The following is a 42,348-nucleotide window of genomic DNA, read 5'->3' on the forward strand; positions in this document are numbered from 1 at the left end:
CCCGCCCAGCAATACGCCCAAAAAGTTAAACAGGCCAGCCATAACAACGGCGAACTGCGCACGCATGGCTCGGGTGTAGATAACGGTAGCAACAGCATTTGCTGTATCGTGGAAGCCATTGATAGCTTCATAAAATAATACAAACAACAAAGCCAGGATCAACATCAGGCCGGTGTAGTAATCCAGTCCGGCAAATAAATGTAGCATAAGCGTTAGGCCAGTTAGTGGTCATGAACGCGGCGCATTATCTGCGACAAGCGGGGGTTGGGAAAAGGGAAATATGAACTTTTTTTGACATAGTATAGAGTGCGATATAACGTCAAAATAATTTACTCAATAAAAATCAATTCGTTACATATTTTTACCGAAGCGCGCAAATTGTTACGCTGGCATCCGGCAACAACGAACACTACAATTTGCCGTCCTGATAGTTCGCCGCCCGTCAGGAATACTCGAGCCTTAACCGGAGAAAGCATTGTGGAACAGTTTGACGTTGTCATTATTGGCGCCGGCGCTGCGGGGTTGTTCTGCGCGGCGCAGGCGGGGCAGCGTGGACTGCGCGTCCTGTTACTCGATAATGGTAAAAAGGCCGGCCGCAAGATATTGATGTCCGGTGGGGGACGCTGCAACTTTACCAACATGTACGTCGAGCCTGCGGCCTATCTGTCGCAAAATCCCCATTTCTGCAAATCAGCGCTGGCGCGATATACCCAGTGGGATTTCATCAGCCTGGTGAACCGCTATCAAATCGCCTATCACGAAAAAACGCTCGGCCAGCTCTTTTGTGATGATTCCGCCCAGCAGATCGTCGATATGCTGGTGACAGAATGCGAAAAAGCCAACGTGACGATACGGCTGCGCAGTGAAGTAACCTCGGTGGAAAAATCAGAGGAAACTTTTATCCTGCAATTGGTCAGCGGCGCCACACTGCACTGTACCTCGCTGGTGATTGCCAGCGGTGGCCTGTCCATGCCGGGGCTGGGCGCAACCCCCTTTGGCTATCAGTTAGCTCAACAATTTGGGTTGAATGTTTTGCCAACGCGGGCCGCCTTAGTACCGTTTACGCTGCATAAACCCTTGCTGGAACGCTTGCAGACGTTATCGGGCGTCTCCGTCCCCGCGCTGATCACCGCAGAAAACGGGGTTACCTTCCGGGAAAATATTCTGTTTACGCATCGCGGCCTCTCCGGCCCGGCGGTGCTGCAATTATCCAGCTATTGGCAGCCCGGTGAGTTCGTCACCGTTAATTTGTTGCCCAGTCAGGATTTATCTGCGCTGATTAACGATGAACGATTGTCCCACCCCAACCAAAGCCTGAAAAACACGTTGGCGCAGTGGCTTCCCAAACGCCTGGTGGAGTGTCTGCAAACGCTGGGGCAACTGCCGGATGTCACTCTGAAGCAGTTAACTCACGCCCAACAACAGCAAACTGAAACAAACATCCAGCAGTGGCGGATACAGCCCAACGGAACGGAAGGCTACCGGACGGCAGAGGTTACGCTGGGCGGCGTAGATACCCGCGAGCTCTCTTCCAAAACCATGGAAACCAACAAAGTAGCGGGCCTTTACTTCATTGGTGAAGTCGTTGACGTCACCGGCTGGCTCGGCGGCTACAACTTTCAATGGGCATGGAGTTCAGCCTGGGCTTGCGCGCAGGCCCTGCCGGTTGTGAGGCAAAAATAAAGTTTGCACATTGCCATAATCATAAGAAAGTTTATTACTTCGCGGGTAAGGAAATAACTGAATGGCAGCCCGATTATATTGAACCTGTCGATACGCGGGGAACAGGAAATGCTTTTTTAACCGGCGTTATTATTGTCTGACCATACCGAACCGGATGAAAAGGTCATTATTCGCGCCGTGGCGGCAGGCGGAAAATCGGCAAGCAACGTTTTATATCATTACGGAGATTTGGTTTCGGTAAACCTTATTCAGGCTGATATCGCTGTCCCTTTAAATAAAAACATGTCTGGCATTCACTCCGTAATAATCTGGGGCTAAATATGTTTTGGACCAAATTGTGTTTTCTCATTGTGGCCCTGATGCTTAGCGCCAGAATTGGCGGCGTATTTTTAGGTATGATCGGGGCGTCGGCGTTCTTTAGATACGATGAGTATCGTAGAAACCTCTTTTATAAATAAAAATCAGTAAGGTTATCTAATTTATTAAGAAAACTTGTTCTTTTTATAAATAATTAAAAAAATGCCTTACGACAATGCATTCGCGCTTAAACCCAGCATTCATCTCTCTACAAAAACCGTACTCAATTTATCAAACAGTTCACATTTTTTAGCTCGCTTCTTCACTGCATTTATCAGCCAACTTGATAAACACATCATATTTCGAAAAAGATTTGTCGTACATTCAAGCAGTATAAATTGCGCACTAAGAAATCGGCCTGGAACGATTTCAATCAACGACCTGAATCAGATGCGCCGATCATTTTCAATGATGGGAAGCATTACGCCGATATCGAAGTGTGCCAGATGTCAGCGCGATTTCCTTCACCAGCGAGGGGGAAGAAGATGAAAAAGAAACTGTGTGTCATCGGGCTGGCGGAGGTCGTCTGCGACGCCATGGGCGCGCGCCTGAGGTCGCTGATCGGTGAATACGCCGAGATCATGTGCTGGTGCCTCGAGACCAGCGACAATGCGCCGCCGCGCGGCTACGACCTGTACCTCGCGACCTATCCCGGCACCTATGAATACGCCAAGCGCATTCTCCCTGATGGCACCCCGATACTGCTGGCGGGTCGGTTCGTAAACCCATCGAACTTCGACCGGCTTCTCGAACTGCCCAAGGGAACCCATGTGCTGGCGGTCGACAATTCACTGGAGAGGGCGAAATACCTCATGTGGGAAATTGCCCGCTTCGGGATCAATCATCTCGACATATCCCCATATTATCCCGGCGGTCCAGAGCCTGCGGACATGGACCAGGCTGTCGCTATCGGCGCCGGCAGAAAGAAAAACGTTCCCGACGGCATGGAATTCATCGATCTCGGCGTGAAGGATATCACCATCACGACCTATGCCGCGATCCTGCGGGCGCTCTCCATTTCCGACGACGTGCTCAACACCATCGCCCACACCTACATGGATTCCGTTTTCGAGACGGCGCGCCGCAGCAACAAACTCAGAACGCGCCGGGATACGATCATCAACAACATCGACGAGATCATCCTCGGCATCGACGAGGAAGGCGCCATCATCTTCAAGAACCACGCCGCCGAAGGCCTGATCGCGAACGTCGGCAAGACCGACGCGTTGCGCTTCGAGGACGTCTTCACCGAATTGGAGCATCCCTTCTCGTATTATTACGAGAACAGCAACGAGGAAATCGTCACCAGGATCAACAATCTGTACCACGTGCTCCAGATCAAGCCCGTCGCCGAGCCGATCGGGGGGAATATCGGCGCGATCATCATCGTGAAACCCGTCAATCGGGTCCAGGAATTGGAGAACAAAGTCAGACGCAAGCTGAAGGGGTCGGGACTGACGGCGAAATATTCCTTCGCCGACATATTGGGGAAATCTCCGGCCATCCGGCAGGCGGTGGAGATAGCACGCAAGTTCGCCGACACCTCTCTGACCGTGCTACTGGAGAGCGAGAGCGGAACGGGCAAGGAACTCTTCGCCCAGTCCATCCACCAGGCTTCCGCCTGCGCCAACGGCCCGTTCGTCGCCTTCAACTTCTCTGCGCTGCCGGAGACCTTGGCCGAGAGCGAGCTGTTCGGATACGAGGAGGGCGCTTTCACCGGCGCGCGCCGTGGCGGCAAACCCGGCCTGTTCGAGCAGGCCCACAACGGTACGATCTTTCTGGACGAACTGGGGAGCGCCTCGCTCGGCGTGCAGGCCCGGCTGCTCCGGGTGCTGGAGGAGCGGGAGGTGCGCCGCATCGGCGGCGAGCGGGTGCTGCCGATCTCCGTGCGCGTCATCGCCGCCACCAACGAAAGCCTCGTTGCCATGATCCGCGACAAACAGTTCCGCCAGGATCTGTTCTATCGAATCTGCACCTGCCCCTTGTACATTCCGCCGCTGCGCAAGCGCAAAGGCGACGTGCTACTCCTGGCCAAGCATTTCGCCGAAACGCATCACGCCCACAACCTGAAGTTCGACAGGGAGCTGGAGGATTTCTGCAACACCTACGACTGGCCGGGCAATGTGCGCGAGTTACAGAACATGGTCACCTATCTGTGTACGGTCGTGCCTTCGGGCCGCACCTGCACCATCGCCGATCTACCGCGCTACTTTCAATCGGCCAGCTATTCACCGAACCTCGACGAGAAGGAACAGATTCTGCTCGCCACCGTCCGCGAAGAGCTGATGAAGAACGGCACTCTGGACGTCTGCAAAGCGATCCTGTCCATCTACAGCACGAAGACCAAGGGCCAGAACATGGGGCGGGAGCCGCTGTTCAGCCTGTTGAAGAGCAATGACGACGACATCACCTATCCGGCGCTGAGGCGCCATCTCGGCGTGCTGAAGCGCCACGACATGCTGCGCGCGGGCTCAACCAAGCAGGGCACCGAAATCACGCCTCTCGGCCGCGAATTTCTGAACTATATCAACCGCGTAAAACCATGAGCGGAAGGCAAAGGCCGCGCCGGTGTGAGATCCGCCGCCGGAAGCGGCTTCACCGCAATGCACAGACCCTGCAAGACACCGCACGGCGGAGAAAATAGTAAGGCATGGCGCAACTCAATTGGGATGGATTAGGTCGGTTCAATATCCCAATAGTTGCTATAAATATCTTTAATATTCTTATTTTATTATTAATTTCAACCAGTTATTAGTTTGGCACATCTCCTGCATAACGAGCGCATCAAACAACTGCATCATACCTCACGGAGACTCCAGACATCATGACGTCAATTCAAAACAACCCTTTCGCCATCGTCCCGGCCGACACGACCATGACACGGGATGCGGCGAGATTCGTCGAAACCGTCGCCTTTGGCGACATGCCGACGGAAGTGCTGCGCGTCGGCACCCGTTGCCTGCTCGACGGCCTTGGACTGTACGTAGCCGGCTCGGACCATGAATGCGTGAACATTCTGGCGAAGATCGCAAAAGACACCGGCGGCAAGGGAGAAGCCCCGCTCCTCGGCGATCCCGGCACCAGGGTGCCCGCGCCCATCGCGGCGCGTGTCATGGGGACCGCCGGTCACGTGCACGACTGGGATGACTCCCAGGTCAGCCTCGACCCCGATCACGTGTATGGTCTCCTCACCCACCCGACCATGCCCTCCCTTACCGGCGCCCTCGTCGCCGCGCAGATGCGCGGCGGCGTCTCCGGCAGGGATTTCATGCTGGCGTTCATGACCGGGTTCGAAGTCGAGACGAAGATCTCGGAATGGATGCTGCCGCAGCATTATCGACGCGGCTTCCATTCCAGCGGTACGGTCGGCACGTTCGGCGCCTATGCGGCGGCCGCCAAGGTGCTTGGCCTAAAAGGTGACACGCTGCGCTGGGGTTTCGGCATCGCCGCGAGCCTCGCCGCCGGCATCCGCGTCAATTTCGGCACCATGACTAAATCGCTGCATGTCGGCCGCGCCTGCGAGAACGGCATCACCGCCGCCATCCTCGCCAAGGCAGGCTATACCGCCGATCCCTCTGCGCTGGACGGCATCTGGGGCTTTTGCGCCGTACTCGGCGGCGGCGTTTCGCCGGACAAGATCGCGCAAGGCTTCGGCAAGACCTGGAGCATCGACCGCCCGGGAGTGAGCATCAAGCCTTATCCCTGCGGCGTGCTGACTCATCCGTCCGCCGACCTGATGCTGAAGCTGGTCAGGGACAATGGCGTCAAGAGCGGCGAGGTTGAACGGATCATCTTGCGCGCCGGCTCGAATATCCTGAACCCAATCCGCTACCCGATCGCGAAGAACCACCTGCAGGCCAAATTCTCGCTGCCGGCGATCCTGGCCATGATGGTACTCAGCGGCAAGGCCGGTAAACGGGAATTCTCCGATGCTTTTGTTGGCAGCGACGCCATGCAGGCCATGCAGCAACGTATTTCCTGCCAGTTCGATCCGGCCATCGAGGCCAAAGGTTTCGACAAGATGCGATCGAGCATCGAGATCGTCCTCAAGGACGGCCGCTCGCTCCGCGGCGACGCCGACGAGCGCTACCGCGGCGGACCCGATAATCCCATCACCGACGCCGAACTCGAAGGCAAGGTTTTCAGCTGCGCCGAAGACGTACTTAGCAACGCCGCCACCGAGCGATTGATCGATCACGCCTGGAGAGTTTTGGACCTGAAGGACGTCTCGATCCTGACGACACTTCTGCACGAATAATAATAATTCCGCAACCCGGAGAGACCATTATGGTAAACATTCAAGGTATTCCTCCAGCAGGGAAAACGCCCTCAAAACATTTTCTCGCGACGTACTGGCCGCACCTGGCATGGGTCGGCACGTTTCTGGTTATCTGGCTGATCCCAAGTCCAGCCGGCCTCGATCCCAAGGCATGGCAACTGTTCGCCATCTTCGTGGCGACGATCGTCGGCTTCATGACCAAACCCTACCCGATGGCGGTCATCGCCCTTACCGCCATCGCCGTGACGGGACTGACCCAGACGCTGACGCCTGCGCAGACCTTAAGTGGCTTCAGCGATACGACCATCTGGCTTATCTGCAGCGCGTTCTTTATTTCACGTGCCTTCCTCAAAACCGGACTGGGCAACCGCATCGCCTATCTGTTCATGAGCATGGTGGGCAAAACGCCCCTTGGTCTGGCCTACGCCACGACGTTGACCAATATCGTTCTGGCTCCCGTAATCCCTTCCAACACCGCGCGTCTCGGCGGCATCCTGTTCCCCCTACAGTTGGCGATCTCGCTCGCCTACGACAGCGATCCGGCCAAGGGCACCGGCCGGCGCATCGGCTCGTTCCTGATGTCCAACGCATTCCAGGGCAATCTGGTCATCTCGGCGATGTTTCTGACGGCCATGGCGTCCAACCCGCTGATGGTCGGCTTCGCCCGCGACGTCGGCGTGGAGATCACCTGGGGCACCTGGGCCCTGGCGGGTGCCGTCCCCGGTCTCCTGTGCCTGACTGTACTGCCGCTGATCCTGATGGTGGTGTGGCCCCCCGAGATCAAGAAAAGTCCTGAGGCTGCGGCCCTTGCCAAAGAGAAGCTAACGGCGATGGGGAAGATTACGCGTAGCGAGTACATCATGCTTGGTGTGTTCGTCGGCTTGATCGGGCTGTGGACCATCGGCGACATGATGTTCAAAGTCAACGCCACCATTGCCGCCCTGATCGGTCTCGCCGTTCTGCTGCTGACACGGGTTTTGTCCTGGTCCGACCTGGCTGCGGAAAAGGGCGCCTGGAATACGCTCATCTGGTTCTCCGCGCTGGTCATGATGGCCAATTTCCTTAATAAACTCGGCCTCATTCCGTGGATGAGCGAGCAGCTGGCAGGCTACGTCAGCGGATTTGATTGGTATGCGGCATTTATCCTGTTGTGCGTGATTTATGTGCTCGCGCATTACTTCTTCGCCAGCGCGACGGCGCACGTGGCCTCCATGTATCCGGCCTTCCTGGGCGTCATCCTGGCGGTTGGGACACCGCCGGTGCTCGGCGTGCTGGGTCTGTGCTTCGCCAGTAATTTGATGGGCGGCATCACGCATTACGGACTGGGTTCCGGACCGATCTTCTACGACTCCGGTTATATCCCCCTGCGGCCCTTCTGGCTGCTCGGCCTGCTGTTCTGCGTCGTGTTCCTGACCATTTACCTGGGTATCGGCCCGATCTGGTGGAGGATGGTGGGCCTGATCTAGAGATGCACGGCGCGTTAATGCGACGATTTTCTATTTTTTTGATTCATAACATATTTTAAGGAGTTCCAACATGAGCCAGTCTGCTACCCCGGACCTCAGCGTCAGCGAACGCTTCGCCCAAAGCCTCGCCAGGATCCGCTACGAGGATATTCCGGAAAAAACCCGCGGCGTCATTCTCGATGATCTTATCGACTGCTTCGGCCTGATTATCTCCGGGCGACACGCCCCCTATGTGCGCCAGCTTATCGACAGTTGCGACCGCGACGGCGAATGCACCGTGCCGGGCCAGTCCAGAGCCCTTGATGCGGCGGGAGCGGCCATGGTGAACGGGGCCGCCATCCACGGCGAGGACTTCGACGACACGCTGGAGGGCTCCCCCCTCCATGTCGGATGCTTCGCCGTCCCGGCCGTGCTGGCGGCCACCGAACGCTTCGGCCTGAGCGGCAAGAACCTGATGCTCGGCGTCGCCGTCGGAATGGAAGCCGCGAGCCGGCTCAACGCCGTCGCGCCGGGCAAGATCCACGCTCAAGGCTTCCATCCCACCGCCGCAATCGGACCGTTCGGCGCCGCCGCTGGCGTCTCCGCCGCACTCGGCCTGAGTCCGCAGACCATGGCCAGCGCCTTCGGCATCGCCGGCAGCCTTGCCTCGGGCATCATCGAATATCTGGCGGAAGGGGCGTGGACCAAACGCCTGCATCCCGGCTGGGCCGCACAGGCCGGCTATCGCGCCGCCCGCATCGCCCAGCAGGGCTTTCTCGCGCCGCGGCGGGTGTTCGACGGCAAGCACAGCTTCTATCATGCCTTCGCGCCGACGGCGCAGCCCGCTTTCGAGCATCTCACCGAAGGCGTGGGCGAGAGCTGGCGGATCGACGGCCTGACCTTCAAACCCTTTGCCAGCGGCACCATGACCCATCCCTACATGGATTGCATGATCCGCCTGGCGGCCGAAAACCACGATCCGGACGACATCGTCGACATTCTCTGCGAGACGAGCGACGGTTACGTCCATCGGCTGTGGGAGCCACTGGCGGAAAAGCACCAGCCCGGCAACGGCTACGCCGCCAAATTCAGCGTCCCCTGGTGCATGGCCATGGCCTATTTCGAGAAGGACGCGGGGCTGGCGCAATTCGCCGAGGAACTCGTCCACGATGCCAAGATTGTGCAGCTAGCCAAGAAGATCCGCTACGTCGTCGATCCGAACAACGAGTACCCGGCCAACTACACCGGCCACATCAAGGTCACCTTCCGTGACGGCAAGGTGCGTGAAATCCGCCAGCCCTACATGCGCGGCAGTTCACGCGCCCCCCTGTCCCACGACGATCTGGTGCGCAAATTCCGTGGGAATATCATCTATGGAGGCTGGTCTCCCGCGATGGGAGAAAGGCTGCTGGACTTCCTGCTCGACATGCCGGCTCATCGCGATCTCACCGGACTGCGCATGTTCCGCCTATGAGGTTCCAGTTTGGGCGCGGCCCCGTCAACGGCCTGGCAGACTGTCATCGAACCGGGTGAATGAACTTCGGCGCTGAATAAACGCCAATATGGTTCAGGCTGGACGCTTACGGACGTAAAAAAACCCGCCAATCCTTACTGGATTGGCGGGTTTTTTTATTTTTCGGTGAAATCGTCTGTTCCAGATATTCGCCGAAAATCAATTTGGTCGGTGAGAGAGGATTCGAACCTCCGACCCCTTCGTCCCGAACGAAGTGCGCTACCAGGCTGCGCCACTCACCGAGTGCGGCGCATATTACTGCGACCCTATTGAAGCGTCAATCCCTTTTTAGAAAAAGGATTATGCCTGTTGGTAAAGTGTCCGGCCGGCCCTCTATCATCCTTCCACCGACATCCCTGTCGGATATTTTTATCAACTGGACGGCTTATTACACCAGTTGTTTTTCGGGTTGATACCACCATCGGGCGAGGAATATCCCAGACATCCCAAAATGGTATCAAACAGCTCTTCGTGACGATGGGTCTTGCCGATCCGCTGCTGCGCCTTGAGCTGATCAAATGCATTCATGTTATTGGGTTCAGCCAGAAATTTATCCGATGCCCATACCATCATAGGAGAGCGAAACTGCTCCGGCGGCGCCATATCACGCGGAGTACCATGCAGGTGATAATTATCATTGATGGATTCGCCGTGATCGGAGGCATAGAACACCAACGCCTTTTTATCCCTGACCTGATCAATGACCCGATCGATAAAACTATCGGTATACAGCACACTGTTATCAAACGCGTTAATAAGCTGTTCGCGAGAGCAAGAAGCATCCACGCCCAGGCATTCCGGCTGATAACGGGCATAGCTGCGGGGATAGCGCATGGAATAAAGATAATGCGACCCCTTGGTATGCAGCACAATCAAATGTTTTCCTTTCGGATAATGAGCCAGGGAATCCTTCACTTCATCCACCAGCAACATATCATCCACCGACTTACCATCATTTTGTTTTTCAGACGCAATCATTTCACGGAAAGAGTAATTATCCGCCTCAATACTGTTGTAGAACCATACCTCGCTTTGCATTGCGAAAAGCTCAGAGGTGAACCCCAGTTCTTTCATCACAGCGAAAATGTTTTGCTCTTTCAATGTCCGCTGCGGGTTATCTTCCGTCCCGCCTTCGCGCACGAACATACAACGCAGGGAGAGCTTGGTTGAGGTATCACAGGATTGCCCCCGGAAAGCGACCAGATTCCGCTCCTTGGACAACTTCGGTGTCGTATCCCGTTCGTATCCCAGTAACCCCATATGGTCCCAGCGAGTTGTTTCACCAATGATGAAAACCACATAGGTATCCTCAATCCCTTTAGGTGGAATGTATGTGAAATGCTTACCCGGATCGAAGAGGTTTGATGAATCCTGACTTTCGTCATATTTGGTATAGGCGAACAAACCTAATGCCGATATCCAGTTGGAGGGAAGATAAGAGTGAGCCACTACACCGCCGTAGCTGGGGAGATCAACATTGGAGAGCTTTTCTGATACCGACTGGGCTTTATCCATATAGCGAATTGGCAACCAGACCAGCGCCACCACCACCGCCAAAATCGTCAATGGCATCAGGCGCTTTCCGGGCGAGGTCAATTGCTCAATCAGCGTATGGCGTAACGTATTTTTCCAAATCAGAAACAGCGGCAATATACTGACCGCGACCATCCATAGCACAAAGTGTAAGCCGACCACTTCTTTGGAAAGATCAACGTCGGTTGTCATTACCGCCGCAATAATACCGTAGCCAATAACGACATTAAAAAACGTCATGTAATAGCTGGCAGCAACAGAAATCAGAACCAGCAGTGATGCCACCACACGGTAAAAATGGCGTCCCCCGAGTGAAATGATGCGCATCAGAAAAAAGGTGAATAATATACAGGCCGTCAATTCTATCAAGGCAGGAATAAACGCCGGGATCGTTTTACCTGCCGGAACGGAAAAGGCATCAAGCCGTCGATAAAATACGGAGAGGTTGAGGAAAAGACCGATATAAATTGCCAGGACAAATGATAACTTCTGGTGTGATAAAGAATGAACAAACTTCATTGCAACAAGTGCTCCAGCAAAACTTATTTTATTATCTGAAGCTATACGACAACGGCGCTATGCCGTAGTTCAAACCACCAAACAAGAAGAATCTTTCCTTTAAACAGGGCAAGAGTCTTTAAAAACAACAAGCAATAGATCACAAATAATAAAAACATATATTTATCAGAATTAAATTCTGACAAACAATGCGGAAAAAGCGGGTGATTCTCACCAGTTTTTCAAAAAACTGAACGTTAAGCATCTGGCATTAAAAGCATTGATGTCACATTTAACCGCGGACCGTTGAGCGCCAACGCATTATATTTTAATCCCTTCGCTATCCAACCGCGCAATAAACTCAACAATGATCGGATGCTGTAAAAAAGCCATGATCTCTTCAGCCCGTCTGGCGCCGATGCCTGAAAATTGCTGCCATTGCAACGCAGTGCGCTGCTGTAGCTGCTGCCAATGCGTATTTTCCAGCGCTTTTCTTGCCGACTTAGGAACAGGTGCGCCCAGCGCCAGTAGCCAGCGTGACAAGGGTTGGCGCCTGGCCGTTTGCAGACGCTCATAGATACTATCTGCCCGCTTGTCACCCATGCCTTCCACCGACTTTACCTGTTCTGACGTCAGCGATAGCCAGGATAAAACATCATTCAGCATGCCTTTTTCTACCAAACGCCGCCATATCCCTTCGCTGATACCGCTAAGATTGAGCCCATGCTCGCCACTCAGCCAGGATAGCCGGGCAAGCATCTGCTGTTGGCACGCCGTGCTGTACTGAAAGCAGCTGAAGGTATGAAAATCACTTTCTGCCGGGGGAATAATCACCGGGCGTTCCGCCCCCCTCCAGACCACGCTATCCAGCCGGGGGATCCCATGTCCGGCCAAACCAATCGTGACCTGATCCCCCGGCAACACATCCCACTGCTTCCAGCGAGATAGCGAACCAACATGAACCCGACGGACAGACTTGTCATCCAACTGCAATGGATTAAGGTTCAGCACCACGGTAATTTTCCCTGTCCGGCCAACCGAGAACACCACGCCATTAACTTCAGCAACCCGTTGCACCAGAGGATATTTCCAGGCTATGGCCCAATCGGCGGGCGTATCACGCCAATAGCGCCCCTCCGGCGCTTTATCTTGCCGAATTACCACGCCGTCGGTCACAAAAGGCAGCGGACTGCGATACCAGACATCCCGCCATTTCTCAGCCTCCTCGAACGAAGCAATGCGATGGGTATAGTCGGCAGTCATGCCAAATCCCATAGCCCGTAACGCTTCAAGACGTTCAGACAGCGTTGCTGGGCCATCCGGCCATTCCCAGATAAAAACTCCGATGCGCGATAATATCGCTGAAGATTGGTGCCGACGCATTTCTCCGGCGACCAGCGACCGGGCGTTAATTCCACCCTGCCGCTGTTGCCGATGATCGGTTACGTTGAGAAAAAGCTCACCCTGCAACACCAGCGTGGCGTGCGAATGTTCTAACGTTTGCGGAACCCCCGGAATATCCCGCACCTTGGCGGTCCAGTCCTCTCCTTGCCGACCATTTCCGCGACTGATGGCGGATGTCAGCTTTCCCTGCTGATAAACCAAGGTTACCGCCACACCGTCTACCTTGGGCTGAATCCAGACGTCCTTACGTTGCCCTATCCACTGCGTCAGTTGTCTGCGGTCAGCGAGCTTTTTCAAACCGGTATGCGCCACAGGATGAGTTTGTTTACCGTTATCGGGCAGCTTGATACGAGCGGACTCGGCATCAGGATGGAAACAGATTTGCCAATGGTCCAACTGTTTTCTGAGTTGGTCATACACCTCATCGTCAACCTGGCTCTGTCCCAACCTATAGTAAGCGTCATCCCAGCTTTCCAACTGCTTTCGTAACGTATCGATTTCTTTATCCGCACGAACCACCGACCAGTCGGGGCAAATCGATGCCGCTATCGAGACACAACTGATAAAACCGGACAACACCAGAATGAATAATTGTCTGAGCCAGCAATCCATACCGCCTCCCTGCATCAGAAAGATGCCGCAGTAAAACGCAGTGACAAAAGTAAAACGAGCCCGAAAAAGGAAAAATGCAAAGCGCTCCGCAAGATGCTTTATGGCTTACAACAAAGGGAAAAGCCGCAGGAATCGGCTACGCAAATTGAATTAAACGTATTGGCAAGCCGAAAATGGGATGGCATAAGAGAAAAACATTCGGTGCTGATATTTATCGCAGCGCGACTGATGGCATATCGGTGTGTATAATGGGGGAAATGCGCATCCTGCCGCATCTGTACCGATTATATTTCAACGCTCAGATCGCATAGCCTGAAGATTGAAAGATGACTGGTATATTCCAATAATCGTAATTAATAAAACTTCACTATGGCTCAAGGCACGTTATATATCGTTTCCGCTCCCAGTGGGGCAGGAAAATCAAGTTTGATTCAGGCGCTATTAAAAACGCAGCCGTTGTATGACACGCAGGTATCGATTTCACATACCACTCGTGACCAAAGGCCGGGGGAGAAGCACGGCGAGCACTATTTCTTTGTCTCTGTTGATGAATTCAAGCGTATGATTCAGGAAAAAGAATTCCTGGAATATGCTGAGGTTTTCGGCAATTACTACGGGACATCCCGGCTAGCCATCGAACAGATATTAGCGACGGGCGTAGACGTGTTTCTGGATATTGACTGGCAGGGCGCTCAGCAAATCCGTAGCCAGATGCCGCAGGCGCGCAGTATTTTCATACTGCCTCCGTCGAAAGAGGAACTGGCACGCCGCCTGCGAGGCCGGGGGCAGGATAGTGAAGAGATTATCGCCCGCCGTATGGCGCAGGCGGTAGCTGAAATGACACACTACAGCGAGTATGATTATTTAATTGTGAATGACGATTTCGATCTGGCTTTGCTTGACCTGAAAACCATTATTCGCGCAGAACGTCTGCTTCTGAGCAGACAAAAAGTACGGCATGGTGCATTAATCACCAAACTATTGGCAGACTGACGCCTCTTTCAGTATGATGCGCAGTCATTTTATTTCCTGTGGAGTAGCACATTTATGGCACGCGTAACTGTTCAAGACGCTGTAGAGAAAATTGGTAACCGTTTTGACCTGGTGTTGGTCGCTGCTCGTCGCGCCCGTCAGATCCAGACAGGCGGTAAAGATCCGCTGGTACCGGAAGAAAACGATAAGTACACCGTGATCGCGCTGCGTGAGATCGAAGAAGGTCTGATCAACGCCCAGATTCTGGACGTTCGTGACCGTCAGGAGCAGCAAGAGCAGGAAGCCGCGGAAATTCAGGCGGTTACCGCGATTGCTGAAGGCCGTCGTTAATTAGCCCACGAGTCGCCTTTGTACATTTTCGAAAGCCTTAATCTGCTGATTCAACGTTATCTGCCGGAAGACCAGATAAAACGTTTACAGCAGGCGTATCTCGTTGCACGTGATGCTCACGAGGGGCAGACTCGCTCCAGCGGCGAACCTTATATCACTCATCCGGTCGCGGTGGCCTGTATTCTGGCCGAGATGCGTCTCGACTATGAAACGCTGATGGCCGCGTTATTGCATGATGTGATAGAGGATACGCCCGCCACCTATCAGGATATGGAACAGCTTTTTGGTAAAAGCGTTGCTGAACTGGTAGAGGGCGTTTCCAAGCTGGATAAACTGAAGTTTCGCGATAAGAAAGAAGCGCAGGCTGAAAACTTTCGCAAAATGATCATGGCGATGGTGCAGGATATCCGCGTCATCCTGATCAAACTGGCTGACCGTACCCATAACATGCGTACACTGGGTTCGCTGCGCCCGGACAAACGGCGCCGTATTGCCCGTGAAACGCTGGAAATATACAGCCCGTTGGCTCACCGACTGGGTATTCACCATCTAAAAACCGAGCTTGAAGAGCTGGGTTTTGAAGCGCTTTACCCCAACCGTTACCGCGTGATTAAAGAAGTCGTCAAGGCTGCCCGTGGTAACCGGAAAGAGATGATCCAAAAAATCCTCGCCGAGATTGAGGGGCGCTTGACCGAAGCCGGAATGGCCTGTCGAGTCAGCGGTCGCGAAAAACACCTTTACTCGATCTACTGCAAAATGCACCTGAAAGAACAGCGTTTCCATTCGATTATGGATATTTACGCCTTTCGGGTCATCGTTAAGGAAGTGGATACCTGTTATCGCGTGTTAGGTCAGGTACACAGCCTGTATAAACCTCGTCCCGGACGGGTAAAAGACTATATAGCCATCCCCAAGGCCAACGGCTATCAATCGCTGCATACCTCGCTGATTGGTCCGCATGGCGTACCGGTGGAAGTGCAAATCCGCACCGATGATATGGATCAGATGGCGGAAATGGGCGTTGCCGCGCATTGGGCTTACAAAGAAGGCGAAAGCAGTACCACCGCACAGGTTCGGGCGCAACGCTGGATGCAAAGCCTGCTGGAATTACAGCAGAGCGCAGGCAGTTCCTTTGAGTTTATCGAAAGCGTTAAGTCCGATCTCTTTCCTGACGAAATGTATGTGTTCACGCCGGAAGGCAGAATTGTGGAACTGCCCGCAGGCGCGACGCCGGTGGATTTCGCCTATGCCGTACACACAGACATTGGTCATGCCTGCGTCGGGGCCAGAGTGGACCGACAGCCTTACCCGCTATCTCAATCGCTGACCAGCGGACAAACCGTTGAAATCATTACCGCACCAGGCGCAAGACCGAATGCGGCCTGGCTGAATTTCGTCGTCAGCTCCCGCGCGCGCGCCAAAATCAGGCAGATGCTGAAAAACCTCAAACGTGATGATTCGGTCAGCCTGGGGCGGCGTTTGCTGAATCACGCGCTGGGAAGCGGCCGCAAACTGTCAGATATTCCGGAAAAGAACATTCAGCTTGAGCTGGAGAGAATGAAGCTCGCGACGCTGGACGATCTGATGGCGGAAATCGGTATGGGTAATGCCATGAGCGTGGTGGTGGCGAAAAACCTGCTCAACGAACAATCCCAGCAGGGAAATACCGGGTTGCGCAAATTGCCAATTAAGGGCGCGGATGGCGTTATGATTTCCTTCGCGAAATGCTGCCGTCCTATCCCGGGCGATCCCATTATTGCCCACGTCAGTCCGGGAAAAGGGCTGGTGATCCACCACGAATCCTGTCGTAATATCCGCGGCTACCAGAAAGAACCCGAGAAGTTCATGGCGGTTGAATGGGATAAAGTGACCGAGCAAGAGTTTATTGCTGAAATTAAGGTGGATATGTTTAACCATCAGGGCGCGTTGGCCAATCTGACGGCAGCGATTAATGCCGCGAACTCCAATATTCAAAGTATCAATACGGAAGAAAGAGACGGCCGCGTATACAGCGCGTTTATCCGCCTTACCACGCTCGACCGCGTTCATCTGGCTAATATTATGCGTAAGATCCGCGTGATGCCGGATGTGATAAAAGTTAACCGTAACCGAAATTAAATGTTATGACCCCTCAACGTTATGCACGCATAAGAGAGATGCTGACCTGTCGTCAGCCCGATCTGACGATTTGCATGGAGCAGGTGCATAAACCCCATAATATTTCCGCGGTGATCCGTACCGCCGATGCGGTTGGCGTTCATCAAATTCATGCCGTTTGGCCCACCAGCCGCATGAAAACGCTGGTTTCTTCCGCTGCGGGCAGCAACAGCTGGGTCGAAGTCAAAACCCACCGCACCATTCATGACGCCGTCAGCTATCTAAAATCAACGGGTATGCAGGTTCTGGCGACCCACCTGTCTGAACAAGCCGTCGATTTCCGCGACATTGATTACACGCATCCAACCTGCATTCTGCTGGGGCAGGAAAAAACCGGTATTACGGCGGAAGCGCTGAAGCTGGCGGATCGGGATATCATCATTCCAATGACCGGCATGGTGCAGTCGCTGAATGTCTCTGTCGCATCCGCCTTGATTCTGTATGAGGCTCAGCGCCAGCGCCAGATGGCAGGCATGTATCAACGCGACGATAGCCCGTTGGAAAAGGAAGAACAGCAGCGCCTGCTGTTTGAAGGGGGTTATCCGGTGTTGGCACGCGTGGCCAAACGTAAAGGATTACCCCGCCCTTATATCGATGATAGCGGCCAGATCGTTGCCGATGCCCCCTGGTGGGCGGCAATGCAAGCGTCGGAGTCCTGATGCAAGGCCGCCTGCTGCACACCCAACCGCTGAGCACGCTTGCTGGCGTGGGTGCCAGTCAGGCCGCAAAACTTGCCCGTATCGGACTGGAAACCGTTCAGGATTTGTTGCTTCACCTGCCGTTGCGCTATGAAGATCGTACTCACCTTTATGCGATCGGCGATCTCCTTCCGGGCATGTACGCCACCGTGGAAGGCGAAATATTACGTCATGACATCACGTTCGGCCGCCGCCGTATGCTAACCTGCCAAATCAGTGATGGCAGCGGTATGCTGACCATGCGCTTTTTCAATTTCAACGCCGCAATGAAAAACAGTCTGGCTCCCGGTCAGCGAGTCACCGCCTATGGTGAAATCAAGCGTGGTAAAATTGGCGCTGAAATTATCCATCCGGAGTACCGGGTGCAAGGGGATCACTCTCAGGTTGAATTACAGGAATCCCTGACGCCGGTTTACCCCACGACGGAAGGTGTTCGTCAGGCAACATTGCGCAAGTTAACCGATCAGGCGCTGGCTTTGCTGGATGCCAATCCCATTGATGAACTGTTGCCAGAAGAACTGAGCCGATCGCTCATCAGTCTACCGGAAGCCCTGCATATCCTGCATCGCCCGCCGCCTGATATGCAACTCAGCGAGCTTGAACAGGGTAAACACCCGGCGCAGCAGCGACTTATCATGGAAGAGTTGCTGGCACACAATCTGAGTATGCTGGCGGTTCGTGCTGGTGCTCAGCGTTATCGGGCATTATCACTGCCGGTCAATGATCACTTTAAACAGCGTCTGCTTGCCAACCTGCCTTTCTCGCCCACACAGGCGCAGGATCGGGTCGTCGGCGAAATTGAAGCTGACATGGTCAACGATTTTCCCATGATGCGACTGGTCCAGGGAGATGTAGGGTCAGGCAAAACGCTGGTTGCCGCGCTAGCGGCACTACGCGCTATCGCGAACGGTAAACAGGTAGCGCTCATGGCTCCCACCGAGTTACTGGCGGAGCAGCATGCCTATAACTTTCGTCAGTGGTTTGAACCACTGGGGATTGAAGTGGGCTGGCTGGCCGGAAAGCAAAAAGGGAAAGCCCGTCAGGCACAGCAAGAGGCCATTGCCAGCGGTCAGGTCTCTATGGTGGTAGGTACGCATGCCATCTTCCAGCAGCAGGTAAAATTTAATGGACTGGCGCTGGTGATTATTGATGAACAACACCGTTTCGGGGTGCATCAACGTCTGGCCCTGTGGGAAAAAGGCGAAGAGCAGGGATTTCATCCTCACCAGCTCATCATGACGGCGACACCGATCCCCAGAACGCTGGCGATGACCGCTTACGCCGATCTGGACACCTCCGTCATTGACGAACTGCCGCCGGGAAGAACGCCCGTTACCACCGTCGCTATCCCTGATTCACGCCGTAGTGACATTATTCAGCGCGTGAACAACGCCTGTCAGCAGGAAGGTCGGCAAGCCTATTGGGTTTGTACGCTGATTGAAGAATCCGATCTATTGGAAGCCCAGGCCGCCGAGGCAACCTGTGCGGAGCTGAAAGCGGCGTTGCCCGAACTTTCAGTCGGGCTGGTACACGGTCGGATGAAAGCGCAGGAAAAACAGGCCGTCATGCAAGCCTTCAAACAGGGCGAACTGCAATTGTTAGTCGCCACGACGGTTATCGAAGTTGGCGTCGACGTTCCTAATGCCAGCCTGATGATTATTGAAAACCCAGAGAGATTGGGGCTGGCGCAGCTTCATCAGTTACGTGGCCGGGTTGGTCGTGGTGCGGTTGCCTCACACTGCGTGCTGCTTTATAAAACCCCGCTTAGCAAAACGGCACAGAAACGTCTTCAGGTATTGCGCGATAGCAACGATGGATTTGTCATTGCGCAACGCGATTTGGAAATTCGTGGCCCCGGTGAGTTATTGGGCACCCGCCAGACGGGTAATGCCGAGTTCAAAGTGGCGGACCTGCTACGCGATCAGGCGTTAATCCCGCAGATACAGCGTGTCGCCCGCCATCTTCATCAACATTACCCAGAACATGCCAAGGCATTGATTGAACGTTGGTTACCGGAACGAACCCGTTATACCAATGCCTGAACATCAGGCCATGTTACCGCGCCTCGCCCAATAACCCTTCAAATAACAAGCTATTATCTACCAGATGAATTTCATATCAGAAACAGCGTTTCGCAAACGTTTGCTTTTGCCAAAGAGATCATTAAAATGCCCTCTTTGTCATTTCAGGTACGCCAACTATTATGACCATCACCACCACGGATATCCCTCAGCCAGATATGGCCGCCGCCCCTAAACGCAGCGAATTAATCTACCGTCTGGAGGACAGACCTCCCCTGCCGCAGACCCTGTTTGCAGCCTGTCAGCATCTGCTGGCGATGTTTGTCGCGGTGATCACGCCTGCCATGCTGATTTGTCAGGCTTTGGGATTGCCGGCGCAGGACACACAGCACATCATCAGCATGTCGCTTTTTGCCTCTGGCCTTGCTTCCATCCTGCAAATAAAAACCTGGGGGCCGGTGGGCTCAGGCCTGCTGTCTATTCAGGGCACCAGTTTTAACTTTGTTACCCCGTTGATTATGGGCGGCCTGGCGCTGAAAAACGGAGGGGCGGATGTTCCCACCATGATGGCGGCCTTGTTCGGTACGCTGATGGTCGCTTCCTGTACAGAAATTGTCCTTTCGCGCTTTTTGCACCTTGCGCGCCGTATTATCACCCCGCTGGTATCAGGAATTGTGGTGATGATTATCGGTCTGTCGCTGATTCAGGTTGGCCTGACATCGATCGGCGGCGGCTATGCCGCGATGAACGATAATACCTTTGGCGCCCCGAAAAATCTGTTGCTGGCCGGTATCGTTCTGGCCGTGATTATTGTACTGAATCGCCAGCGTAATCCCTATCTGCGCGTGGCATCGCTGGTGATAGCCATGGCGGTAGGTTATCTGGGCGCGTGGATCATGGATATGCTGCCGGGCAGCGCACCTGCAACGGAAAGTTCACTCATCATGGTGCCAACGCCGTTGTACTACGGTCTGGGCTTTGACTGGAACTTGCTCATCCCGCTCATGCTGGTTTTCATGGTGACCTCACTGGAAACCATTGGCGATATTACCGCCACCTCCGACGTATCAGAACAACCGGTCAGCGGGCCGCTGTACATGAAACGTTTAAAGGGCGGCGTATTGGCAAACGGCCTGAACTCCTGCCTGTCAGCAGTTTTCAATACTTTCCCGAACTCCTGCTTTGGCCAGAACAACGGCGTCATTCAACTCACCGGCGTTGCCAGTCGCTATGTCGGTTTTGTCGTTGCACTGATGCTGATCGTTCTGGGGCTGTTCCCGGCCGTCAGCGGCTTTGTACAGCATATTCCTGAGCCGGTACTGGGCGGCGCGACAATCGTCATGTTTGGTACTATCGCGGCATCCGGCGTTCGTATCGTGTCCCGCGAGCCGTTGAATCGCCGCGCAATCATGATTATCGCGCTTTCTCTGGCCGTAGGACTGGGTGTGTCACAGCAGCCGCTGATTCTGCAATTCGCGCCTGAGTGGATGAAAACGCTGCTTTCTTCCGGTATTGCTGCGGGTGGTATCACCGCAATCGTACTGAATCTGGTTTTCCCCCAGGAAGAGAAATAATACCCGCCAGCGACAATCACGCTGGCTATACCCAATAGACTTTGAGTGACAGGGATATACCAATAAAAGCGACGCGTGGTGCAACACGGGTCGCTTTTTACTGTCTGTAACTGCATTATCTATTGAGCCTTATGGGCAATTGCGGCATAAACTCAGTATCCCTGACGATTGGCATGGACAGACACGATGAAATTTCTCGGGAAATTATTGCTGACGCTACTCCTGCTGGTATTACTGGCGCTGGTTATTTTATATGTATTACTGCAAACGGCATGGGCGGCAGGCTGGGTTAGCAATTGGGTGAATCAAAATACAAATTATCAGCTTTCATTAGGCAAAATTAACCATGACTGGTCTTCACTCAACCATATTCAGTTAAAAGACGTCACTTTTGGTCATAAGGATCAGCCGCCGACACTTTCAGCACCCACCGTCTCGGTCGGTCTTGGTATGCGTCAGATCACCGATCCGCGTCACTTTTCCAGCCTGGAACTGGAAGGCGGCACGCTGAATCTGTCGTCCACGGCCGTTACGCTGCCCATCGAAGCAGACATTTTACAATTACGGTCGATGGCATTGCAGGCGCAGGATGGCGACTGGCGTTTGAATGGTCAGGTAATCAACGGCGGCATCACCCCCTGGCAGCCAGAAGCGGGATATCTGCTGGGCAAGCAAGGCCGCTTTCAGCTCAGCGCCCGTTCAATGCGGCTTAATGATATTCCTGCCAGTCAGGTATTGATGCAAGGCGAAATCAACCAGAACCAGCTTATTTTGAGTAACTTCGGTGCCGATGTGGCGCAGGGCCAGCTCACAGGCAACGCCAGCCGTGGGGAAGATGGCAGTTGGCAAATTGGTAACCTGCGGCTCAGCAACGTTCGCCTCCAAACTCCACGGGCCATACAGGATTTCTGGGAACCGATCACCGCAATTCCGTCCGTGGCGGTCAATCGCTTCGATTTGATTGATGCCCGAATTGAAGGGCCGGGATGGGCGTTTATCGATCTTGATGTGACGTTGCAGGACGTCACCTTTAAAAAAGGTGATTGGGAAAGCGAGGACGGCGAGCTGTCCTTCAACGCCACCGATATCGTCAACGGCAGTATGCACTTCATCGATCCCATCGTTAATCTGGCTCTCTCACCGAACGGCGTGGATATCAAGCAGTTTACTACACGCTGGGAAGGTGGCCTGCTGCGAACCAACGGTAGCTGGCAACGTAGTAACCACCGTCTGCTGTTGAATGAATTTGTCGTGGCGGGCATGGAATACACCCTACCGGCCGACTGGCGTCAGCATTGGCAAACGTCGCTGCCTGACTGGCTGACGGAGGTGACTATCCGAAAATTCACGGCGAACCGCAATCTGCTGATCGATATCAACCCGGATTTTCCCTTCCAGCTTACCGCGCTGGATGGATACGGCAGCGATCTGATGCTGGCGCGTAATCATGAATGGGGCATTTGGGCTGGTAGCCTGCATCTGAACGCCAGCGATGCCACCTTCAATAAGGTGGATATCCGACGTCCGTCATTGGCTTTGACCGCCACCGACAGTCAGATTTCCATCACCGATCTCAGCACCTTTACGCCGGCGGGCCTGCTGGAAGCTAAGGCCACCATCAGTCAACAGCCTGCCCGTGAGTTTTCATTTACGATGAGCGGACGTTCCGTCCCGATGGATATCCTGACGCGCTGGGGGTGGCCGACATCACCCTCTGCCCCCACAGGCAATTCGAATCTGCAATTGCAGCTTAATGGGCAGCTTGCCGCCAGTACGCCGTTGAAACCAACGTTAAATGGTTCACTTCAAGGCGTTGACAGTAACGGGCAGCCGATCAATCAGCAAATGCATCAAGGAACATTAACGACGCATACCGAGCAGTAAACATCATTACGGGTGATGGCGATAACGCCATCACCGTATTTCCGACCCGCCTTGTTCCAGAGGATCTTCCGGCTTCGCGGGTAAAACAATATAAATCCCTTCAAACAGCGCGCCTTTTTTATCATCGCCAAACAGCTCCACATTCAGTTGGACTCTGGCTTTGCGCCCACGAGCGAGACGATCCAAATCACCGCTTAGTGAGCCAAGATCGGCAACCGCACTTGGCCTGCCCATCACGGGTGTGCTGTAACGAATATGCGCATCAGCCAGAATAATCGTTCCGCCCAAATGCCTTTCACGCAATAGCAGCCAGATCAATCCCCAGCCTGTCAGCGTAGCAAGCGAAAACATACTCCCGGCAAACAGCGTGTGATGAGGATTCTGATTACCTGTTTCCGGCATTGTAGTAATAAATTTCTGCCCGGTGTATTGGCTGATGCGCACGCCCATTTTTTCACTCAGCGGAATACGCTCATACCAGGCCTGCTGTAACTGACCGCACCAATCCGGACGATGTAAAATATCATCCAGCGTCGCAACCGGTTTAATCATCAGAAAGTGTCGTATCGGCGTCGTCTGTGGCGCGGTGATTTCGCCCTGATTGACAAACCCCAGCTTGGCGAAGAAATCGATGGCGTCCTCACGCGCGCTGCATACTACGCGCTTTACTCCTTCCTGACGCGCCACCGACTCCAGAGTCATGGCCAGCAATGTCCCTAACCCTTTCCCCCTGACCTGCGGATGTACCGCTAAAAACCGGATTGCCGCTTCATTATCGGCATTGATAGAAAGGCGTCCAATCGCCACCAGCCGCCCTTGTTCGTCAACCACGGTCTGATGGTGCGCCAGCGCGTCATAGGCGTCGCGCTCAGAGCCAAGAGGCTGATGCAGAGGTTTACGCAGCATCTCCCAGCGGAACTGATAGTACGCATCAAGTTCTTCGGCGCTTTCAGGTACTCTCAGGTGATACATAACAATTCCCCTTTAAAACCATGCTTAATGAAAACCATGTCTCATTAAAAAATACGTCATACCTGTAACCAGAAGGTCACCGGACCATCATTAACCAATGCGACTTTCATGTCTGCGGCAAAACATCCTGTTTCCGTATGAATGGCCCGTTCACGGCACTGTCCGACAAAATACTGATAGAGACGATCGGCTTGCGCTGGCGCCGCGCCGCGGGAAAAACCGGGACGCATTCCTCTTTGGGTATCAGCCACCAGCGTAAATTGCGACACCACGAGGACACTGCCGCCGGCCTGACCGACATTAAAGTTCATTTTGCCATTTTCATCACCGAATATTCGGTAACCCAAAACCCGTTCGCAAAGCCGCTCAGCCTTTTGTTCATCATCGCCTTGCTCAACGCCCAGCAATACCAGTAATCCTTGCCCAATTTCCCCCGCAATCGCATGGTCTACGGTGACACTGGCGCTGGAAACCCGCTGAATTAACGCGATCATAGAACGTTTTCACTCCTGTTTTCATGATGTTGGCAGGCTTCATCGCAGAAAGGTACGATGAAACCGATTAACAATGGCTTACACACTGGCCGTGGCTGATCGTGTGGCGAAAAAGTCCGGGATCGCCTGACGATCGGTCACCAGAATACTGTGGATCCCCAGCGCCTGGGCAGCTGCAACATTGGCGGGGTTATCATCAAAGAAGATTGCCTGTTCCGGCGCGACGCCTTCTTGCGTCAACACATACTGATAGATAGCCGCTTCGGGCTTGCGTAAACCGATATCCTGTGACAGATAAAGGCGATCGGCCGCGTTCTCCACTTCGGGGAACAACACCGGCCAATGACCGCAGTGCAGGCGGTTGGTATTGGAAAGAATGACGACGCGATGCCCATCCTTTCGCAGCTGCTGCATGATCGCGATCGCCTCCGGACGCAATGCCACAAAAATAGCCTGCCATCCCGCGGAAAACTGCTCGAAGCTCAACGAAATACCCATTTCATGACATAGCCGTTCAGCAAATTCTTCATCACTGATTTCGCCACGTTCATGCTGTTCAAACGCTTCTCCCATGACAAAACGCTCTTTCAGCGTCGCCAGCGGCGCACTGCTGAGATTGCTCCAGACGCCTAAAACCCGGTTGAAATCAATATCGATGACGACGTTGCCCAAATCGAAGATATAAAGCATGGTCTCTCCTCCTGATATAACCGTTGGTTTTTCACTGTAGCGGGAAATCGCAAAACTGAACAGGGAGGATGAACAGGAAAAAATGAAAGCAGAGATGTAGATAAAAACGATGCGCATAAAAAAAGGCATCCGAAGATGCCCTTTTGCACAAAAGAAATCACTGACAAAAATCAGCCTTCTTTCGGGCCGCGGTTAGCACGTTTACGATCGTTTTCGGTTAGATAACGCTTACGAATACGAATCGACAGAGGCGTGACTTCAACCAGTTCATCATCATCGATAAACTCCAGCGCTTGTTCCAGAGACATTTTGATGGCTGGAACCAGCGTCGTGGCTTCATCCGTACCAGAAGCACGCATGTTGGTCAGTTTCTTACCGGTCAGACAGTTTACTGTCAGATCGTTTGAACGTGAGTGAATACCGATAATCTGGCCTTCATACACTTCAGCACCGTGTCCCAGGAACAGTTTGCCGCGATCCTGCAAACCGAACAGGGCGAATGCCACCGCTTTACCCTGACCGTTGGAGATCAGCACGCCGTTCTGGCGTTGACCGATTTCACCCGGGCGCACGTCATCGTAATGACTGAAGGTGGAATACAGCAGACCGGTACCCGACGTCATCGTCATGAATTCGGTACGAAAACCGATCAGACCGCGAGCAGGGATCAGGTAATCCAGACGAATACGGCCCTTGCCATCAGGGATCATGTCTTTAACATCACCCTTACGCTCACCCATGGCCTGCATGACCGCGCCCTGGTGCTGTTCTTCGATATCCAGCGTCACGTTCTCGAATGGCTCCTGCAAGCGGCCATCGATTTTGCGATTGATAACTTTAGGACGAGAAACCGCCAGTTCGAAACCTTCACGGCGCATGTTTTCGATCAAAACCGACAGGTGGAGTTCACCACGGCCCGACACGCGGAATGCGTCGGCGTCTTCGGTTTCTTCAACGCGCAGCGCGACGTTATGCACCAGTTCTTTGTTCAGACGTTCAAGGATCTGACGAGACGTCACATACTTCCCTTCTTTACCGCAGAACGGCGAAGTGTTGACGTTGAAGTACATGGTCACGGTCGGTTCATCAACAGACAGCGCAGGCAAGGCCTCAACCGCGTTCACATCACAGATGGTATCGGAGATGTTCAGTTCGCCCAGACCCGTGATAGCAATAATATCACCCGCTTCAGCCACCGGCGCTTCGATACGTTCCAGTCCCATATGGGTCAGAACCTTACCGACTCTACCGTTACGAGTTTTGCCTTCGCTATCAATGACAGTGACCGGCTGGTTAGGCTTAACACGACCGCGTTTGATACGGCCAATACCGATAACACCCACGTAGTTGTTATAGTCCAACTGGGAGATCTGCATCTGGAACGGCGCTTCAAGCTCTACTTTAGGCGCAGATACGTGGTCAACGATCGCCTGATACAGCGGAGTCATATCTTCCGCCATATCATTATGATCGTTACCCGCGATACCCATTAACGCTGATGCGTAAATGATAGGGAAATCCAGTTGCTCATCCGTCGCATCCAGGTTTACGAACAGGTCGAACACCTGATCGACAACCCAGTCAGGACGCGCCCCGGGACGGTCAACCTTGTTGATTACCACAATCGGTTTCAGACCATTAGCAAATGCTTTCTTGGTCACAAAACGGGTCTGCGGCATCGGGCCATCCATTGCGTCAACGACCAACAGCACCGAGTCAACCATCGACATTACACGTTCTACCTCACCGCCGAAGTCGGCGTGTCCAGGGGTGTCCACGATGTTAATGCGGTAGTCTTTCCAATTAATGGCGGTATTTTTGGCGAGGATGGTAATTCCACGCTCTTTCTCCAAATCGTTGGAGTCCATTACACGTTCGGTTGCTTCAGTACGTTCTCCGAAAGTTCCGGATTGTTGCAACAACTTATCGACCAGGGTGGTTTTCCCATGGTCAACGTGCGCAATAATGGCGATGTTACGCAAATTTTCGATCACAGCTTTGCCTCAGGCATTTAGAAATAGCGCGCTATTGTACACGTATTAATCGAGGGACTAAACAAGATCACAAGCATCTATGATAAACAACCCAATGCTGCCTGCTTTGTGATCCCTTTCACGGTGCAAAAACGCTACAAGAGTGAACCAAAGCACCAAATTGGTGCACAAGCTCACCACAAAGCACCATTTTGGTGCTATAACCTATAATGGTGCAGAGGCCTTCACGCGGAAAGCCCCTAAGAGCAACACATTGCACGCATTTAAAAAGTTGGCACACTTTTAGCTTTAGTTTACGCACGGTAACAACATCAATCCACAATGATATTCGTTCCACGACGATAAATAACAATCGGGAGAACCAAGTATGTCCGCAGAACATGTTTTGACGATGCTGAATGAACATGAAGTGAAGTTTGTTGATTTACGCTTCACCGACACCAAAGGTAAAGAACAGCACGTCACCATTCCGGCTCATCAAGTTAACGCTGACTTCTTTGAAGAAGGCAAAATGTTTGATGGTTCCTCGATTGGCGGCTGGAAAGGCATTAACGAATCCGACATGGTCTTGATGCCAGATGCGAGCACTGCCGTTATCGACCCGTTCTTTGAAGAGTCTACTCTGATTATCCGTTGCGACATTCTGGAACCAGGCACCATGCAGGGCTACGATCGCGATCCGCGCTCTATCTCCAAACGTGCTGAAGACTTCCTGCGTTCTTCCGGCATTGCCGATACGGTGCTGTTTGGGCCGGAACCAGAATTCTTCCTGTTTGATGATGTTCGCTTCGGCAGCAACATTTCCGGTTCTCACGTAGCCATTGACGATATCGAAGGTGCGTGGAACTCCGGCACGAAATACGAAGGCGGCAACAAAGGCCACCGTCCGTCAGTAAAAGGCGGTTACTTCCCGGTTCCACCAGTAGATTCTTCACAGGATCTGCGCTCTACCATGTGTCTGACCATGGAAGAAATGGGTCTGGTTGTAGAAGCACACCACCATGAAGTAGCAACCGCTGGTCAGAACGAAGTGGCTACCCGCTTCAATACCATGACCAAAAAAGCAGATGAAATTCAGATTTACAAATACGTCGTGCATAACGTTGCTCATGCGTTCGGTAAAACCGCGACCTTCATGCCAAAACCCATATTCGGTGACAACGGTTCCGGTATGCACTGCCATATGTCTTTAGCCAAAAACGGCACCAACCTGTTTGCTGGCGACAAATACGGCGGTCTGTCTGAAACTGCGCTGTTTTACATTGGCGGCATAATCAAACACGCTAAAGCTATCAACGCATTATCCAACCCGACCACCAACTCTTACAAGCGTCTGGTCCCGGGTTACGAAGCGCCAGTAATGCTGGCTTACTCCGCACGTAACCGTTCTGCGTCTATCCGTATTCCGGTTGTCGCAAGTCCGAAAGCACGTCGTATCGAAGTTCGCTTCCCGGATCCGGCGGCTAACCCATACCTGTGTTTCTCAGCGTTGCTGATGGCGGGTCTGGATGGCGTGATCAACAAAATCCATCCTGGCGATGCAATGGACAAAAACCTGTACGATCTGCCGCCGGAAGAAGCGAGTGAAATCCCAACCGTTGCAGGTTCTCTGGAAGAAGCACTGAACGCACTGGATGCAGACCGCGAGTTCCTGACCCGTGGTGGCGTGTTCACTGACGACGCTATCAATGCTTACATCGAGCTGCGCAAAGCAGAAAATGACCGTATTCGCATGACTCCGCATCCGGTTGAGTTTGAACTGTACTACAGCGTGTAATTGAAACTGCGATTAGCCGTACAGTAAAACGGTAGCCCAATCGTGCTGACGGTTAGGCTACTGACAGAATGAATCGTTAGTTTGTTTTTTGTGGCGGGCTATTCATGTCCGTCATCCCGGTAGGGGCTAACGTTACGTTAATAAAAATTTTTTCTGAAAATTTTTTGTTGCCGTGGAAACTTTTCAGCCCATCTCATGATGGGCTTTTTTCTCCACAAACTCTGAAGTTGCAACATCATATCCATCATATACACTACTATGCACCAATATGGTGCGGGAGTCTGCGTTATGGCAACAGGCACGCTGCCCGATGCTGGGCAGATCCTAAATTCTTTAATCAACAGCATTTTATTGCTGGATAGCGATCTGGCGATTCATTATTCCAACCCGGCAGCGCAACAATTATTGGCACAAAGCTCGCGTAAATTATCAGGTACGCCGTTACCTGACTTGCTGGGATATTTTTCTCTGAATATAGATTTGATGCGTGAGAGTCTGGATTCAGGGCAAGGTTTTACGGATAACGAAGTCACCATCGTCGTGGATGGTAAAGCCCATATCATGTCGCTTACCGCGCAACGGGTGCAGGGTGATTTCATTCTGCTGGAAATGGCGCCGATGGATAACCAACGTCGTCTTAGCCAGGAGCAGCTCCAGCAGGCTCAGCAACAGGCCGCCCGGGATTTGGTCAGAGGGTTGGCGCACGAGATAAAAAATCCACTGGGTGGATTACGTGGCGCCGCGCAGCTACTCTCCAAAGCCTTACCCGATCCGGCGCTGACCGAATACACCAAAGTGATCATCGAACAGGCGGATCGTCTGCGCAATCTGGTTGACCGTCTGCTTGGCCCTCAGCAGCCTGGCCTGCATGTCACCCAAAGCATCCATCAGGTTGCGGAGCGGGTATGCCAACTCGTTTCTCTGGAAAAACCGGACAACGTGACGCTGGTGAAAGATTACGATCCCAGCCTGCCTGAACTCACGCACGACCCAGATCAGATTGAACAGGTGTTACTGAACATCACGCGTAACGCGTTACAGGCATTAGGTAAGGAAGGCGGTACCATCACGTTGCGTACCCGTACCGCATTTCAGCTCACCTTACATGGTGTGCGTTATCGCCTCGCTGCACGCATTGATATTGAAGATGACGGCCCAGGTGTACCGGCTCAGTTACAGGATACGCTGTTCTATCCAATGGTCAGCGGTCGGGAAGGTGGCACAGGTTTGGGGTTGTCCATTGCACGCAGCCTTATCGATCAACATTCCGGTAAAATTGAATTTAACAGTTGGCCAGGACACACCGAATTCTCGGTCTACCTGCCCATTCGCCAGTGAGGTTCACAATGCAACGAGGGATAGTCTGGATTGTCGATGACGATAGCTCCATCCGTTGGGTGCTCGAACGTGCGCTCACTGGTGCGGGTTTAACCTGTGCGACGTTTGATAACGGAAACCAGGCTCTGCATGCGTTGGCAACACAAACGCCAGACGTACTGTTGTCCGATATCCGTATGCCGGGAATGGATGGGCTGGCATTATTGCAGCAAATAAAACAACGTCATCCTATGTTACCGGTCATCATTATGACTGCGCATTCCGATCTGGACGCAGCCGTCAGCGCCTATCAGCAAGGCGCATTTGATTACCTTCCAAAACCTTTTGATATCGACGAAGCGGTCGCGCTGGTCGAACGAGCCATCAGTCACTATCTGGAACAGCAGCAGCCCGTTCGTAGTCAACCGATCAACGGCCCGACAACGGATATCATTGGTGAAGCGCCTGCAATGCAGGATGTGTTTCGGATCATTGGCCGTCTGTCACGTTCTTCCATCAGCGTGCTGATCAACGGAGAATCCGGTACCGGTAAAGAACTCGTTGCCCATGCTCTGCACCGCCATAGTCCGCGGGCCAAGGCACCTTTTATCGCCCTGAACATGGCGGCAATTCCAAAGGATTTGATCGAATCAGAATTGTTTGGCCATGAGAAAGGCGCATTTACCGGCGCTAATCAAATTCGTCAGGGACGCTTCGAGCAGGCCGATGGCGGTACGCTGTTTCTGGATGAAATCGGCGATATGCCGCTCGATGTCCAGACTCGTTTATTGCGCGTATTGGCTGACGGTCAGTTTTATCGGGTTGGTGGCTACGCCGCGGTTAAAGTGGATGTGCGAATTATTGCAGCGACGCACCAAAACCTTGAACTGCGGGTACAGGAAGGAAAGTTTCGTGAAGACCTTTTTCACCGTCTGAATGTTATTCGTGTTCACCTGCCACCGCTGCGTGAACGCCGTGAGGATATTCCTCGTCTGGCGCGCTACTTTTTGCAGGCGACGGCCAAAGAACTGGGCGTGGAACCGAAAAATCTGCATCCGGAAACAGAAACGGCACTCACCCGCCTGCCCTGGCCGGGCAACGTGCGGCAACTGGAAAACACCTGTCGCTGGTTGACGGTCATGGCGGCTGGTCAGGAAGTGCTGATTCAGGATTTGCCACCAGAGTTATTTGAAACCACCGCTCCCGATTCCACCGTTCATATGTTGCCAGACAGTTGGGCAACCCTATTGGCACAGTGGGCAGATCGGGCATTGCGTTCCGGTCATCAAAATCTGTTGGCAGAAGCGCAACCCGAAATGGAAAGAACCTTGCTCACCACCGCGCTGCGGCATACACAGGGACATAAGCAGGAAGCGGCCCGCTTATTGGGATGGGGAAGAAATACCCTTACGCGCAAGCTGAAAGAACTGGGAATGGAGTAATCAAGGCTTGCACATCTATTTTGTGCAAGCACTTTCACCGTAGCGCAAGGATAGCGGTATCGCATCTAACCGTCAGGCGGCCCCCAAAACACCGCCGCCATGGGTGATCCAGAAACACACTCGTGCTACTTCGGAAAGCAGCTGGTGACAAGCTGTGAAAATTAGCGTGAAAAATACAATCTGGCGCACGAAATTGTCATAAATTTGTTCTTTACTTGCCGTTGGCCAGCAGTATGATCATGTCGCTGATTCGGGAGGAGTATCATGCTGGATTCATTAATTTCCATAGTGACACACAGCGCTGAAATAAGCTCTGCTGCGAGCCATTCACCGCAAACAGCGATTGCCGCTGTCCTGTGCGCCGCTTTGATCAACTTCTTTAGTTAACACACCGCCATCTCAATGCCGGTGTTCTCACTAAAAGTAAAAAAACGCCTGAAGCGTTTTTAAATGCCATTTATGGCGGCCCTTAGGGCGGCGAGCAGAATGCCCGCCATAAAATGTGGCTGTTTTTTTATTAGATCACCCGAGAAAATTGCTGCGTCCGTATTTTATCCCGCAGGTAACTATCGAAACACATGCAGATATTACGGATCAACAGACGCCCTTTCGGCGTAACCGCAATCCCGGCTTCCTGCATATCCACCAGCCCATCAGCCGCTAATGGTGCCAACTGCTGCAAATCCTGCGCAAAATAGGACTGAAAATCGATACCGTAATCCGCTTCAATTGCCTGATAGCTTAGCTGGAAATTACAAATCAGCGTCTTGATGACATCACGCCGGATGCAATCATCCTGCGTCAGTTGCAATCCACGCCACAACGCATTTCCTGAATCCCTGACCTGAGCATAATAGCGTTTCAGTTCCTTCTGATTTTGGGCATAACTATCACCGATCATACTAATCGCCGATACCCCCATGCCCAGCAAATCGCTATCTCCCTGGGTTGTGTAGCCCTGGAAATTACGATGCAGCGTTCCCGCCCGCTGCGCCACCGCCAGTTCATCATCTGGACGTGCAAAGTGATCCATACCAATAAACTGGTAACCTGATTGCGTCAGGGTGCTGATTGTCTGCTGCAAAATCTCCATCTTCTGTTCTGCATCCGGCAAATCAGCCTCTTTGATTTTCCGCTGAGCCGCAAACAAGCCGGGTAAATGCGCATAGTTAAACACACTGAGCCGGTGTGGGTTCAGTTCAGCGACACGCTGTAGCGTAAATGCAAAACTTTCAGGGGTCTGCTTTGGCAAGCCATAAATCAGATCAATATTGGTTGACGTAAAACCCAGAGATTTCGCTCGCGCGATCAATGCAAAAATGAAATCTTCATCCTGTTCACGATTGACCAGATTCTGTACTTCTTTATTAAAATCCTGTACCCCCATGCTCAGGCGATTAAATCCTTCGGCGCGCAGGTGATCGAGAACATCCAGCTCAATTTCACGAGGATCAACTTCCAGCGACAGCTCGGCCTGAGTTGAAAAAGAATATTGCTCACGCAGCAGCCGCATCAAGCGACTAATCTGCGATTTATTCAAATAGGTCGGCGTACCGCCTCCCCAATGCATTTGCGTCACCGTTCGTCCGGCAAACAACGGAGCCCGCTGGCGGATTTCTTGTTCCAGCACATCAAGGTATTCATCCGCTTTATGCTGCTGGCGCGTGACCAGCTTATTACAGCCGCAGAAATAGCATAGACGGTGGCAAAATGGGATATGGACATATAGCGAGAGCGCTCGCTGTGGATAACGCGCAATAGCCTGCCGAAAAGCAGGCTCATCGAACTGTTCACTGAACTCCAGCGCTGTGGGATAAGACGTGTAACGGGGCCCGGAATAGTTATATTTTTGAATCAGGGCTAAATCCCAATCAACTGACTGTACGGACATGCTGCTCACTCCTTCCTGTCTTTGTTATTGGCCAAATCCTTGCCCTCCCTCTACGGGGTCGCCGGAAACTTACCCTTTTACGGATCGTTTAAAAACGCTCCCGGCGTTTTTTTATTCGTCTCATCCCTGAGACTCACCCTAAGGGCCGCCACCAGTGGCGTTTAAAAACGCTCCCGGCGTTTTTTTATTCGTCTCATCCCTGAGACTCACCCTAAGGGCCGCCACCAGTGGCGTTTAAAAACGCTCCCGGCGTTTTTTTCTTGGGCGTATCAATGGCGATCGGCCATTCATAACTGCACGATGTAATCGGTTTTTCCGTTTCGACAGGAGCCAGAGTTTACCTAACAGGCAAACCAGATAAAACGTAACCAGCAATACCAGTAACAGAAACAGCAATTTCATCGATTAGAATGCATCTTTCGGGTTATTGCGCTTCAGAAGTTGCAGCATATCTTCCTGTTGCTCTTCTTCGTCATCCCCCAGTTCAATACCAAGCTGCTCCATCAACATATCAATACGATCCAGCGTTTCATCAACCCAGGATTGCTCTTTGGCACTCAGCGTTTCTCCGTTATCCAGACGATCCAGCAGCGCATCCAAACGAGTATCGTTTTCCAGCATCGCCAGTTCTTCTTCGGGCGACATGGCGGCAGGTGTTACCGGTTCTTTGACTGCTCGGGTGACAGATTTGGATTTTGCAGATACGGTTTCCTGAATCCCCAACGGAATCGGTTTTTTACTACCTATGCGTGGATCGGCAGCGTTACGCTGTCCGGCAGTTCCATTTGACGGACCTTTTTCCTGAGCACGGCTTCCAGCTACATGACCACGGTGTTTTTTCTGACGTTTCCTGTCACGTGCTTCCCGATCCAGCTCTTCGCGGGTTTTTCTTTTGATTTTGGGTTTGGCGGACCCTTTAACTGATTGGCTCATAATGTTGTTCTCAGGTACACAGGTGAAGGTAATTGCGGCGGAATCTAGCAGAAAGCCCGACAATAAAAAAGTACTCACATAGACTGATGATGGTTTTCATTATTTCAGACTTGAATATAGGCTATACCCATTGCCTTTCAAGGTGCAAGGAAGCCGCCCATCGAATGTCTCTCTCGTCACATCGCGAACCGCGACGACCAGATACGCGAGGCAATCCAGCACATCAGGAACCAGATTTCGGCACAGATAAAGCCGCCTTTATTGTCAGTTACAGGTATAATCCCCAACCTGACTCGATCCAGACAGAGATAATCATTGTGACCCAGCAATATAACTACCACATGACGCATTTTGTCATCAGCGCCCCGGATATTCGCCACCTGGCAACAGATAGCGGTATTGAAGTTGCCTTTGCTGGGCGCTCTAACGCCGGAAAATCCAGCGCGCTGAACACGCTGACCAATCAAAAAAACCTGGCGCGTACCAGTAAAACACCGGGAAGAACGCAGCTCATCAACCTGTTTGAAGTTGTGGCAGGCGTTCGTTTGGTGGACTTACCCGGTTACGGTTATGCCGATGTGCCGGAAGCCATGAAACTCAAGTGGCAACGCTCGCTGGGCGAATATCTTCAGAAGCGTAATAGTCTGAAAGGCCTGGTGATACTGATGGATATCCGCCACCCGCTGAAAGATCTCGATCAACAAATGCTATTGTGGGCAGTTGATGCACAGCTTCCCGTTCTGGTTCTGCTGACCAAAGCGGACAAATTGGCATCTGGCGCACGTAAAGCTCAACTTGATATGGTACGTGAAGCGGTATTGCCATTTATGGGTGATATTCAGGTGGAAGCCTTTTCTTCACTGAAGAAACTGGGCGTTGAGAAATTACGTCAGAAGCTTGATAGCTGGTTCAGCTCGTTGCCATCTATCGATGAGGAAGAAGAACAGAAAAGCGAGTAATTCCTGTTTCCTGCCAATCCTGAACTGCCCCAATAAAAAATTTCCGGGAAATATTTTCAACGTCGCTTGTGACGGGCTGAACGTCCGTCATAAAAAAACGCGGGGGAGCGTTATAAACGCCACTGGTGGCGGGCTCATAGGGGTGAGCTTCAGGAATGAGACGAATAAAAAACGCCCCAGTCAAAAATGACCGGGGCGGCTAATATTCAGCCAAATCCGATTACGTGAAGTAAAAGGTCTGAAAGATAGAACATCTTACCTCTGTACCCTACGTCTTTAACTCTACCCTATTTTTTCGTCGGAACAAAGGTTTTTTTGTTGTTTACTTTCATAAAAATTGGCAACCAGCTACACAAAGTCAAACCAGGTCACACTATCCTGTTATTTTATTACAGAAATATATGACCCAACCTGGCTTAATGCGCTTCATCCCAGTTCATACCGGTTCCAATATCAACTCGCAACGGTACGTTAAGCTGCATGCATCCTTCCATTAACTCTCTGATTTTGTTTTTAGATGCTTCCAAAACGGAATCATGGATCTCAAAAACCAATTCATCGTGAACCTGCATGATCATATTCACGAGCGGTTTCTCTTGTTGTAACCAATCGTCAATCGCGATCATCGCTTTCTTGATAATATCGGCCGCAGTCCCCTGCATCGGCGCATTGATGGCCGCTCGCTCTGCCGCCTTACGGGCTATTGCATTACGCGAATTAATGTCCGGCAGATAAAGACGACGACCATCCAAGGTAGAAACATAGCCCTGCTCGGTGGCCTGCTGGCGGGTACGATCCATATATTCCTGAACACCAGGGTAACGTTCGAAATACAGATTCATGTATTTCTGCGATTCATAACGAGGAATATTCAACTGGCGCGACAGCCCAAACGCACTCATACCGTATATCAGGCCAAAGTTAATGGCTTTTGCACTGCGACGCTGTTCAGACGTTATCTTATCCAGCGCAATGCCAAATACTTCCGAAGCGGTAGCACGATGAATATCCAGCCCATCAGAGAACGCTTTCAATAGACCCTTATCGCCGGAAAGATGCGCCATAATACGAAGCTCAATCTGCGAATAGTCCGCGGCAACAATGCTGTATCCCTTCGGTGCAATAAAAGCCTGGCGAATACGCCGCCCTTCTTCATTACGCACCGGAATGTTTTGCAAGTTGGGATCGCTGGAAGACAGGCGGCCGGTAGCCGTCACCGCCTGATGATAAGAAGTATGCACACGCTTGGTTGCCGGGTTAATCATCAACGGCAGCTTGTCGGTGTAGGTAGATTTCAGTTTCGCCAGTCCGCGATACTCAAGAATCAATTTTGGCAAAGGGTAATCCAATGCCAGCTCAGCCAGCACTTCTTCATTGGTAGAAGGCGCGCCTTTCGGCGTTTTTTTCAGGATCGGCAGCTTTTGCTTTTCGTACAAAATGCCTTGCAACTGCTTTGTCGACGACAAGTTAAACTCTTCACCCGCCAATTCGTAAGCCTGGGTTTCCAATTCAGCCAGACGAACTGTCAGCTCTTTAGAGTGTTCGGACAGAATGCCAGGATCAATCAGCACGCCAGTTCGTTCCATTCGGGATAACACGGGCACCAACGGCATATCAATGGTCTGAAACACCTGACGAAGTTCAGCATGTTGCTGTAATTGCTCCCACAGTTTCTGGTGCAAATGTAATGTGACATCCGCATCCTCCGCCGCATAAGGCCCCGCTTGTTCCAGTGCGATTTGATTAAATGTCAGTTGGTTCTTGCCTTTGCCGGCAATCTCTTCAAAGGTAATTGTTTTATGACTCAGATGGCGTTCAGCAAGGCTATCCATATCGTGACGCCCGGCAACGCTATCCAGAACATAAGATTCGAGCATGGTATCAAACGCGATTCCTCGCAGCTCGATGTCATAACGTTTCATCACGCCTTTATCGAATTTAAGGTTCTGACCAACCTTTAAGCTTTTTTCATCTTCCAACAGCGGCTTAAGCAAGGCCAATACCCAATCGCGATCCAGCTGCTCCGGCGCATCCAGATAATCATGAGCCAATGGAAGATAAGCGGCTTCCCCTGGTTTTACCGAAAATGAAAGCCCAATGAGGTTGGCGGTTAATGTATCCAACCCATCGGTTTCGGTATCAAAAGCAAAAACGTCGGCATTTTTTAAACGTTCAATCCATTCCAGCAGCGTCTTTTCATCCAGGATGGTGACATAGCCATCAGCAGAAAGTACCGGCGCTGTTTCAGGCTTATCAATATGTTTCTCAGCCGCTTTGATCGCTTTCGGCGCAGGTGAGTGGCTCTTTTTACCTTGCAACCATGTGCCGGATTCAATATCCGCTAACCAACGCTTGAATTCATAGTGGGAAAATAAACGATGCAGTTCATCAACATCCGGTTCATTGACCGTTAACTGCCCGCAGCTCAGGTCAAGCTCAACATCTGTTTTAATGGTGGCAAGCTGATAGGAAAGGTACGCAATTTCTTTATTTTGCTCGAGCTTAGGCGCCATGGTTTTAGCACCGCGGAATGAAAGCCCGGCGATCTTATCCAGATTGGCATACAACATATCCAGACCGCCGCCGATGCCCTGCAATAACGCTTGCGCCGTCTTCTCTCCAATACCGGGGACACCAGGAATGTTATCGGATGAATCTCCCATTAACGCCAGGAAATCGATAATCAATGCCGGTGGAATACCATATTTATCACACACCTCCTGCGGGCCCAGGATGGTGTTGTTCATGGTGTTGATGAGCGTTATATTCGGCGTAACCAACTGCGCCATATCTTTATCGCCGGTACTAATCAGTACTGGCGTTCCGTTTTTTTCAGCCTGCAAAGCCAGCGTACCAATCACATCGTCGGCTTCCACACCGGAAACCGCAAGCAATGGTAATCCCATGGCCTTCACCATCTGGTGCAAAGGTTCAATCTGTTCGCGCAAATCATCCGGCATTGGTGGACGATGTGCCTTGTAGTTCTCGAACAACTCATCACGGAACGTTTTACCTTTGGCATCAAACACCACCGCGACATGACTGGGGCGATATTGCAGCAGCAAGCTGCGCAGCATGTTTAATACGCCATACATCGCACCGGTTGGTTCTCCTGCGCTATTGGTTAACGGAGGAAACGCATGATAAGCACGGTACAAATAAGATGAGCCGTCTACCAGAATGAATGGGTTTTCTGCAATCTGAGCCATAGCCTGCTGTAATCTTTGTTATCTGTCATGACGCTAAGCATGCCATAGCTGAAGGAAAGAGACGATCCTTAACGTGAGGTATTCATCATTTTTGCATGGATCATCGCAAGATCTCCCTGTGGATAAGTTTGTGAATAGAATTGAAAAGTTAATTATCCATAGATCCCCTGGAAAAATTGATTCTATTTATATCCATATTATTCATGCAGTTAAAATAATTTTGATTATTAGCAAGGATCGGTAAAAGATAATCCATTTTGTGGATATAAATTAATCGATAGCATATTGATGAAATTACAGTGTATTTGTTTGAGAGATAAAAAGACGAGGCCTAAAGAATAAAACCACGCTGATTCATCAGCGTGGTTTATTTACCGTTTATTTCTTATCGATAAGAAATTTTACAACATCAGCATACTGTTTTACGTAGGCATCCATTGAGCTGGTATCCAGACCATCATTCTTAATCATGTATTTGCCATTAACAAACGTAGCTGGAACGCCACGTAATTGTAAATCTGCCGCGGCTTTTTCCTGTTGAGCAACCAAGGATTTCACAACAAAACTATTTAATGCACCGTCAAATTCTTCCGCACTAACACCCGCGCTGATAAAAACGTTACGAATATCGTCAGGATTTTGTACGGTCTGCGTTTTCTGAACCGCATCAAACATCAAGGGACTGACTTTTTCTTCCACGCCCAACGCCATGGCCACAGCCCAAGCCTGAGTCAGGTTTTTACCCAACGGACCTAAAAAATCCACATGATAGCGAGTTATTTTTGTCCCGGCAGGCAGCGCTTTTTTTACTGCTTCAGGTATATGGTAAACCTGCTCAAATTGATAACAATGCGGGCAATAAAATGAGAAGAATTCAAGAACCTGGGGTTCCTGAGTTGCAGATTTATCCAATTCGACAAATTGTTTACCATTGGAGAATTCAGCCGCCGAAACACTAAATGACAGAACGACACCAATCAGCGCAAGCCATAAATTTTTCATAAAATACACTCTCTCCATTTAATTTCAGTACATTGGCATTAGCTGTAAAGGAGGCTCCTGTAACAGCTTAACCTGTTCGGTAAATATTGATATCTGCTTAAGCCAGAAATCTGCATCAGTCATCCAAGGGAAATTTCGAGGAAAAGCGGGATCTTTCCAACGGCGAGCAACCCAGGCCAGATAATAGATCTGCCTCATCGCGCGTAGAGGTTCGATTAATGCCAACTGATCATCCTGAAATTCAGCAAATTCACTGTAAGCCTCCAACAGAATATCCAGCTGTATGCGTTGTTCATGGCGCTCGCCATGCAGCAACATCCATAAATCCTGTATTGCCGGACCATTACGTGCATCATCCAGATCCACAAACAGCGGGCCATCACGCCACAAAATATTGCCCGGATGACAATCACCATGCAAACGCAGCGAATGCCAATCGGTACGCCAATAAATCGCGATAGTATCAATCAGCTTTCTGGTTGCCTGTAAAAAAGCATTTCGATGTGTTTTCGGTATTAATGGGCAGCGTTCCAATAGTTGATAAGGCTCATGCAAATACTCATTCAAGCCGATAGTTGGTCGCTCTGAAAAAGAAGATTTACTGCCCGTCTGATGAATTCGGCCTAAGAATCGACCAACCCATTCCAGCTGTTCTTCATTATCCATTTCATATTGCCGCCCGCCGACACTAGGAAAAACGGCAAAATAAAATCCTTCATAACGATGCAAAGTACGACCATTCAGCATTAACGGCGCGACAATAGGGACTTCATCTTCAGCAAGTTCGCTGGCAAACGTATGTTCTTCGAGAATTTGCGCTTCCGTCCACCGCTCCGGACGGTAAAACTTCACCACAAATCGCTTCCGTTCTTCATCAGTAAACTGATATACCCGGTTTTCATAGCTGTTTAAAGCGGTCAAACCTGAATCTACACGCAATCCGGTATCCAGCAATGCATCCATGATTAATTCAGGGAACAACGTCTGAAAATTAAAAACTGAGCTGTTCATAACAACCACTATCAGTATGTAAGATAAATATGTGCACTTATCGGCACCAGGAGCACGTTACTTTTTGACCGTATTAATCTTTAATAACGCCACGCGCACGAAGTAATGCGGTTTTGAAATCTTCTTCATAATCTTTTTTCAAACCAGGAATCACCTGTGCTTTATCTGAGTCGCGCATTTTCAGATGGTAAATAAGGATATCATCAGTCAGCTCACTAAACTGCCCCTCGAACCCCGCCTCCTGTGCAAGTTTTTGTAAAAATTGGACAAGATTTAAATCAGGCTCTTTTTGCCAGGCTGGGTGTAACAGTTCGACCAGTTCATTAACGCGATGACATTTCATTTTTTTATCCTCAAAAAGTAAATACTATGACAAAAATAACAGTCTTGGCTGTATGTGGAAAGAACTTGGTCTTCAGTAAAAGTTTTCAGAAAATGACATATGACTCAGGTAACAGGGGTAAAAAATGATCACGGGCGTCATTCTGGCGGGTGGGCAGTCAACGCGAATGGGCGGTAACGACAAAGGACTGGTGGAACTTCGTGGCATACCGTTATACCAGCATGTTCTCAGCCGTCTGAAAAATCAGGTTGATGACATCATTATTAGCGCCAATCGTAATCTATCCGCTTACCAACAAAGTGGATACCGGGTCGTTAGCGACATTGAGAAAGGCTTTGCCGGCCCATTGGCTGGCATCCTTACCGGCATGCAGGTGTCGGCATCAGAGTGGATTGTTTTTGTTCCCTGTGATGTTCCAGGGCTCCCGCTGGATCTTGTCCATCGGCTATGGAAAGAGAAAGAGGGGAACAATGCGGTCTACGTAACAGATGGGCGCCGAGATCATCCGACACTATTGTTAATCAACCGATGTCTTATCGAGCCCTTAAAAACCTATCTTCATAATGGAGATCGCAAATTGATGCTTTTTATCGAACAGATAGGCGCTAAAGCAGTTTCATTTGCCGATCAGCCCAACGCATTCCTTAACCTGAACTCACCGGAAGACTTATCCAATTGGCAGAGACACCAGAATGAATGTTAATCATCCCCCCCTGCTTGCTGTTACAGCCTATAGCGGTACAGGAAAAACAACGCTACTAAAACAAGTTATCCCGCTTTTGGTAAAAAAGGGCATCAGGGTGGGCCTAATCAAGCATACACACCATCAAATGGATATTGATACCCCAGGTAAAGACAGCTATGAGTTACGTAAGGCTGGAGCCGCACAGACCATCGTGGCAAGTAACCAGCGGTGGGCGTTGATGACAGAAACGCCAAAGCAGGAAGATCCTGATTTATATGAATTAGCCAGCAAAATGGATACTTCTGCTCTTGATCTGGTTTTGGTTGAAGGATTCAAACATGAAAAGATCGCCAAGATCGTTTTATTTCGTCAGTCTTTAGGTCGAGAACTTGCTAATTTGTTTGACGAACATGTGATTGCTATTGCTTCAGACACAAAAATAGCAACCGCCACGCTTCCACAATTAGACCTTAATCAACCCCAAGAAGTCGCTCTGTTTATCTCTCGGTGGTTATCCAGGCAAAAATAGGAAAGATGGTTTTACCAGACTAGCGCGAGAATCTATTAAAAACAAAAGGCCCAGTCTTTCGACTGAGCCTTTTGCTTAATTTGATGCCTGGCAGTTCCCTACTCTCACATGGGGAGACC

The 42,348-nt window shown here is 51.6% G+C and carries 34 protein-coding genes, 1 tRNA gene and 2 pseudogenes (1 of these 37 cut by a window edge); 22 read left to right on the plus strand and 15 right to left on the minus strand.

Annotated elements, in window-relative coordinates; translation table 11 throughout:
* Positions 1 to 207 carry the 5' end (the start) of an inorganic phosphate transporter PitA gene (pitA, locus tag DDT52_RS15955; protein ID WP_136157231.1) on the minus strand. 1,299 nt of this gene lie to the left of the window's left edge, so 207 of the gene's 1,506 nt are visible here — the first part of the coding sequence; it begins with the start codon at positions 205 to 207; its stop codon lies off the left edge, out of view.
* A gap of 270 nt (positions 208 to 477) precedes the next feature.
* On the opposite strand from pitA, the gene DDT52_RS15960 reads away from it, so the two are divergent.
* The 7 genes and pseudogenes from DDT52_RS15960 (at position 478) to DDT52_RS15980 (ending at position 9,238) form a co-directional block, all read left to right on the plus strand.
* Positions 478 to 1,683 (plus strand): BaiN/RdsA family NAD(P)/FAD-dependent oxidoreductase, encoded by a 1,206-nt coding sequence (locus DDT52_RS15960; RefSeq protein WP_136157232.1) that lies wholly within the window; start codon positions 478 to 480, stop codon positions 1,681 to 1,683.
* Positions 1,665 to 1,940, plus strand: a pseudogene (locus DDT52_RS21235) (fructoselysine 6-kinase); the annotation flags it as partial. The gene DDT52_RS15960 and the pseudogene DDT52_RS21235, both read left to right, overlap by 19 nt.
* A 63-nt stretch (positions 1,941 to 2,003) precedes the next feature.
* A pseudogene (locus DDT52_RS21240) lies at positions 2,004 to 2,087 on the plus strand (hypothetical protein); the annotation flags it as partial.
* Between the two features lie 438 nt (positions 2,088 to 2,525).
* Positions 2,526 to 4,586, plus strand: a complete 2,061-nt coding sequence (locus DDT52_RS15965) for a sigma-54 interaction domain-containing protein (protein ID WP_168709792.1) — start codon at positions 2,526 to 2,528, stop codon at positions 4,584 to 4,586.
* A 278-nt stretch (positions 4,587 to 4,864) separates the two neighbouring features.
* Positions 4,865 to 6,298, plus strand: a complete 1,434-nt coding sequence (locus tag DDT52_RS15970; RefSeq protein WP_136157234.1) for an MmgE/PrpD family protein — start codon at positions 4,865 to 4,867, stop codon at positions 6,296 to 6,298.
* Positions 6,299 to 6,327: 29 nt separating this feature from the next.
* The gene (locus DDT52_RS15975) at positions 6,328 to 7,785 is read left to right on the plus strand and encodes an anion permease (protein ID WP_136157235.1); all 1,458 of its coding nucleotides are present in this window, start codon (positions 6,328 to 6,330) and stop codon (positions 7,783 to 7,785) included.
* Between the two features lie 70 nt (positions 7,786 to 7,855).
* On the plus strand, positions 7,856 to 9,238 hold the full coding sequence (locus tag DDT52_RS15980) for an MmgE/PrpD family protein (protein ID WP_136157236.1): 1,383 nt from the start codon (positions 7,856 to 7,858) through the stop codon (positions 9,236 to 9,238).
* A gap of 204 nt (positions 9,239 to 9,442) precedes the next feature.
* Here the strand turns inward: DDT52_RS15980 and DDT52_RS15985 are convergent.
* The 3 genes from DDT52_RS15985 to ligB all read right to left on the minus strand — a co-directional run bounded on the left by DDT52_RS15985 (position 9,443) and on the right by ligB (position 13,324).
* Positions 9,443 to 9,519 (minus strand) — tRNA-Pro (locus DDT52_RS15985).
* A gap of 130 nt (positions 9,520 to 9,649) precedes the next feature.
* Entirely contained in the window at positions 9,650 to 11,329 is a 1,680-nt protein-coding gene (gene eptB, locus DDT52_RS15990; protein ID WP_136157237.1) for a kdo(2)-lipid A phosphoethanolamine 7''-transferase, read from the minus strand.
* Between the two features lie 300 nt (positions 11,330 to 11,629).
* Positions 11,630 to 13,324: an NAD-dependent DNA ligase LigB gene (gene ligB / locus DDT52_RS15995; protein ID WP_136157238.1), complete on the minus strand. Its 1,695-nt coding sequence runs from the start codon at positions 13,322 to 13,324 to the stop codon at positions 11,630 to 11,632.
* Between ligB and DDT52_RS16000 the strand changes: the two genes are divergently transcribed.
* From DDT52_RS16000 to DDT52_RS16035, 8 genes are all read left to right on the plus strand, one after another.
* On the plus strand, positions 13,304 to 13,573 hold the full coding sequence (locus tag DDT52_RS16000; RefSeq protein WP_136157239.1) for a hypothetical protein: 270 nt from the start codon (positions 13,304 to 13,306) through the stop codon (positions 13,571 to 13,573). The genes ligB and DDT52_RS16000 overlap by 21 nt on opposite strands.
* A 120-nt stretch (positions 13,574 to 13,693) precedes the next feature.
* Positions 13,694 to 14,317: a guanylate kinase gene (gmk, locus tag DDT52_RS16005; RefSeq protein WP_136157240.1), complete on the plus strand. Its 624-nt coding sequence runs from the start codon at positions 13,694 to 13,696 to the stop codon at positions 14,315 to 14,317.
* Between the two features lie 54 nt (positions 14,318 to 14,371).
* Positions 14,372 to 14,647, plus strand: coding sequence for a DNA-directed RNA polymerase subunit omega (rpoZ, locus tag DDT52_RS16010; protein WP_009115009.1), 276 nt, complete (start codon positions 14,372 to 14,374; stop codon positions 14,645 to 14,647).
* A gap of 18 nt (positions 14,648 to 14,665) precedes the next feature.
* On the plus strand, positions 14,666 to 16,765 hold the full coding sequence (spoT, locus tag DDT52_RS16015) for a bifunctional GTP diphosphokinase/guanosine-3',5'-bis pyrophosphate 3'-pyrophosphohydrolase (protein ID WP_109055183.1): 2,100 nt from the start codon (positions 14,666 to 14,668) through the stop codon (positions 16,763 to 16,765).
* A gap of 5 nt (positions 16,766 to 16,770) precedes the next feature.
* Positions 16,771 to 17,463, plus strand: coding sequence for a tRNA (guanosine(18)-2'-O)-methyltransferase TrmH (trmH, locus tag DDT52_RS16020; protein ID WP_136157241.1), 693 nt, complete (start codon positions 16,771 to 16,773; stop codon positions 17,461 to 17,463).
* Positions 17,463 to 19,544: an ATP-dependent DNA helicase RecG gene (recG, locus tag DDT52_RS16025; RefSeq protein ID WP_136157242.1), complete on the plus strand. Its 2,082-nt coding sequence runs from the start codon at positions 17,463 to 17,465 to the stop codon at positions 19,542 to 19,544. The genes trmH and recG overlap by 1 nt, the downstream gene beginning before the upstream one ends.
* Before the next feature lie 161 nt (positions 19,545 to 19,705).
* Entirely contained in the window at positions 19,706 to 21,097 is a 1,392-nt protein-coding gene (locus DDT52_RS16030; RefSeq protein WP_136157243.1) for a nucleobase:cation symporter-2 family protein, read from the plus strand.
* Between the two features lie 186 nt (positions 21,098 to 21,283).
* Positions 21,284 to 22,981 (plus strand): AsmA family protein, encoded by a 1,698-nt coding sequence (locus DDT52_RS16035; protein ID WP_136157244.1) that lies wholly within the window; start codon positions 21,284 to 21,286, stop codon positions 22,979 to 22,981.
* Between the two features lie 30 nt (positions 22,982 to 23,011).
* Here DDT52_RS16035 and fabY read toward each other — a convergent pair whose 3' ends face one another.
* The 4 genes from fabY to typA all read right to left on the minus strand — a co-directional run bounded on the left by fabY (position 23,012) and on the right by typA (position 27,131).
* The gene (fabY, locus tag DDT52_RS16040; protein WP_136157245.1) at positions 23,012 to 23,953 is read right to left on the minus strand and encodes a fatty acid biosynthesis protein FabY; all 942 of its coding nucleotides are present in this window, start codon (positions 23,951 to 23,953) and stop codon (positions 23,012 to 23,014) included.
* A gap of 56 nt (positions 23,954 to 24,009) precedes the next feature.
* Positions 24,010 to 24,447 (minus strand): D-aminoacyl-tRNA deacylase, encoded by a 438-nt coding sequence (gene dtd / locus DDT52_RS16045; RefSeq protein WP_136157246.1) that lies wholly within the window; start codon positions 24,445 to 24,447, stop codon positions 24,010 to 24,012.
* A gap of 78 nt (positions 24,448 to 24,525) precedes the next feature.
* Positions 24,526 to 25,137, minus strand: coding sequence for a glucose-1-phosphatase (yihX, locus tag DDT52_RS16050; protein WP_136157247.1), 612 nt, complete (start codon positions 25,135 to 25,137; stop codon positions 24,526 to 24,528).
* A 170-nt stretch (positions 25,138 to 25,307) separates the two neighbouring features.
* Positions 25,308 to 27,131 (minus strand): ribosome-dependent GTPase TypA, encoded by a 1,824-nt coding sequence (gene typA / locus DDT52_RS16055; RefSeq protein WP_136157248.1) that lies wholly within the window; start codon positions 27,129 to 27,131, stop codon positions 25,308 to 25,310.
* 367 nt (positions 27,132 to 27,498) lie between these two features.
* Between typA and glnA the strand changes: the two genes are divergently transcribed.
* From glnA to DDT52_RS16075, 4 genes are all read left to right on the plus strand, one after another.
* Positions 27,499 to 28,908: a glutamate--ammonia ligase gene (gene glnA, locus DDT52_RS16060; RefSeq protein WP_109055175.1), complete on the plus strand. Its 1,410-nt coding sequence runs from the start codon at positions 27,499 to 27,501 to the stop codon at positions 28,906 to 28,908.
* A gap of 288 nt (positions 28,909 to 29,196) precedes the next feature.
* The gene (glnL, locus tag DDT52_RS16065; RefSeq protein ID WP_109055174.1) at positions 29,197 to 30,246 is read left to right on the plus strand and encodes a nitrogen regulation protein NR(II); all 1,050 of its coding nucleotides are present in this window, start codon (positions 29,197 to 29,199) and stop codon (positions 30,244 to 30,246) included.
* A gap of 8 nt (positions 30,247 to 30,254) precedes the next feature.
* On the plus strand, positions 30,255 to 31,667 hold the full coding sequence (gene glnG, locus DDT52_RS16070; RefSeq protein ID WP_109055173.1) for a nitrogen regulation protein NR(I): 1,413 nt from the start codon (positions 30,255 to 30,257) through the stop codon (positions 31,665 to 31,667).
* A 264-nt stretch (positions 31,668 to 31,931) separates the two neighbouring features.
* Positions 31,932 to 32,054 (plus strand): YshB family small membrane protein, encoded by a 123-nt coding sequence (locus DDT52_RS16075; RefSeq protein WP_136157249.1) that lies wholly within the window; start codon positions 31,932 to 31,934, stop codon positions 32,052 to 32,054.
* A gap of 130 nt (positions 32,055 to 32,184) precedes the next feature.
* On the opposite strand, the gene hemN is transcribed toward DDT52_RS16075, so the two are convergent.
* Together hemN and yihI are read right to left on the minus strand one after the other, a co-directional pair.
* Positions 32,185 to 33,558, minus strand: a complete 1,374-nt coding sequence (gene hemN / locus DDT52_RS16080) for an oxygen-independent coproporphyrinogen III oxidase (protein ID WP_136157250.1) — start codon at positions 33,556 to 33,558, stop codon at positions 32,185 to 32,187.
* A 405-nt stretch (positions 33,559 to 33,963) separates the two neighbouring features.
* Positions 33,964 to 34,491 carry a Der GTPase-activating protein YihI gene (gene yihI, locus DDT52_RS16085; protein WP_136157251.1) on the minus strand — a complete coding sequence of 176 codons (528 nt, stop codon included), beginning with the start codon at positions 34,489 to 34,491 and terminating at the stop codon, positions 33,964 to 33,966.
* A gap of 341 nt (positions 34,492 to 34,832) precedes the next feature.
* Here yihI and yihA point away from each other — a divergent pair, with 341 nt between their 5' ends.
* Positions 34,833 to 35,450 carry a ribosome biogenesis GTP-binding protein YihA/YsxC gene (gene yihA / locus DDT52_RS16090; RefSeq protein WP_247595558.1) on the plus strand — a complete coding sequence of 206 codons (618 nt, stop codon included), beginning with the start codon at positions 34,833 to 34,835 and terminating at the stop codon, positions 35,448 to 35,450.
* Positions 35,451 to 35,656: 206 nt separating this feature from the next.
* Here the strand turns inward: yihA and spfP are convergent, their stop codons facing one another.
* From spfP to DDT52_RS16110, 5 genes are all read right to left on the minus strand, one after another.
* A complete protein-coding gene (gene spfP / locus DDT52_RS21540; protein ID WP_071892919.1) occupies positions 35,657 to 35,704 on the minus strand; it encodes a small protein SpfP in 48 nt (15 codons plus the stop codon).
* A 162-nt stretch (positions 35,705 to 35,866) separates the two neighbouring features.
* Positions 35,867 to 38,659: a DNA polymerase I gene (gene polA, locus DDT52_RS16095; protein WP_136157253.1), complete on the minus strand. Its 2,793-nt coding sequence runs from the start codon at positions 38,657 to 38,659 to the stop codon at positions 35,867 to 35,869.
* Between the two features lie 378 nt (positions 38,660 to 39,037).
* Positions 39,038 to 39,661 carry a thiol:disulfide interchange protein DsbA gene (gene dsbA / locus DDT52_RS16100; protein ID WP_109055168.1) on the minus strand — a complete coding sequence of 208 codons (624 nt, stop codon included), beginning with the start codon at positions 39,659 to 39,661 and terminating at the stop codon, positions 39,038 to 39,040.
* Positions 39,662 to 39,685: 24 nt separating this feature from the next.
* Entirely contained in the window at positions 39,686 to 40,672 is a 987-nt protein-coding gene (locus tag DDT52_RS16105; RefSeq protein WP_136157254.1) for a serine/threonine protein kinase, read from the minus strand.
* A 73-nt stretch (positions 40,673 to 40,745) separates the two neighbouring features.
* Positions 40,746 to 41,015 (minus strand): YihD family protein, encoded by a 270-nt coding sequence (locus DDT52_RS16110; protein ID WP_109055166.1) that lies wholly within the window; start codon positions 41,013 to 41,015, stop codon positions 40,746 to 40,748.
* 124 nt (positions 41,016 to 41,139) lie between these two features.
* On the opposite strand from DDT52_RS16110, the gene mobA reads away from it, so the two are divergent.
* Together mobA and mobB are read left to right on the plus strand one after the other, a co-directional pair.
* Complete coding sequence (gene mobA, locus DDT52_RS16115) at positions 41,140 to 41,718, plus strand: molybdenum cofactor guanylyltransferase MobA (RefSeq protein WP_136157255.1); 579 nt, start codon at positions 41,140 to 41,142, stop codon at positions 41,716 to 41,718.
* Positions 41,708 to 42,229, plus strand: coding sequence for a molybdopterin-guanine dinucleotide biosynthesis protein MobB (mobB, locus tag DDT52_RS16120; protein ID WP_136157256.1), 522 nt, complete (start codon positions 41,708 to 41,710; stop codon positions 42,227 to 42,229). Before mobA ends, mobB begins: the two co-directional genes overlap by 11 nt.
* Positions 42,230 to 42,348 lie beyond the last annotated feature (119 nt).

Source organism: Brenneria roseae subsp. roseae (assembly GCF_003115845.1).
Classification (GTDB): Bacteria; Pseudomonadota; Gammaproteobacteria; order Enterobacterales; family Enterobacteriaceae; genus Brenneria; species Brenneria roseae.

Coding starts and splice junctions, on each gene's coding strand:
- DDT52_RS15965 (WP_168709792.1), top strand. CDS start 2,526: ATGAAAAAGAAACTGTGTGTCATCGGGCTGGCGGAGGTCGTCTGCGAC.
- DDT52_RS15970 (WP_136157234.1), top strand. CDS start 4,865: ATGACGTCAATTCAAAACAACCCTTTCGCCATCGTCCCGGCCGACACG.
- DDT52_RS15975 (WP_136157235.1), top strand. CDS start 6,328: ATGGTAAACATTCAAGGTATTCCTCCAGCAGGGAAAACGCCCTCAAAA.
- DDT52_RS15980 (WP_136157236.1), top strand. CDS start 7,856: ATGAGCCAGTCTGCTACCCCGGACCTCAGCGTCAGCGAACGCTTCGCC.
- eptB (WP_136157237.1), bottom strand. CDS start 11,329: ATGAAGTTTGTTCATTCTTTATCACACCAGAAGTTATCATTTGTCCTG.
- ligB (WP_136157238.1), bottom strand. CDS start 13,324: ATGGATTGCTGGCTCAGACAATTATTCATTCTGGTGTTGTCCGGTTTT.
- gmk (WP_136157240.1), top strand. CDS start 13,694: ATGGCTCAAGGCACGTTATATATCGTTTCCGCTCCCAGTGGGGCAGGA.
- rpoZ (WP_009115009.1), top strand. CDS start 14,372: ATGGCACGCGTAACTGTTCAAGACGCTGTAGAGAAAATTGGTAACCGT.
- trmH (WP_136157241.1), top strand. CDS start 16,771: ATGACCCCTCAACGTTATGCACGCATAAGAGAGATGCTGACCTGTCGT.
- recG (WP_136157242.1), top strand. CDS start 17,463: ATGCAAGGCCGCCTGCTGCACACCCAACCGCTGAGCACGCTTGCTGGC.
- DDT52_RS16030 (WP_136157243.1), top strand. CDS start 19,706: ATGACCATCACCACCACGGATATCCCTCAGCCAGATATGGCCGCCGCC.
- DDT52_RS16035 (WP_136157244.1), top strand. CDS start 21,284: ATGAAATTTCTCGGGAAATTATTGCTGACGCTACTCCTGCTGGTATTA.
- fabY (WP_136157245.1), bottom strand. CDS start 23,953: ATGTATCACCTGAGAGTACCTGAAAGCGCCGAAGAACTTGATGCGTAC.
- dtd (WP_136157246.1), bottom strand. CDS start 24,447: ATGATCGCGTTAATTCAGCGGGTTTCCAGCGCCAGTGTCACCGTAGAC.
- yihX (WP_136157247.1), bottom strand. CDS start 25,137: ATGCTTTATATCTTCGATTTGGGCAACGTCGTCATCGATATTGATTTC.
- glnA (WP_109055175.1), top strand. CDS start 27,499: ATGTCCGCAGAACATGTTTTGACGATGCTGAATGAACATGAAGTGAAG.
- glnL (WP_109055174.1), top strand. CDS start 29,197: ATGGCAACAGGCACGCTGCCCGATGCTGGGCAGATCCTAAATTCTTTA.
- glnG (WP_109055173.1), top strand. CDS start 30,255: ATGCAACGAGGGATAGTCTGGATTGTCGATGACGATAGCTCCATCCGT.
- DDT52_RS16075 (WP_136157249.1), top strand. CDS start 31,932: ATGCTGGATTCATTAATTTCCATAGTGACACACAGCGCTGAAATAAGC.
- hemN (WP_136157250.1), bottom strand. CDS start 33,558: ATGTCCGTACAGTCAGTTGATTGGGATTTAGCCCTGATTCAAAAATAT.
- yihI (WP_136157251.1), bottom strand. CDS start 34,491: ATGAGCCAATCAGTTAAAGGGTCCGCCAAACCCAAAATCAAAAGAAAA.
- yihA (WP_247595558.1), top strand. CDS start 34,833: ATGACGCATTTTGTCATCAGCGCCCCGGATATTCGCCACCTGGCAACA.
- polA (WP_136157253.1), bottom strand. CDS start 38,659: ATGGCTCAGATTGCAGAAAACCCATTCATTCTGGTAGACGGCTCATCT.
- dsbA (WP_109055168.1), bottom strand. CDS start 39,661: ATGAAAAATTTATGGCTTGCGCTGATTGGTGTCGTTCTGTCATTTAGT.
- DDT52_RS16105 (WP_136157254.1), bottom strand. CDS start 40,672: ATGAACAGCTCAGTTTTTAATTTTCAGACGTTGTTCCCTGAATTAATC.
- DDT52_RS16110 (WP_109055166.1), bottom strand. CDS start 41,015: ATGAAATGTCATCGCGTTAATGAACTGGTCGAACTGTTACACCCAGCC.
- mobA (WP_136157255.1), top strand. CDS start 41,140: ATGATCACGGGCGTCATTCTGGCGGGTGGGCAGTCAACGCGAATGGGC.
- mobB (WP_136157256.1), top strand. CDS start 41,708: ATGAATGTTAATCATCCCCCCCTGCTTGCTGTTACAGCCTATAGCGGT.